The organism is Streptomyces sp. CAU 1734, assembly GCF_039888735.1.
Lineage (GTDB): Bacteria > Actinomycetota > Actinomycetes > Streptomycetales > Streptomycetaceae > Streptomyces.
This window is the reverse complement of sequence record NZ_JBDQQP010000001.1, coordinates 115,344-173,014: the sequence shown is the minus strand read 5'-3', so window position 1 is coordinate 173,014 and position 57,671 is coordinate 115,344. Positions and strand designations below refer to the sequence as shown.

Genomic DNA, 57,671 nt, shown 5'->3' with positions numbered 1-57,671 from the left:
TGCCGGTGCCACCCTTGCCGCTGACGACCTGGAGCCTGCTCACGCATTCGAGCCTAATTCCTTTCCCCTCACAACGGTGGCGCCGGGTGGGGTTGCCGGGGTGTTCGGGGAGTCGGGCCGGTCACACCCGGGCGGGCACGGGGGCCGCGGCCCGGATTCCGGCCGTCCGCTGTCGTGTTTGAGGCGGTATGGACGTCTGACTCGCCGTCGGCCCGCCGCTTCGGCTCCAGGGGTTCCGCCGCCCCGGGTCCAGTGGCCCTCGACCGCGGCGCTACGGCTACAGTCGGCCCATGACCAAGTGGGAATACGTCACCGTGCCCCTTCTCGTGCACGCGACCAAGCAGATTCTGGACACCTGGGGCGAGGACGGCTGGGAGCTCGTCCAGGTCGTTCCCGGGCCGAACAACCCCGAGCAGCTCGTGGCGTATCTGAAGCGGCAGAAGCCGTGAGCGGCGCCGTCGAGGCCAGGCTCGCCGAACTGGGCCTGACACTGCCCGCCGTCGTGCCGCCGCTGGCCTCGTACCAGCCGGCCGTGGTCTCGGGCTCGTATGTCTACACCGCGGGTCAGCTCCCGATGGTGGAGGGCAAGCTTCCGGTCACCGGCAAGGTGGGCGCCGAGGTCACCCCCGAGGAGGCGAAGGAGCTGGCCCGCGTCTGCGCGCTCAACGCCCTCGCCGCCGTGAAATCGGTCACCGGTGATCTGGACCGGGTCGCGCGGGTGGTGAAGGTGGTCGGCTTCGTGGCGTCCGCCTCGGACTTCACCGGCCAGCCCGCCGTCCTCAACGGCGCGAGCGAGCTGCTGGGCGAGGTGTTCGGCGACCGCGGGGTGCACGCCCGCAGCGCCGTGGGTGTCGCGGTGCTCCCGCTGGACGCCCCGGTCGAGGTCGAACTCCAGGTGGAGCTGGTCCAGGGCTGATCCCCCCTTTCCACAGGTGTACGGCCCCGGGCCCGCCGGTTCTCCCGGCCGGGCCCGGGGCCGTCCGCTGTCCGTCCGCCGTCCGCCCGCGCGGCGCCCGGGCCGGGTGTGCCGCACCTGCCGGGCGTGCCGTACGGAGCCGTTCCCTCTCGAACATTCGGGCGCCGGCGCATAGCATCCGGCCATGTCCCAAGGTCAGTGGTACCCACCGGAATGGCCGGAGCGGATCCGCGCCCTCGCGAGCGGTGCGCTCACCCCCGTGCCGCCCAGACGGGCCGCCACCGTGATGCTGCTGCGCGACACCCCCGACGGCCCCTCGGTCCACATGCTGCGGCGGCGTGCCTCCATGGCCTTCGCCGGCGGGGCGTACGCCTATCCGGGCGGCGGGGTCGACGAGCGGGACGCGCGCCCGGTCCGCTGGGCCGGCCCCTCCCGGGCGGAGTGGGCGGCGCGGCTCGGGGTGGACGAGGCGGGGGCGCAGGCGGTGGTCTGCGCGGCGGTCAGGGAGACCTTCGAGGAGGCGGGCGTACTCCTCGCGGGGCTGACCGGCGACACCGTGATCGGGGCCACCGCCGGCGAGGAGTGGGAGAGCGACCGCCGGGCGCTGGTCGGCCGCGAGCTCTCCTTCGCGGAGTTCCTGGACCGGCGCGGGCTGGTGCTGCGCTCCGATCTGCTGGGTGCCTGGGCACGCTGGATCACCCCCGAGTTCGAGCCGCGCCGCTATGACACCTGGTTCTTCGTCGCCGCGCTCCCTCAGGGGCAGCGCGCCCGCAATGCCTCCACCGAGGCGGACCGCACCGTGTGGATCCGGCCCGCCGAGGCCGCCGCGGGCTATGACGGGGGCGATCTGCTGATGATGCCGCCGACCATCTCGACCCTGCGGTCCCTGCTGCCGTACGCCACCGCCGCCGAGGCGCTGGGCGCGGCGGACGGGCGGGATCTGGCCCCCGTACTGGCCGAGGCCCGGCTGGAGGGCGGTGAGCTGGTCCTCAGCTGGCCGGGTCACGAGGAGTTCACCAAGCACATTCCGACAACCGGGGGAGCCCGGTGAGCGGCGTGGGGACTGCGGCGGGAAGGAGCCCGATGAGCACCGGGACAGTGGCGGGAGGAGCCCGATGAACGGCACCGGGAGCGCGGCGGGGGTACCGCGGTGAGCGGCGCGGAGCAGCTTCCCGGGCGGCCCCGCGACGGCGGGCTCGACGGCCCCGCGACGGCCCGCGCCGTCCGTGTGCGGGCACCCAATCCGTCCGCGATGACGCTCGACGGCACCAACACCTGGATCGTCTCCGAACCGGACTCCGACACGGCGGTGGTGATCGACCCCGGACCGCTGGACGAGACACATCTGCGCCGGGTGATCGACACCGCGGAGCGGGCGGGCAAGCGGATCGCCCTGACCCTGCTCACCCACCGCCACCCCGACCACTCCGACGGAGCGGTCCGGTTCGCCGAGCTCACGCGTACGGCCGTCCGCGCGCTGGACCCGGCGCACCGGCTGGGCGGCGAAGGGCTCACGGAGGGTGAGGTGATCGACACCGGGGGGCTGGAGCTGAGGGTGCTGCTCACCCCCGGGCACACCTCGGACTCGCTCTGCCTCCATCTCCCCGCCGACCGGGCCGTGCTCACCGGGGACACGGTTCTCGGCCGGGGAACGACGGTGGTCGCGCACCCCGACGGGCGGCTCGGCGACTATCTCGACTCCCTCCGCAGGCTCCGCGCGCTGGCCGTCGACGAAGGGGTGCGCACGGTGCTGCCGGGCCACGGGCCGGTTCTGGACGACGCGCTGGGCGTGATCGAGTTCTATCTCGCCCACCGGGCGAGCCGGCTCGCACAGGTGGAGACGGCGGTCGAGAACGGCCGGCGGACGGCCGCCGAGGTGGTGGCCCAGGTGTACGCAGGGGTCGACCCGTCGCTCCTGCCCGCCGCGGAGCTCTCGGTGGAAGCGCAACTGGAGTATCTGCGGGAGCGCGGACTGATCTGACCATCCCATCGGCGAACCGCTCCGGCCCCCCGGGCGTCAGAAGTGCTGAGCGGTGATTTACGCTCCGTTTACTTCTGACATTTCTCTGGGGGGCTTCCGTGTTCGTCCTTTTCGTCCTGCTGCTGATCGCGGCGGCGGTCCTGTACTTCGTGGGCCGGGCCAATGAGAGCCGCGGTTTCAAGCTCGGCTCCCTGGGTGCCCTGATAGCCGGGGTGTTCGCGGGCATCGCCAGCTGTGTGCATGTGATCAGCGCGTACGAGGTCGGGGTGCCGGTCACCTTCGGCAAGGTCGGCAAGCCCATGACCTCGGGGATGAACCTCACCTCGCCCTTCACCAGCGTCACGACCTTCTCCACCCGGCCGGTCGACCTCAATCTCTCCGGCAAGGACGTGATCGAGGTCCGTTCCCGGCAGGGCGGTGTGATGTTCGTCGAGGTGACGGTGAAGTGGGCGGTGACGCCCGCCAAGTCGGTCGAGCTCTACAAGCTCGCGGGCAGCGAGGACGCGATCCAGCAGCGGCTGGTCTTCCCGGACAGCCGGGAGATCGTCCGCAATGTCTTCGCCCGGCACACGAGCGAGGAGGGCTACTCCTCGGCACGCGAGAAGATCAACACGGAGATCGGCGATCTGATCCAGGAGCGGCTGGCGCCGCGCGGGATCGATGTCACCACCGTCAATCTGCGCAATGTGAAGCCGTCCGACCAGCTTCAGGAGCAGATCGACCGGAAGATCCAGCAGGAACAGGCCACCGAGCGGGCGGCCGAGTCGGCCCGCACGGCGAAGGCGGAGGCGGAGAAGACCCGGATCGAGGCGCAGTCGAACGCCGAGCGCCGCAAGATCGAGGCCGAGGGTCACGCCAAGGCGAACAAGATCGTCAATGACTCGCTCACCGAGAAGGTCCTGCTCAACCGCTGCATAGACGCCTTCAAGGAGGCGGCGGCGGAGAATCCGGTGTACGCCGTGCCGTGCGGCGGCGGCAGCGGCAACGCGCTGATCGTGGACGGCACCGGCAAGAAGAAGTGACCGGCGCTCGAAGCGTGGAAGCGGCCGGCATGCGCGAGGCCGAAGCGGCCGGCAGCCGGGAGACGGAAGCGGCCGGCATGCGCGAGGCGGAAGCGCCCCGCAGCCGGAGAGCGGAAGCACCCGGCGCCCGCCGGGACGAAGCGGCGGCCGGCTGACCCGGGCCGCCCGGCCGCGGCGGCCGTACACCCCATGGATACGGGTGAGGGCCCGTCCGGAAAGATCCGGACGGGCCCTCACCCGTACTCCCGGCCGCGTGCGCGCGGCGCGGCGTCAGCGGGAGCGCTTGGCCAGCCGCTCCACGTCGAGCAGGATCACGGCCCGGGCCTCCAGCCGCAGCCAGCCGCGCTGGGCGAAGTCGGCCAGGGCCTTGTTCACCGTCTCGCGGGAGGCGCCGACGAGCTGGGCCAGCTCTTCCTGGGTCAGGTCGTGGACCACATGGATGCCTTCCTCCGACTGCACGCCGAAGCGGCGCGACAGATCGAGGAGGGCCCTGGCCACTCGTCCCGGCACATCGGAGAAGACCAGGTCGGACATCTGGTCATTGGTCTTGCGCAGCCGGCGGGCGACCGCGCGCAGCAGGGCGGTGGCGACCTCGGGGCGGGCGTTCAGCCAGGGCTGAAGGTCGCCGTGGCCCAGACCGAGGAGTTTGACCTCGGTCAGTGCGGTGGCGGTCGCCGTGCGCGGGCCGGGGTCGAAGAGCGAGAGCTCGCCGATCAGCTCTCCGGGGCCGAGGACGGCGAGCATGTTCTCGCGGCCGTCGGGGGAGGTGCGGTGCAGCTTGACCTTGCCCTCGGTGACCACATAGAGGCGGTCGCCCGGGTCGCCCTCGTGGAAGAGCGCGTCGCCGCGGGCGAGCGTCACCTCACTCATCGAGCCGCGGAGCTCCGCGGCCTGCTCGTCATCGAGCGCCGCGAAGAGCGGGGCGCGCCGCAGAACGTCGTCCACGAGTTCTCTCCTTGTCGACCTGCTCAGGGACCGTGGCCCCCATGATGCCGGACCGCAACTGTGGCGGTCCGGGGGACACTGCGTAGGACAGCCTGTCCACCGCAGACCCCTGGCAAGTAAATATTCATGCGATCAATCACAACAAGTCTGACGCACTGGAGCGTCTGTTCGTACGGCAGGGGGCCGATTGGGTCCGGATTACCGGTGACCGGGGCGGATGTCGGTGCCGGACCGTAGGCTGGCGTGGTGTCCAATTCGCCGGTGAGAGCGCAGGCCAAGGGGGCTGGAGGAGTGTCCGCCAAGGTGAATTCCGCTGTGGGCGAACAGCCGCCAATCGGTGCCCGAAAAGCCGCAAATCAGAATAAATCGGAATCCCGTCCGGTGCGTGGGAAGACTCCCGGGCCGCGTTCGAAGGAGCAGCCCGATTCGAACGCCGGCGGGGGCGCGCGAGCCGCCGCGGGGCCGGGAAGCCGGAGCGCGGGTGCGTCCGCCGGCCCCGGGGGCCGGAGCGCGGGTGCGTCCGGGGGGCGGGCCGCCGGCAAGCCCGAGTCGCGGCTGGCGATGGTCCGCCGGGCCCGCCGCATCAACCGGGAGCTCGCCGAGGTCTACCCCTGGGCCCACCCCGAGCTGGACTTCCGCAACCCCTTCGAGCTGCTGGTCGCCACCGTCCTCTCCGCCCAGACGACCGATCTGCGGGTCAATCAGACGACCCCGGCGCTCTTCGCGAAGTACCCGGCGCCCGAGGATCTGGCCGCCGCGTCCCCGGAGGAGGTGGAGGAGATCATCCGCCCCACCGGCTTCTTCCGGGCCAAGACGAAGTCCCTGCTCGGCCTCTCCGCCGCGCTCCGGGACAATTTCGGCGGCGAGGTGCCCGGCCGGCTGGAGGATCTGGTCACCCTGCCCGGAGTCGGCCGTAAAACGGCTTTTGTCGTACTCGGCAATGCCTTCGGCGTCCCCGGTATCACCGTCGACACCCACTTCGGCCGGCTGGTGCGCCGCTGGAAGTGGACCGAGCAGGAGGACCCGGTGAAGGTCGAGGCCGAGATCGCCGAGATCTTCCCGAAGTCCGAGTGGACGATGCTCTCGCACCGGGTGATCTTCCACGGCCGCCGTATCTGCCACTCCCGCAAGCCCGCCTGCGGGGCCTGCCCGATCGCCCATCTCTGCCCCTCGTACGGCGAGGGCGAGACGGATCCGGAGAAGGCGCGGAAGCTCCTCAAGTACGAGATGGGCGGTCGGCCCGGCCAGCGGCTCAGCCCGCCGCCCGGCTACCCGGGCAGCCCCGCCCCGCCGGCGGGCGCCCCGGACCCGGACGAAACGGCCCCGGGTGAGGCCGGATGACGGAACGATCCGCGCGCCCCGGCGCGTTGTGAACAAGGGGGTGCCCATGCGTACGGATGAAGAGACCCATGGCGGGAACGGGCCGGTGAGCGGCCCGGTGCGCGGCGGCGCGACGGCCGTCACGACCGAGGGGCTGCCCGGCTGGCTCCACCCCGTGGTGTCGGCCATGGGCACCGTCCGGGCCCGCCAGCTCAGCCGGTTCCTCCCGCCCGAGGGCGGCGGAGGGCGGCAGTCCGCGGTCCTGGTGCTCTTCGGCGAGGGGCCGAGCGGGCCTGAGCTGCTGCTGATGGAGAGATCGGGCACCCTGCGCGCCCATGCGGGGCAGCCGTCCTTCCCCGGCGGCGCGCTCGATCCGCAGGACGGCGACCCGGCCGGCGCCGGCCCGCTGTGCGCGGCACTGCGCGAGGCCGAGGAGGAGACCGGGCTCGATCCGTCCGGGGTCCAGCTCTTCGGCGTCCTGCCCAAGCTCTACATTCCGGTGAGCGGCTTCGTGGTCACCCCCGTCCTGGGCTGGTGGCACACCCCCAGCCCCATCGGAGCGGTCGACCCCGCCGAGACCGCGCGGGTCTTCACCGTTCCCGTGGCGGATCTCACCAATCCGGCGAATCGCGCCATGGCGGTGCACCCCAGCGGCTATCTCGGCCCGGCGTTCACCGTTCAGTCCGCGCTCGTCTGGGGGTTCACCGCCGGTGTGATCGACCGGATTCTGCACTTCGCGGGCTGGGAGCGTCCCTGGGACCGGGAGAGACAGGTCCCGCTGGAGTGGCACGCATGACAGGCTGATCTCCGACCTTCCCGATCCACCCATCCACGGCCACGGTGACCGACCGGATCCCTTCCGGTGCCGCAGACGGCATCCCGGTGCCGCGGGCGACGAAATAGCGAGGCAATCGACGGTGAACGTGCTGGACATCCTGTTGCTGGTCGCCGCCGTCTGGTTCGCGATCGTCGGCTATCGACAGGGCTTCGTCGTCGGCATTCTGTCCGTGATCGGGTTCCTCGGCGGCGGACTGATCGCCGTCTATCTCCTGCCGCTGATCTGGGACAGAGTCACGGACGAGTCCGACGGCTCCCAGGTGTCCACCACCGTCGCGGTGGTCGCGGTGGTCATCGTGATCGTCTGTGCCTCGGTGGGCCAGGCGTTCACCACCCATCTCGGCAACAAACTCCGCCTCCACATCACCTGGACGCCGGCCCGCGCGCTGGACGCCACCGGCGGCGCGCTGGTCAATGTGGTCGCGATGCTGCTGGTGGCCTGGCTGATCGGCTCGGCGCTGGCCGGCACCTCACTGCCCACCCTGGGCAAGGAGGTCCGCGGCTCCAAGGTGCTCCTCGGCGTCTCCCGGGTGATGCCGTCTCAGGCGGCGGGCTGGTTCAGCGACTTCTCCTCCGTACTCGCCCAGAACGGCCTGCCGCAGGTCTTCAGCCCGTTCTCCAATGAGCCCATCACCGAGGTCAGGGCCCCCGACCCGGCGCTGGTGGGCAGCCCGGTCGCCGCCCGCGCCAAGAAGTCCATCGTCAAGGTCGTCGGCACCGCGCAGAGCTGCAACAAGGTGCTGGAGGGCACCGGGTTCGTCTTCGGCGAGCGCCGGGTCATGACCAACGCGCATGTCGTCGGAGGCGTGGACGAGCCCACCGTGCAGATAGGCGGTGAGGGCCGGCGGTACGACGCCACGGTCGTGCTCTACGACTGGCAGCGCGACATCGCCGTACTCGACGTGCCGGATCTCGACGCCACACCGCTGCGGTTCGCGGAGCCCGACGCGCGCAGCGGGGACAGTGCGATCGTGGCCGGCTTCCCGGAGAACGGCGCGTACGACGTCCGCTCGGCCCGGGTGCGCGGCCGGATCAACGCCGACGGCCCCGACATCTACCACCGCGGCACCGTGCGCCGCGATGTCTACTCCCTCTTCACCACGGTCCGTCAGGGCAATTCCGGAGGCCCGCTGCTCACCCCCGAGGGCAAGGTCTACGGAGTGATTTTCGCCAGGTCGCTGGACGACCCGGAGACCGGATACGCCCTGACCGTTGACGAGATCGCCGGAGACATCTCGGCCGGCCTCTCCGCGAATCAGGAAGTGGACAGCCAGGGGTGCGCGCTGTAAAGGCCCCGCCCGGGGCTCCCCCCGAAGATCGTCCGGGAGCCGTTGCCCCGAGTCAGGGCCTGGCGGTGGTCACTGACGGGTATGCCGCAGCCTGGCGGAAACCCAACGTGCCCGACGCCTCAGAATGCGGGGAATTCCCACCCCCTGCGCTGAATGGTCATGGCCCTGGCCCTGCGGGCCATCATTGTTGTAGGTGCTCGGCCCATTGGCAGAGCGACGGTTGCGTGCCGCGTCACCGTAGTCGTACGTCCAGCCCATACCGGGACGTGTGCCCGTGGCCCAAGGTCGGTAACCGTGTCCGGGACGCTCAATTGGCCTATGCGCCGGGCATTTGGCTGTTCGTAGGACAAGCGTTCCCCGATGTCGCCGAACGGCCGCCGGCGACGGGCTCGCTGCTCGTACTACCGTACGAATCAAGCCAAGAGCGCCGGGGCCGCGCGGGGGCGGTTCCGGGGCGTACGAAGGGTCAGCGGCGGTCGGGCTCGGGGTCCTTGAGCCAGTTGATCAGCTCGGCGGAGAAGGCGACCGGATCCTCCTCGTGCGGAAAGTGCCCGAGCCCCTCGAACAGCCGCCAGCGATAGGGCGCTTCCACGTACTCGCCCGATCCCGCGGCGCTGCGGGTCCGCATCGCCGAGTCCTCCGAGCCGTGCAGATGAAGCGTCGGCACCCGCACCGGGCGCTTCATCCGGCGGTTGAACTGGATGCCGTCCGGCCGGGCCATCGACCGCACCATCCAGCGGTAGGGCTCGATCGAGCAGTGCGCCGTCGACGGGATCGACATCGCCCTGCGGTAGGTCTCCAGCGCGAGCTCGTCCGGCGGCTTCGGACCCGACCAGTTCCGGATCAGTTCTCCCACCAGCTCCGCGTCATCCGCCACCAGCCGGCGCTCGGGGATCCAGGGCCGCTGGAAGCCCCAGATGTAGGAGCCCGCCCGGCTCTGCGAGAAGTCGGAGAGCATCGCCGAACGCCAGCGGCGCGGATGCGGCATCGAGGAGACCGCCAGCCGGCGGACCAGCTTCGGCCGCATCACCGCGGCCGTCCAGGCCAGATATCCGCCCAGGTCGTGGCCTACCAGGGCGGCGTCCGGCTCGCCGAGCGAGCGGATCACGCCCGTGATGTCGAGGGCGAGATTGGCGGGGTCGTAACCCCGCGGAGTGCGGTCGCTGCCGCCGACACCCCGCAGGTCCATGGCGACGGCCCGGTACCCCGCGCCGGCGAGTGCCGGGAGCTGATGCCGCCAGGTCCACCAGAACTGCGGGAAACCGTGCAGCAGCAGCACCAGCGGCCCGTCACCCATCTCGGCGATGTGGAAGCGCGCGCCATTGGCGGCCACGTCGCGGTGGGTCCAGGGACCATCGATGCGTACGGGGCTTCCATTACCGGTGTCAGGGGCGGTCATGCTGATGAGCGTGCCACACCCGGGCCGTTCCCGTTCGTACCGGCCGCCCGGTCGGACGCGGCGGACGGAGCGGGGGCGGCGGACGGAGCGCTCAGGCGGAGATCTTCGCCCGCGGCTCGCGGGACTCCCGGGGGTGCGGCTTGACGGTCTGGAGGACCGCCGCCGTCTGCTTCGCCGATGCGATGGACTTCTCCGGCGGCTTGACCTTCTTGAACTTGGAGATGGCCAGCAGTGCCAGCACCACCGCCAGCAGAACGAACGCACCGCCGACGATCAGGAAGGACCATGCCAGGCCGAGCCCGAGATTGTGGATCCCGTACGCCGCCGCGAAGCTGAAGACCGGCAGCGAGAACAGCGCCAGCACACCCGCCACGATGATGGCCACCGAGCCGATCGCGCCGCGCTTCACGTCCTGCCGGAGCTCCGCCTTGGCCAGCGCGATCTCATCGTGTACGAGTGCGGACATCTCGGCGGTCGCCGAGGCGACCAGCTGGCCGAGACTGCGCTCGGCACTGGTGCCGGGGTCGCTCATCGCTGCTCCCTCTCTCCTTCGTCTCTCCGGAACGTCGTCTCTCCGGAGCGGGCGTCGCCTCTCCGGAGCGCGGCCGGTCCGGTCGGCCGGTCGGCGGCCGGTCCGGAATCCGCAGGACTCCGCCATCAGATCATGCCGGACGGTCGCCGCCGCCGCTCGACGCCCCCGTCACTTCGGCCATGCGGCGGTGTTCGGCGGCCTTCTTCTCATAGATCTCCGCCATCCGCAGGTGGTACTCCGGGTTGTCCTGCTCGTACACGTCGGGGATGCCGTCCTGGTCCTCGTCGCGCTCCTCCTCCTCGAAGAGGGCACGGTACTTGCGCACCCGCATCTTGAGCAGGACCGCGGCGAGTACGGCGGCGATCAGCGATCCCGTCAGGACGGCGGCCTTCACCTGGTCGGTGAGGACCGGGTCGCCGGAGAAGGCGAGTTCGCCGATGAGGAGCGAGACGGTGAAGCCGATGCCCGCGAGGGTGGCCACGGCGAAGACGTCCGGCCAGGCCAGATCCTCGTTGAGCTCCGCCCGGGTGAAGCGGGCGGCCAGCCAGGTGCCGCCGAAGATGCCGAGGGCCTTGCCGACCACCAGGCCCAGGACGACCCCGAGGGTCTCGGGCTGGGTGAAGACATCGCCCAGCGCGCCCCCGGAGACCGCGACCCCGGCCGAGAAGAGCGCGAAGAGCGGCACCGCCAGCCCGGCCGAGAGCGGGCGCACCAGGTGCTCGATGTGCTCACCGGGGGAGTGGTCCTCGCCCTCGCGCCGGCTGCACCGGAGCATCAGGCCCATCGCGACACCGGCGATCGTGGCGTGCACCCCGCTGTTGTACATCAGCCCCCAGACGACCAGGGCGAGCGGGACATAGACGTACCAGCCGCGGATGTCCTTGCGGAGCAGGAACCAGAAGAGCACCAGACCGGCCACCGCGCCGCCGAGCGCGGCGAAGTTCAGATCGCTGGTGAAGAAGACCGCGATGATCAGGATCGCGAAGAGGTCGTCGACGACGGCGAGGGTGAGCAGAAACGCCCGGAGCGCGGAGGGCAGGGAGGTGCCGATCACCGCCAGCACCGCGAGGGCGAAGGCGATGTCGGTGGCGGTGGGGACCGCCCAGCCGTCGGTGGAGCCGCCGCCCGCGATGTTCACGACCAGATAGACCAGCGCGGGGGCGGCCATTCCGCAGATGGCGGCGATGACGGGGAGGGCCGCCGCCTTGGGGTCGCGCAGTTCGCCGGCGACCAGTTCCCGCTTGAGCTCGATTCCGGCGACGAAGAAGAAGACCGCGAGAAGGCCGTCGGCGGCCCAGTGCTGGAGCGAGAGGTCCAGACCGAGGGAGGCGGGGCCTATGTGGAAGTCGCGCAGTGCGTCGTAGCTCTCGCTGATGGGGGTGTTGGCCCAGATCAGCGCGGCGATGGCGGCCAGCAGCAGCAGTACGCCGCCGACCGTCTCCGTGCGCAGCGCGTCCGCCACGAAGGTGCGCTCGGGGAGAGGGAGTCGGCCGAGGAATTTACGGCGGCTGGGCGCGGCCATGTCAGGGAACCTCCGGGTCGGTCGGGCAGGGCGAAGCACTCGCCGACCAGACTTCCCGGCACACCTGAGTTCTCTTGTCGCGTTCTTGACGCGGGGCCTACCTTACCCAAGGTGCGCAAGGGCTTATCCGGCAATTTTCACTTGTGCTTACTTTAAGGGCATAACGCCCTGTCGGCCGGATGGCGGGGGGCGGGGGCGCTGGGGGCGCGGGCCCGGGGGTTTCGGGTGCGGCCGGCCGGGGTGGCCGGGGTGGCCGGGCCGGCCGGGCCGGCGGGTGCGGCCGGTGGCGTACGGGGCTCTCCGCGCGGGTCCCGGCCGGGCGGCCCGTACGCCTGCCGGGAACGCGGACGGCCGGGGTACCCCCCATGTCGCTGAGGGGTACCCCGGCCGTCCGTCCCCGCCGATGCGCGGGCCGCCCGGCGCCCACCGGCGTCGCCGGGCTCTGTCCGGGTCAGTCCTCCGAGGAGGCGCTCGGGAGCTTGGTCTGGATCAGATCCATGACCGAGGAGTCGGTGAGCGTGGTGACATCGCCCAGCTGCCGGTTCTCCGCGACATCGCGCAGCAGCCGGCGCATGATCTTGCCCGAGCGGGTCTTCGGCAGCTCCGCGACCGGCAGAACCCGCTTGGGCTTGGCGATCGGGCCGAGCGTCGCGCCCACGTGGTTGCGCAGCTCCGCGACCAGGTTCTCGTCCTCGGAGGCCGTGCCCCGCAGGATGACGAAGGCGACGATCGCCTGCCCGGTGGTCTCGTCGGCCGCGCCCACGACCGCCGCCTCGGCGACCTTGGGGTGCGAGACCAGCGCGGACTCCACCTCGGTCGTCGAGATGTTGTGCCCGGAGACGAGCATCACGTCATCGACCCGGCCCAGCAGCCAGATGTCGCCGTCGTCGTCCTTCTTGGCACCGTCGCCCGCGAAGTACTTGCCCTCGAAACGCGACCAGTACGTGTCGATGAACCGCTGGTCGTCGCCCCAGATGGTGCGGAGCATGGACGGCCACGGCTCGGTGAGGACGAGATAGCCGCCACCGCCGTCGGGGACCTCATTGGCCTCGTCGTCCACGACCGTCGCGGCGATGCCCGGCAGGGCGCGCTGCGCGGAGCCGGGCTTGGTGTCGGTGACGCCCGGCAGCGGCGAGATCATCATCGCGCCGGTCTCCGTCTGCCACCAGGTGTCCACGATCGGCGTCTTGCCCGCGCCGATGTGCTCGCGGTACCAGATCCACGCCTCCGGGTTGATCGGCTCACCGACCGATCCGAGCACGCGCAGGCTGGACAGGTCGAACTTGGCGGGGATGTCGTCGCCCCACTTCATGAACGTCCGGATCGCCGTCGGCGCGGTGTAGAGGATGGTGACGCCGTACTTCTGGACGATCTCCCAGAAGCGCCCCTGGTGCGGGGTGTCCGGGGTGCCCTCGTACATGACCTGCGTCGCGCCGTTGGCCAGCGGTCCGTAGACGATGTAGGAGTGGCCGGTCACCCAGCCGATGTCCGCGGTACACCAGTAGACGTCCGACTCGGGCTTCAGGTCGAAGACGGCGTGGTGGGTGTAGGACGTCTGGGTGAGGTAGCCGCCGGAGGTGTGCAGGATGCCCTTGGGCTTACCGGTGGTGCCCGAGGTGTAGAGGATGAAGAGCGGGTGCTCCGCGTCGAACGCCTCGGGGGTGTGCTCGGCGGACTGGCGGTCGACGATGTCGTGCCACCACACATCGCGGCCCTCGGTGACCTCGGTGTCCTGGCCGGTACGGCGGACCACCAGCACATTCTCGACCTGCGGGCACTTGGCGACGGCCGCGTCGATGGCGGGCTTGAGCGCGGTCGGCTTGCCCCGGCGGTAGCCGCCGTCGGCGGTGATCACCAGCTTGGCGTCGGCGTCCTGGATGCGGGAGGCCACGGCGTCGGCGGAGAATCCGCCGAAGACCACCGAGTGCGCGGCGCCGATGCGGGCGCAGGCCAGCATCGCCACGGCGGCCTCGGGGATCATCGGGAGATAGACCGCGACCCGGTCGCCCTTCCGGACGCCCAGCTCGGTCAGCGCGTTCGCGGCCCGCGACACCTCGTCCTTGAGCTGGGCGTAGGTGACGGTGCGGCTGTCGCCGGGCTCCCCCTCGAAGTGGATGGCCACCCGGTCGCCGTTCCCGGCCTCGACATGGCGGTCCACGCAGTTGTAGGCGACGTTGAGCTTTCCGTCCGCGAACCACTTCGCGAAGGGCGGGTTGCTCCAGTCGAGGGTCTCGGTCGGCTCGGTGGCCCACGTGAGCCTCCGTGCCTGCTCGGCCCAGAAGCCAAGCCTGTCAGCCTCGGCCTGCTCGTACACCTCCGCTGTCACATTGGCGTTCGCGGCCAGCTCGGCCGGCGGCGTGAACCGCCGCTCTTCTTTCAGAAGATTTGCCAGGCTCTCGTTGCTCACGACATCTCCCTTTCCCAGGGCGTCCTCTGTGCGTATGTGTCCGAGGCCATAGCTCACCAGCCAGAGCGCCGGGTGACAAGAGCCTTCCGATAATTGGTTTAGACCTATTGAGGCCGGGGGGCCGGACGGGGTGGTGGTTCCGGATGGTGACGCGGCCGGTCTCCCGGGCGGTGACAAGGGCGGCCCCTCCCTCCCGGGCGGCGGGAAGGAGGAGCCATCCCTACCCACGTACCGGGGCGGGAATTGGTTCAGGACCACTGCTCCGGATGGCTGACCTGCCGGAACCTCCCGGGAGGGGACGGGCCCGCGCCCTGGTGGGCGCGGCCCGCCGGGCCGGGTCCCGGCCGGTCCGGAAGCCGTCCTGAAGCTGTCCGGATACGGGCGGTCAGCTCCGGGCCTTCACCAGTGAGGGGGACGCGGGGGCGACCCGGTCGAACACCGCGTCGTAGGAGTGCTCGTCGCCGTTGGCGAGCAGATACGCCTGGGCCTCGCCGACATGGAAGTACATCCCGTGCAGTTTCAGGGTGCCCTCGGCCAGCCGTCTGGCCACCGCCTCATGGGCGCGCAGATGCTCCAGCTGCTGCACCACATTGGTCAGGCAGAGCTGTTCCACCGCGTCGATGGGGAGCCGCCCGGAGATGCGCACCCAGGAACGGTGCCTGCTCTTCATCCGCTCCAGGCTGGGCCGGCCGTGCCGCAGCCACCGGCTCAGCGGGGTGGCGGGGGCGCTCGACGGGGCGCGCAGCAGGACCTGCATCCCGCCGCATCCGGAGTGCCCGCAGACGGTGATGGTGTCCACCTGGAGCACCTCCACGGCGTACTCGATCGCGGCCGCAACCGAATCATCGCCGCTCTCGGTGCCGGGCAGCGGCACCAGATTGCCGACATTGCGGACGGTGAAGAGATCACCGGGCCCGCTCGCGGTGATCATGCTGGTGACCACCCGGGAGTCGGCGCAGGTGAGGAAGAGCTGCGAGGGGCGCTGGCCCTCGCGCTCCAGCTGGGCGAGCACATCGCGCACCAGCGGGGCCGTGTCGCGCTGGAAGGAACTCACCCCGTCCACCAGGGGATGGGCGGTGTCCCGGTCGGGGCGGTTGTCGCAGTGGTGGTTGCGCCAGGGTGTCCAGGGGCGGCAGCAGCCGTGGGTCTCCGACGCGGGTTCACTGATCCGGCCCCCGGACCGGCCGGTGAATTCCACGCTCCCGCCCTGAGCCACATGCGAGGACTGCCAGTCGTGGAGTGCCTCGTACGCGGCGTGGTCCATGAAGGAGCCGTCCAGCTCGACCACGCACTCCGTGCCGGGCGGCACCTGGCCGAGCGCTCTGCTGAGCCGGGGGACGGCGAGGAAGGTGAGCTGGCCGCGCACCCGCACCCGGTGGATTCCGTCCTGCTCCTCCTCGGTGATCCTGGTCCGGGTCAGCCGGTGCAGGGCGACGGCGACCGACACCGCGATCCCGATCGCCACCCCTTCCAGTACGCCGGCGACGACCACGGAGGCCGAGGTCACCGCGTACACCAGCATCTCCCGGTTCCGCTTGACGCTGCGGAGGTGGGTGATGTTGACCATCTGCACGCCCACCACCATCACCAGGGCGGCGAGTGCCGCCAGCGGGATCAGATCGAGGACGGGCACGAGGAGCAGGGCGGCGAGAACGATCCACAGCCCGTGGAGCATGGTGGAGTGCCGGCTGACCGCCCCGGCGGAGACATTGGCCGAACTGCGGACGGCCACACCGGTGATGGGCAGGCCGCCCAGGGCGCCCGAGACCACATTGGCGGCGCCCTGACCGGCGAGCTCGCGGTCGAGATCGGCGCGTGGAATGCGTACGTCCGGTGTCTTGCGGGCGGAGGCGAGCTTGTCCACGGCGACCGCCGACAGCAGGGACTCCACGCTGGCGACGAGGGTGATGGTCAGCACCGCGGCGATGAGACCGAGCTCCGGGCCGTCGGGGAGTCCGGGCAGGGCATGGCTCCGCCAGGAGGGGAGGTCGACCCGGGGCAGATGGAGCGCGGCCATGGCCGCGAGGGTGGTGGCCGCCGCGACGGAGGCGAGGGCGGCCGGGATCTTGCGCAGCCCGCGGCCCACCCGGCCGGGGAGGCGCGGCCACAGCAGCAGGACGGCGACGGTCAGGGCGCTGACCGAGATGGCGGCCGGGTGCAGATCGGCCAATTGCGCCGGGAGGGCCCGGACATTGGCCACGGCCGAGCTCTGCGGGGTGCCGCCGAGCACGATGTGGAGCTGTGCGAGGGCGATGGTGGCACCGATGCCCGCGAGCATTCCGTGCACGATGGCGGGGCTGACGGCGAGGGCCGACCGGGCCACACGCAGTGCGGCGAGGCCGAGCTGGGCGAAGCCGGCGAGAACGGTGATGGCGCAGGTGACGCGCCAGCCGTACTGCTGGATCAGATCGGCGGTGACGACCGTCAGCCCGGCGGCGGGTCCGCTGACCTGGAGCGGCGCCCCGCCGAACCGGCCGGCGACCAGGCCGCCGACGGCCGCCGCCACCAGACCGGCCTGGAGCGGTGCCCCGGTGGCGAGGGCGATGCCGAGGGAGAGCGGCAGCGCGATCAGGAACACGGAGATCGACGCGGACAGATCCGTCGCGGCGATACGGAAGCGGCGCGGGCCGCCCGGGCTGCGGGGGGTGTTCTCCCCCGCCTTCTTCGTCTTCTTCCCGGATTTCTTGCCCGTCTTCTTCCGGGGGTTCTCGGATGGGGGGTCGGTGCGGGTGGGGACGCAGGCGGACATGATTCCCGTCTCCTCCGGGGCAGCGCGGTCGCGGAATGTGGGGGACGCGGCCGTGGGTCACGGCGTGCAGCGGCGGGATACTCAACTCTCAGTAAATTGATCGTAATGCAGAGTAAAGACTGTGGCTGGTTATTCCGGGCAAATGGGTCACCGTTTCATTCGTTCCGGTGATTAATCCGGTTAATGCGGCTCGTCGCACCATCCCTTTTGACACCCCGATGCGACTTTGTCGGCGCCATCGACGCCGGTCGGTAAATCACAAAGTCATATGAAAGTGGGTGTGCGGATGAAGGCCGCCACACAGAGGATCGCCGCGGGCGCGGTAGCCGCGGCGCTGATCACGGGACTCGCCGGCTGCACGGGAGCCGGAGGGGAGGCCGAGAAGGAGGGCGCGCCGGGAGCCAAGAAGGCCGCCGCCGCCCCCAAGCCGGCACCGCGCCTGATCGGGGACGGCTCCACCGCCTTCACCGGCGCCCAGCCCCGCCAGCTCCTGCCCGAACGCTTGAAGCCCGGTCAGCGGCCACCGCAGTTCGTCGTCTATTCCTGGGACGGCGCGGGGGAGGACAGCCAGAAGCTCTTCTCACACTTCCGGTCGGTCGGCAGGAAGTACGGCGCGACGATGACGTACTTCCTCAGCGGCGTCTATCTCCTTCCCGAGAAGAAGGCCGACCTCTATCTGCCGCCGCAGCACTCCGCGGGCCGCTCCGACATCGGTTTCAACGACACCGAGGGGATCCGGGCCACCGTCCGCGAACTCCGTGCCGCGTGGCAGGAGGGCAATGAGGTGGGCACCCACTTCAACGGCCACTTCTGCGGCGCGGACGGCGGTGTGGGCACCTGGTCGGTCGACGAGTGGAAGAGCGAGATCAGCCAGGCCAAGTCCTTTGTGAAGAACTGGAAGACGAATTCCGGACTGACGGACGAACAGCCGCTGCCGTTCGACTACGACAAGGAACTCGTGGGCGCCCGCACCCCGTGTCTGGAGGGCCGGAAGAACTTTGTGCGGGCCGCGGCGGATCTGGGTTTCCGCTATGACACCAGCGGGGTCAACGACCAGATCTGGCCCGAGAGGGACAACGGCCTCTGGGACCTCTCGCTCCAGCTGGTCCCCTTCCCGGGGCGGGCCTTCGAGACCCTCTCCATGGACTACAACTTCATGATCAACCAGTCCGGGACGGTCAAGGGCGACCCCGCGTCCCACGAGTACTGGGGCGACCAGATGCGGGACGGCCTTGTGCAGGCGTTCGACCGCTCGTACCAGGGCAACCGCGCACCGCTGATCATCGGCAACCACTTCGAGTCCTGGAACGGCGGCACCTATATGCGCGCCATCGAGGAGTCGATCGCCACCGTCTGCGTCAAGAAGGACGTGCGGTGTGTGTCCTTCAAGCAGCTCGCCGACTGGCTCGACGCCCAGGATCCGGAGGTACTGGCGAAACTGCGCACGCTGGAGGTCGGCGAGGCGCCGAGGGGCGGCTGGACCTCCTTCCTCGCCGCTCCGGCCGTGGCTCCGGCGGGACAGCCGGCGAAGCCCGCGGGCTCGGGGAAGAAGGCTGCGGATCCGGGGAGGAAGGCCGCCGGGGCGGACGGAAAGCCCGGCGGGGAAAACGGTGAGGAGCCCGGCGGGGAGAGCGGCGGGGAGAGCGGCCGGGAGCCGGGCGCGGAGTCCGGGTCGGGAGAAGAGGCCGGCGGGGATTCCGGGGGCGGGTCCTCCTAGCGGTCCGGCCGCGGATCAGGACGCGGCCGGCGCGAGAACGTCCGCGGCCGTCGGCCGGTCGTCGTGAGCCGGATGGGCCGGCGAGGACCGGCGGGCGGCCGCGGACGGATGATCACTTCCCGCGCGGCTGGCTGAAGCGCAGCATGTTCCCGGAGGGGTCCCGGAAGGCGCAGTCACGGACTCCGTAGGGCTGGTCGACCGGCTCCTGAAGCACCTCGCCGCCCGCGGCCTGGATGCGCTCGAAGGTGGCGTCGCAGTCGTCGGTTCCGAAGATGACACCTCGCAGAAGGCCCTTCGCCAGCAGTTCCGCCATGGCCTGCCGGTCGGCGGGCGAGGCGTTCGGATCGGCGAGCGGCGGTTCGAGCACGATGTCCACATCGGGCTGCGACGGCGCGCCGACGGTGACCCAGCGCATCCCCTCGAACCCGACGTCATTGCGCACCTCCAGGCCCAGAACATCCCGGTAGAAGGCGAGCGCCTTGTCGTGGTCGTCGACGGCGATGAAGCACTGTGAAAGCTTGATTCCCATGCGTTTCACGCTACGCGCGGGGGCCGGAACCTGCTTCTCCATTCCTGATCGGTCGTGTGTGGATCTTGGCGATGCAGGCCGGGATGGCGGCGCCGTCGTCATGGCGGCGGGACCGGTAGGAGCTCGGGCTCTCGCCCACCAGCTCGCTGAACCGCGAGCTGAACGACCCGAGCGAGGTGCAGCCGACGGAGAAGCAGACCTCCGTCACCGTGAGGTCGCCCCGGCGCAGCAGTGCCTTGGCCCGCTCGATCCGGCGTGTCATCAGATAGCTGTGGGGCGTCTCCCCGAAGGCGTCGCGGAAGCTGCGGGAGAAGTGGCCGGGTGACATGAGGGCGAAGCGCGCCAGCGCCGGTACGTCGAGCGGTTTCGCGTACTCGCGGTCCATCAGGTCACGGGCCCGGCGCAGCCGGACGAGGTCCTCCAGATTCACCTGTTCACCATCCCACAGGGGTCCCGCAGAGCCGTCCTCCAGCCCCGCGCCCCTCCCGCTGCCTCGTCCCCTGCCTCGCCGCCTGCCCCGGTCCGTGCCCGTGCCCGTGCCCGTCCCCTGCCCCGGTCCGGCGCGCGGCCGGACCGGGGCGGCCGGGGTCAGGCGGGCAGCGGTGCGCTGACGTCGGCCGCCCACTCCCCGAGGACGAAGTCGGGGTCGATCTGCGCGGCCAGGTCGACCCCGGTCTTCGCGTTCCCCCAGGTCTCCGCGTTCTTCAGATGGAAGTGGACCATCTGGCGGGTGTACCGCTCCCAGTCGCGGTCCTCGTACGAGTCCTCCGCGGCGTTCTGAAGGGCCTGGAGCGCCATCCGGTTCTCCGCCTCCAGCAGTTCGAACCGCCGCGGCCTGCCCTTCTCCATCGCCCGCACCCACTCGGAGTGCCCGATGGTGACCAGCAGATCGTCACCCACCTCCTGCCGGAGGAAGTCCACGTCGTCCCGGCCGTGCACCTTGTTGCCGACGACCCGGAGCGCGACGCCGAAGTCGCGGGCGTACTCCTTGTACTGGCGGTATACGGAGACGCCCTTGCGGGTCGGCTCGGCGACCAGGAAGGTCATGTCGAAGCGGGTGAACATGCCCGAGGCGAAGGAGTCCGAACCGGCGGTCATGTCCACAACGACGTACTCGTCGGCCCCGTCGATCAGGTGGTTCAGGCAGAGCTCCACCGCGCCGACCTTGGAGTGGTAGCAGGCCACCCCGAGATCGGATTCGGTGAAGGGGCCGGTCGCCATCAGCCGGATGTCCCCGTCGTCGAGTTCGACCGTACGGGCGCAGGCGTCATAGACCGGGTTGCTCTCGCTGACCCGCAGCAGCCGCGAGCCGGTCCCCGGGGGTGTTGTCTTGATCATGGTGTCGGCCGACGCGATCCGGGGGTTGGAGCCCCGCAGATACTCCTTGATCAGCGGCAGTTGCGCACCCATCGCGGGGAGCGCTCCGGCCTGCTCCTCGTCGAGGCCGAGCGCGGCACCCAAATGCTGGTTGATATCGGCGTCCACCGCGACGACGGGTGCTTCATTGGCGGCCAGATGGCGGATGAAGAGCGATGACAGCGTGGTCTTGCCGCTGCCGCCCTTCCCTACGAAAGCGATCTTCATGTTCACCTAGGGTAGTGGTCAGGTTGCCCGTTGTTGTCAAGGTCGGTGAGGAAGACCACTCCAAGGTGGGGCGTGCGCCCGCGGCGCGTAGCCTCGCTGCCTATGAGTACGCATGCCTCGTCCGCCGCTCCGGCCGACCCTCTCGCCGCTCTCGGATCGCTGCCGGGAGTCCCCGATTCCGTGGATTCCGTGCGCAGAGCGGTCGACCGGGTCTACGGGCACCGGGTGATGCGTCGGCGCGGGGGTGAGGTGACCTCGGAGGCGGCCCTGCGCGGCGCGCGCGGGTCGGCGGCGCTCTCGGGCGCGGACTGGGCGCTGGAGGAGGTCCGCAGGCGCACCGACTTCCGGGGCGGGGCCGAGGCCCGCACCGTCGGGGCGGCGCTGCGACTGACGGCCGAGGCCGGCCAGCTCCTCTCCATCTGGCGGCAGTCACCGCTGCGGGTGCTGGCCCGGCTGCATCTGGTGGCCGCGGGCGGTACGGGTGACGACGGCGCCGTGGGACGCCCCCGGCTGGCCGGGGAACCGGTCGACGAGCCGCTGATCGAGGCCCGGCTGCCCGGCGCCGATGAGGTGGCGGGTCGGCTGGAGGGCCTGGCCGGGCTCATCACCGCCGGAAGCTCCGCCCCGGCCCTGGTCTCCGCCGCCGTGGTGCACGGGGAGCTCCTGGCGCTCCGTCCCTTCGTTTCCCACAACGGCCTGGTCGCGCGGGCGGCCGAGCGGATTGTGCTGATCGGCAGCGGCCTCGACCCCAAATCGATCTGCCCCGCGGAAGTCGGCCACGCCGAACAGGGGCGGGCCGCTTACGCCGCCGCTTTCGATCGCTATCTCTCCGGTGCGCCGGAGGGCATGGCCGCCTGGATCGCGCACTGCGGGCGGGCGGTGGAACTGGGCGTCAGGGAGTCGACGGCGGTCTGTGAGGCGCTTCAGCGCGGCGCGGCCTGACGCCCGGACAGGGTTGCGGCGGTACCGGAATTGGTACCGCCGCCTGCATGTCCGCCGAGGTACCAAGCGTCCTCGATGATGCGCCCATCAGGCCGGGAACTCTGCCCGTCACCTGGTGCGGCTGGCCCGTATTCGACGGGTCGACGTCGCGTGGGTGCTCAGCTTCCATGCTTCGGTCCGTGGGCCTTCATGCGTGTCACAGGTGATCCTCTCGGATGTCCTTGGTCTCGCGGGCCGTTGACTCCTTTGTACTCCAGTGGAGGGGGAAGTGGAACCTTTTGTCCTAGTTCTTTACTTTTAGGTTCACATAAAGGGCTCTGCGCTTCACCTGCGGGCGAGTCGGCCCGTCAGGCCGTTCAGGGTTTCCGCAGCGGCCCGGGCGGCCGCGGAGCGCCGGCGGCCGGCGTACCAGACCAGGCCCGCTGTCGCCGCTGCCGCCCCCACGGCCGCCGCTGCCACCAGGGCGGGGCGGGGCGGCATGGAGAAGCCGGGGAGCCGCTGCTTCAGCCGCACCGGCCGGTTGAAGACGAGAATCGGCCAGTCGCGGGCGATTGCCTCACGGCGCAGCGCACGGTCCGGATTCACCGCGTACGGATGGCCGACGGATTCCAGCATCGGGACATCGGTGGCGGAGTCGCTGTACGCGTAGCAGCGGGACAGGTCGTACCCCTCGGACTCCGCCAGCTCTCTGATCGCCTCGGCCTTCGTGGGGCCGTAGGCGTAGTACTCCACCTCACCCGTGAAGCAGCCGTCCTCGCCCACGACCATCCTGGTGGCCACCACCCGGTCCGCCCCCAGCAACTCCCCAATGGGTTCGACCACCTCTGCGCCGGAGGTCGAGACGATGACGACGTCGCGGCCCGCCGTGTGGTGCTCCTCGATGAGGGAGGCGGCTTCGTCGTAAATGATCGGGTCGATCAGATCGTGCAGGGTTTCGGCGACGATCTCCTTCACCTGCTGGACGTTCCAGCCCTTGCAGAGTGCCGAGAGATACTCCCGCATCCCCTCCATCTGGTCATGGTCGGCGCCGCCCGAGAGAAAGACGAACTGGGCATAGGCGGTGCGCAGTACGGCCCGTCGGTTGATCAGGCCGCCTTGGTAGAAGGACTTGCTGAAGGTCAGCGTCGAAGACTTCGCAATGACCGTCTTGTCCAGGTCAAAGAACGCGGCTGCACGAGGCAAGGAGTGGTTTTCCACGAGCTGAGCATAGGTGCCCGCCATTCGGCGTACGCTCACGCGTGTGGGTTTGCCTGAGAAGGCTCTCGGGTACACCATGGAAGTCACGGATCGTTCGCGACCGTGCTAACCCGGTCCGGCTCCTCCCCCCCCGAGTCGGCCGGAGAGACGACCCCCGCTCTCCCCCCCGGCGGGGGTCGTCGCATGTCCGGACGGGTTTTCGTCCGCTGTCGCCGGCTCACTTGATCGCTCCCCTCTCTTTCCCGCTCGATCGCGGCGGCCTTTTTCTCATGTTGCCTCGTCACTGTGTGTAGCGGAAGAGGTGCGTCGGGGAGTCACCGGTATGGGCTACGGGGTTATTCACAACCGGTCGGTTATCCACAGTTTTTCAGCAAGATCCACACGATTTCCGAGTGCGCTGCACCGTGATTCCTGCCGCCGAGATAGCGGACGCAGGGATTCACCGATCTCGCGACGAAGCGGGATCGCGGTAAGCAGGGGGTGGAGATCGTGGCTGGATCCAACACATCGAAGGGGACGGCGGCTGCCGGAGTACGGCGGCCCGGACCTCTGATCGTCACCGAGGACATGGAACTCCTCGACGATCTGCTGCGGCTGTGCGCCGCCGCGGGAGCCGAACCGGAAGTTCATCATTCGGTTCCCGAGCGCCGGGGTGTCTGGGAGGCCGCCTCGCTGATCCTGGTCGGCGACGACGCCGTCGGGCGGTGTGCCGGGGCCGCCCGGCGGCGGGGCGTTCTGCTCATCGGCCGCGGACAGGACGACCCGGATCTCTGGCGGCGGGCGGTGGAGATCGGGGCCGATTCGGTGCTGCGGCTGCCCCAGGGCGAGCGCTGGATCGTGGACCGCGTCGCCGATGTGGTCGAGGGCGTGGGCGAGCAGGCGCTGACGGTCGGGGTGATCGGCGGGCGCGGCGGGGCCGGGGCGTCCACTCTGGCCTGTGCGCTCGCGGTGACCGCCGCCCGCACCGGCCGGCGCACCATGCTCATCGACGGGGATCCGCTCGGCGGAGGACTCGATGTGCTCCTCGGGGGCGAGCGGACGGCGGGCAGACGATGGCCGGATTTCGTCTCTTCCAAGGGGCGGGTCGCCGGTGGGGCGCTGGAGGAGTCGCTGCCGCTGCTGCACCGGCTGAGGGTGTTGAGCTGGGACCGCGGCGACACCGTGAGTGTTCCGCCGGAGGCGATGCGCTCGGTGCTGGCGGCCGCCCGCCGCCGCGGCGGGGTGGTCGTCGTCGATCTGCCCCGCCGGGTGGACGAGGCCGTGACGGAGGCACTGGTCCAGCTCGATCTCGCGCTGCTGGTGGTGCCGGGCGAACTGCGCGCGATCGCCGCGGCGGCCCGGGTGGCGTCGGCGGTGGGTACCGTCCTCCCCGATGTGCGGGTGGTGGCGCGCGGGCCCTACACGGCGGGGCTGGACGACGGATGGGTCGCCGCCTCACTGGGACTTCCGCTCGCCGGTGAGCTTCCGCTGGAGGCCCGGCTGCCGCAGGCACAGGACGAGGGCGTGGCGCCGGGGAGCTCGGCCGGCCCGCTGGCGAGGTTCTGTACGGCCTTCTGGGAGCGGGCGCTGGCCAAGGCGGTGCCGGCATGAGCGTCACCCTGCTGGAAGCCGTGCGCCGGCGTCTCGCCGAGAGCGGTGCCGAACCCACCCCCGCCAGGGTCGCCGCCGCCCTGCGGGCCCAGGGACGGCTGCTGGGCGACACCGAGATTCTCGGCGGTACCGAGGAACTCAGATGTGAGCTGGTGGGCACCGGCCCGCTGGAGCCGCTGCTGGCCGACCCTCTCGTCACGGATGTACTGGTCTCCGCGCCCGACCGTGTCTGGGTGGACCGGGGGAGCGGTCTGGAGCCCGCCGGGGTGACCTTCGCGGACGCCGCGTCGGTGCGCAGACTCGCCCAGCGGCTCGCCGCGGTGGCGGGGCGGCGGCTGGACGACGCCCGTCCGTGGGTGGACGCCCGGCTCCCGGACGGCACCCGGATGCATGCCGTGATTCCCCCGGTGGCCGTCGGATCCACCTGTCTCTCGCTGCGGGTGACGCGCCCCCGGGCCTTCTCGCTCGATGAGCTGATCGCGGCCGGCACGGTGCCGCCGGGCGGGGACCGGGTGCTGCGCGCGATGGTCGGAGCCCGGCTGTCGTACCTGGTCAGTGGTGGCACCGGCACCGGCAAGACCACCCTCCTGGCCGCTCTGCTCGGGCTGGTGGGGGAGCGGGAGCGGATCGTCGTCGCCGAGGACTCCTCGGAGCTGAGGCCCTGCCACCCCCATGTGGTCTGTCTGGAGTCCCGCACGCCGAATCAGGAGGGCGCCGGCCGGGTCACCCTGCGCGATCTGGTGCGGCAGGCGCTGCGGATGCGTCCGGACCGGCTGGTCGTCGGCGAGGTGCGCGGCGCCGAGGTATCCGACCTGCTCAGCGCGTTGAACACGGGCCACGACGGATGCGGCACGGTGCACGCCAACGCCGCCGCGGATGTCCCGGCCCGGCTGGAGGCGCTCGGCACCGCCGCCGGTCTCGACCGTGCCGCGCTCCACAGCCAGCTGGCCGCGGCCCTGTCGGTCGTGATCCATCTGGTGCGGGACCAGGGCGGCCGGCGGCGGATCTCCGAGGTGCATGTGCTGGAGCGGGACACGGCCGGGCTGGTGCGGACGGCTCCCGCGCTGCGGTGGGGGCCGGACGCCTTCGTGCGGGACCGGGGCTGGGAGCGGCTGCGCCTGCTGATCGGAGATGCGCTGTGATCATGACGCAACCGGGATACGCGGCCGCCCTGTGCGTGGTGGCGGCGGCCTGTCTGACGGTGGGCCGGGAGCGGGGCCCGGCGCGGGCCCGGCTGCTGCTCGCAGGCGGCGGCGTGGTCCGGGTGCCGCCGAGATGGTCTCCCGAGCGGGTGCTTCCCATGGTGCGGGCCCGGCCGGAGTGGCTCTGTCCGCCGCTGGGGCTGCTTCTGGGGGCGCTGGGCGAGTCGGTGGTGCCGGTGATCGGGGGTGTGCTGGCGGTGCCGCTGGTGCGCCGCCGGCTGCGCGCCCGTGAGCTGGCTCGCGAGCGGGTGCGGCGCGCCGAGGGGGTGATCGCCCTGTGCGGCGCGGTAGCCGGTGAGCTGCGGGCGGGGGCGCAGCCGGGGCCGGCGCTGGTGTTCGCCGCGGCCTCCACCGGCGCCCTCGGGCCCGGGGAGGCGGCGGTGGTCGCGGCGGCCCGGTTCGGGGGCGATGTGCCACAGGCGCTTCGGGAGGCCGCCCGGGCACCCGGAGCGGGCGGGCTGGCCGGTGTCGGCGCCTGCTGGCGGGTCGCGGTGGACAGCGGGGCCGGTCTCGCCGCCGGGCTGGACCGGCTGGAGGCGGCCCTGCGGGCGGAGCGGGACCAGCGGGAGGACACCAGGGCCCAGCTGGCGGGCGCGTGGTCCACGATCGTTCTGCTGGCGGTGCTGCCCGTGGTGGGCCTGGCGATGGGCTGGGCTCTGGGCGCGGATCCGCTGCGGGTGCTGCTGCACACCCCCGGGGGCCTGCTCTGTCTGCTGGCCGGAGGGGTGCTGGAGGCTGCGGGGCTCTGGTGGGCCGCGCGGATCGTGCGGGCGGGTGAGGAGCCGTGAGCGTACCCGCCGGCCAGGCGCCGGCCATCGCGGTGTTCCTCCTGGTCGCGGTCGCCGCTCTGGTGGGATCGGCCGGGGCGGGGATACGGGCGCGCCGAGTCCGCGGACGGGGTGAACGGCTGCTCGCGGTGGAGCGGGAGCCCCGCCGCCGGTGGGCGCCGCTCGCGGCACGGGCCGGGGTGTGGGCCGCCCCGGCGGGTGCGGTGATCACCTGCTGGGTGCTGGTCGAGGGGATCCCCGGCCTCGCGCTGGGTCTCGCCGCTGCCTTCGGCGTACGGAGATGGCGGCGCACCCGGCCGGGCGGGGCCGCCGCCGACCCCGCTGTTGAGCGGGAGCTGCCTCTCGCGGCCGATCTGCTGGCGGCCTGTCTCACGGCCGGTGCGGGGCCGCGAGAGGCGGCGGAGGCGGTCGGCGACTCCCTGGGCGGCCGGGTGGGCGCGGGGCTGACACAGGCGGCGGCGGAGCTGCGGCTGGGCGGCGAACCGGCACGGGCCTGGGATTCCTTCGCCCGGCTGCCGGGAGCGGCGGAGCTCGCCCGCTGTCTGGAGCGCGCCGACTGCGCGGGTGCTCCGGCCGCCGAACCGGTGTCCCGGCTGGCCCGGCGTCTGCGCGACACCCGCGCCCGTGCGTCGGCGGCCCGCGGCCGCCGGGCCCAGGTACTGGTCACGGCCCCGGTGGGGCTGTGTTTTCTGCCCGCGTTTCTGTCGGTCGGGGTGGCTCCGGTGGTCATCGGGCTGGCGGGCGGACTGCTGCACGGCAACTGAGAGAGATCGGTGGGGGTCGGCATGACGGATCGAACACGGAATCGGACATGGAAAGGGCGGCGGCCGCCGGGATTCGGCCGGCTCCGCGAACGCGTGGACCTCAGGGGAGGCGAGGGCGGCGGGGCCGATGCGGGAATGGCCACCTCCGAGTACGCGATGGGGACGATCGCCGCATGTGCCTTCGCGGCGGTGCTCTACAAGGTCATCACCGGTTCGGCGGTCGCCGGGGCGCTGGAGTCGCTGATCGGGAAGGCGCTCGATGCGCAGTTCTGAGAGTGCCGTGCACCGGAGGGCGGGGGAGCTCCGTTCGGCGGACCGGGGGTCGGTGACGGCCGAGGCGGCCGTCACCGTACCGGCGATGGTGGTCTTCACCATGACGCTGGTGTGGGCGCTGGTGGCGGCCTCGGCGCAGATCAGGTGTGTGGACGCGGCCCGGGCGGGAGCCAGGGCGGCGGCGCGTTCCGAGACACCGGCGGAGGTGGTGGCCGCGGCCCGCTCGGCGGCTCCGGCCGGTGCGCGGGTCACCGTGCGGCGCGTCGGCGACCTGTGGCGGGTCCGGGTGGGTGCGCCCGCTCCCGGCCCGGGCGGTCTGGGGTTGACGCTCAGCGCCGAAGCGGTGGCCCTGGCCGAGGACACGGTGGGCGACCAGCCCGCCGGAGGGCCGGGCGGCCTCGGTGCTCCCGACGGCCCGGGCGGTCTCGGCAGCGCGGGCGATTTCGGGAACCCGGCCGGCTCCGGTGGATTCGGCGGCCCCGGGGGCTCTCGTGGAATCGGCGGTTCCGAGGGCTCCGGCAGCTTCGTCGGCCCGGGTGCCCTGGGTCGCCCGGGCGTCCCGGGTGATTCCGGCGCTCCCCGGCCTGAGGCGGTGTCGTCGTGAGGGCGGGCCGCGGCGGGGGTCCGGGACGGGGCCGGTTCCGCGCGCCGGGCCCTGGCCGCGCGGGGGACCGGGGGTCCGCGACGGTGTGGGCGGCCATGGCCGCGACCGTGCTCAGCGCTGTGTTCGGGGTGGTCCTGGCCATGGGGCAGGCGGTGGTGGCCCGTCACCGGGCCGGCTCGGCGGCGGACCTGGGTGCCCTGGCTGCCGCCGACCATGCCCTGTGGGGGCCGGTCGCCGCCTGTGCGAAGGCGGCCGAGGTGGTGCGGGCCCAGGGGGCGGAGCCGGTCCGCTGCGAGGTCCGGGGCGAGGTGGCGGAGATGACCGCCCGGACTCGCTTCGGCCCGTATGCCCCGGCCGTCAGATCCCGGGCGGGCCCGGCGGACCTCCCGGGGCTTCCGGGGCTTCCGGATCCGGCGCCTTCGCCCTCTCCGCCTCGGCCGCCTCCGCCGCCTTCGCCGGCTCCCCCGGACCTGCCGTCCGCTCCGGATCCCCGGACTCACCCGACCCCGCAGCCTGATGGAAACCCGCCTGCTCCGGATCCGCCATCGCCTCCGGGCCCGGAGTATCCGCAGCCTCCCTGAGCAGTTCGGTCAGCAGCCTCACCGCTCCCCGCTTGTGCAGTGGCTCATTGCCGTTTCCGCACTTCGGCGACTGGATGCAGGACGGGCAGCCGGCGTCGCACTCGCAGACCGCGATGGCCTCGCGGGTCGCGGTGAGCCAGGCCCGGGCGGTGTGGAAGGCCCGTTCGGCGAAGCCCGCGCCGCCCGGGTGGCCGTCGTAGACGAAGACCGTCGGGAGCAGGGTGTCCGGGTGCAGCGGGACCGAGACGCCGCCGATGTCCCAGCGGTCGCAGGTGGCGAAGAGCGGGAGCATGCCGATGGAGGCGTGTTCGGCGGCGTGCAGGGCCCCGCCCAGCTGCTCCGGGTTGATCCGCGCGGCGTCCAGCTGGCCCTCGGTGACCGTCCACCACACGGCCCGGGTGCGCAGGGTGCGCGCCGGCAGGTCCAGTTTGGTCTCACCGAGCACCTCACCGGTGATGAGCTTGCGGCGCAGAAAGGAGACGACCTGGTTGGTCACCTCGACCGAGCCGAAGCAGAGCCGCCCCTCACCCCAGGGGACCTCGCGGTCGGTCTCGAGCACGGCGATGGAGGTGGTGTCCCGGGCTGTGGTCGAGTACGGCGGCACGGCAGCCTCCACCAGCGCCACCGGGCCGTGCGGGTCGTCCAGCTCCAGCCGCCGGACCAGATAGGTGCGGCCCTGGTGGAGATGGACGGCGCCCTCGTGGACCGAGGTGTGGGCGGCCGACTCCTCGACCGTCCCCAGCAGGCGGCCGGTGGCCTCCTCCACGATCTGGACCGGACGGCCGCCCTCGCCCCGGATGTCGGTCATGTCGACGGCGCGTTCCCGCCGGGTCCAGTGCCAGCCCGAGCTCCGGCGGCGCAGCAGCCCGGCGGACTCCAGCTGGGGCATCAGACCGCGCGCCGCCGGGCCGAACAGAGCCAGATCGGAGTCGGTCAGCGGCAGCTCGGAGGCCGCCGCGCACAGATGGGGGGCGAGAACATACGGATTGTCGGGATCCAGCACCGTGGACTCCACCGGCTGCCGGAACAGCGCCTCGGGATGGTGGACGAGAAAGGTGTCCAGCGGGTCGTCACGGGCGATCAGCACGGCCAGCGCACCCCGGCCGGAGCGCCCGGCCCGGCCCGCCTGCTGCCAGAGCGAGGCCCGGGTCCCCGGGTATCCGGCGATCAGGACCGCGTCGAGCCCGGCGACGTCGACGCCCAGCTCCAGCGCGGTCGTGGCGGCGAGACCGAGCAGCTCGCCGGAGTGCAGCGCCCGCTCCAGGGCGCGGCGCTCCTCGGGGAGATAGCCGCCCCGGTAGGCGGCGACCCGCCCGGGCAGCGCGGAGTCCACCTCGGCGAGCCGCTCCTTGGCGATCACCGAGATCAGCTCGGCACTCCTGCGGGAGCGCACGAACGCCACCGTGCGGACCCCCTGCACGGTCAGATCGGTGAGCAGATCGGCCGTCTCGGCGGTGGCGGTGCGGCGCACGGGCGCGCCCTTCTCGCCGTGGAGCTCCGTCAGCGGGGGCTCCCAGAGCGCGAAGACCAGCTCACCGCGGGGCGAGGCGTCGTCGGAGACCTCCGCCACGGGCAGTCCGGTGAGCCGCCGGGCGGCCACGGAGGGCTCCGCCGCGGTCGCCGAGGCCAGCAGGAAGACGGGGTTCGCGCCGTACCGGGCGCATATCCGGCGCAGCCGGCGCAGCACCTGGGCGACATGCGAGCCGAAGACACCCCGGTAGGTGTGGCACTCGTCGACGACGACATAGCGCAGCGCGCGCAGAAAGGAGGACCAGCGGGGATGCGAGGGAAGAATGCCCCGGTGGAGCATGTCCGGGTTGGTCAGGACGTACGAGGCGTACTGGCGGACCCACTCCCGCTCCTCGAACGGAGTGTCGCCGTCGTAGACCGCTGGGCGCACCCGGTTGCCCAGCGGAGCGGCCAGTTCCTTCACCGCTCGGCACTGGTCGGCGGCGAGCGCCTTCGTCGGGGCGAGGTAGAGCGCGGTGGCGCCGCGCCCGTTCGGGGCCTCGGAGCCGTCGAGGAGGGCGGTGAGCACCGGGGCGAGATAGGCCAGGGACTTGCCGGAGGCGGTCCCGGTCGCGATGACCACCGATTCTCCGTCCAGGGCGTGCTCCGCGGCGGCCGCCTGGTGCGCCCAGGGGTGCTCGGCACCGGCCGATTGAATGGCGTTGATCACTTCCGGGCGGATGCGGTCGGGCCAGACGGCATGGCGCCCCGGTCGCGGGGGCAAGTGCTCCGTATGAGTGATGCGCGCGGCCCGGCCCGCCCCTGCGGCGAGCCGGTCGAGGACCGTACCGGGGGAGGGGCGGGTTTCCCCGCTCTCGGGTGGTCGTCTGGGACGGAAATTCTTGGCCATCGGCACCGAGTGTGTCACTGGCGTGACGGACAATGGTCCCAAGGCGTCGTGCATGGCTGCTGGTAAGTGATTGAATGCCATCGCGGCTGGCGACCGTCGCCCGGCTCCGCCGGGGAGACCCCAGGGGGCGGCCGCTCGATAGCAAGGTGCTGGAGGATCAGTGGACCTGTCCCTGTCGACTCGCAATGTGTCCGGGCCTGCAGGCGACCGTACGGTCGTCGAGGTCGGTGGCGAGATTGATGTGTATACCGCGCCCAAGCTGCGCGAGCAGTTGGTCGAGTTGGTGAACGACGGCAGCTACCACCTGGTTGTCGACATGGAGGGCGTGGACTTCCTCGACTCCACCGGGCTCGGAGTGCTGGTGGGCGGCCTCAAGCGTGTGCGTGCACACGAGGGGTCGCTGCGCCTGGTCTGCAACCAGGAGCGCATTCTCAAAATCTTCCGGATCACCGGTCTGACCAAGGTGTTCCCCATCCACAACACGGTGGACGAGGCCGTCGCGGCAACCGACTGAGGAAGCACGGCTCCGGTCAGTGACCGGGGCCCGGACCGGCTGTGGCCGGATGTAACCGGGCCCGGTCGTCGGCCGTGTCCGGAGGCGGGCGCGTTCCGCAGCCGGGCCGGCCGAGCACGTACCCGTGGCCGGTCGATATCCGCTCGAACCCGGCGGAAACCCTCCCGTACCCGACGAGAAGTCGCCGGTGCCGGGGGGCGGACCGTCCGGGGTCCGGGTGGTGGTGTGCGGCTCCGAGCTGTTCCGGTTCTTCCGGCACCGCTCGGCTGTGAGTCGTGCCCGGATATCGCCGGCGGCGCCGTGCGGCCGGCCATACGGAGTCCCGCGCCGCCTCCGGGCGGCTTCCGCGCGCGGCCGGACACCAAGGGCCGCCTGTGGGCGCCCGGCCCCTCGGGGCCGGAGCCGCAGCGAGCTCCGCCGCGCGCCGGAGAGGCGCGGGAGACAAGCCGGAGAGCTCGTGAAGAGAGAGCCGGAAGAAGGGAGGGGCACCGGGCAGCCGGCCCGGGTCCCTGAGATGCACACCCGTACGTCCGAGGGGGATCGCATGGCCACCGTCGAACTTCGCTTCAGTGCCCAGCCCGAACACGTCAGGACGGCGCGCCTGGTGGCCGCCGCCGTGGCGCGCCGGGCCGGTGTCGACGAGGCCGTACTGGACGAGCTGCGGCTCGCGGTCGGCGAGGCATGCAGCCGCGCCGTCGGTCTGCACCACAGTCATGGGATCACCTCGCCCGTACGCGTGGTGCTGACCGAGGACGACAAGGCGTTCTCCATCGAGGTCGGCGACGAGGTGCCCGCCCCGGGCGCGGACGGCTCCCGTTCGCCCGCCGGGGCCCGCGGTGCCGCCGCCGGCGAGGCCGATGAGGAGGACGAAATGGGCCTCGCTGTCATCAGGGGTCTCGTGGACGACATGGAAGTCGGCCACAGCGAGCAGGGCGGGGTGATCCGCATGAGCTGGCCCACCGCGCTGTCCGACGACCTCCCCTGACCCCTCGCGTTTTCCCCGAAGAGGCCCTGCTCAGCAGGGCCTTTTTCATTTATGCGCCTTGCAGATCAAGAAATACACAGATCATTGATCAAGCGTCAATGCCCTGGCCCCATTAGCTCTTTGGGGTCTGTTTTCGGAACTCGATCATTTGCGGCGCGGCGAATGCCGGTCAATTCCATTTGCTGCGCCCTGTTTTGATCGGGTCGAGCTCCCTACAATCCGTCCACATCTTGAGCTCTGAACTACGTCAAGGAGGACGAATGGCGGGGCTCGTCACCTCAGAACAAGCCGATCATTCCACTGCGCTCGCGGCTGCTGTACTCACGGATGACAATAGGTTGATCGTTGTTGTCATCGCGGCCGTGGCACTGGCAGCCCTTGTCGTGGCCCAGATCCTGGTTCGCCAGGTACTGGCCGCGGGCGAGGGCACCGATTCCATGAAGAAGATCGCGGCGGCGGTACAGGAAGGCGCGAACGCATATCTCGCGCGGCAGTTGCGCACCCTCGGCGTCTTTGCAGTCGTGGTGTTCTTCCTGCTGTTGCTTCTCCCGGCCGACGACTGGACACAGCGTGCCGGGCGTTCCGTGTTCTTCCTGGTGGGTGCGCTTTTCTCGGCGGCCACCGGATACATCGGGATGCGACTTGCCGTACGGGCGAATGTGCGCGTGGCCGCCGCCGCGCGAGAGGCGACACCGGCGGAGGGCGAGCCGCAGAAAGACCTGACGGCCGTCTCCCACAAAGCGATGAAGATCGCTTTCCGCACGGGCGGCGTGGTCGGCATGTTCACCGTGGGCCTCGGCCTGCTCGGTGCCTCGTGTGTCGTCCTCGTCTACGCGGCCGACGCCCCCAAGGTTCTGGAGGGCTTCGGCCTCGGAGCCGCACTCATCGCCATGTTCATGCGTGTCGGCGGCGGCATCTTCACCAAGGCCGCCGATGTCGGCGCCGACCTCGTCGGCAAGGTCGAACAGGGCATCCCCGAGGACGACCCGCGCAACGCCGCCACCATCGCCGACAATGTGGGCGACAACGTCGGCGACTGCGCGGGAATGGCCGCGGACCTCTTCGAGTCCTACGCCGTGACACTCGTCGCGGCGCTCATCCTCGGCAAGGCGGCCTTCGGCGACGCCGGACTCGCCTTCCCGCTGATCGTTCCGGCGATCGGCGTGGTCACCGCGATGATCGGCATCTTCGCGGTCGCCCCGCGGCGCGCCGACCGCAGCGGAATGACCGCCATCAACCGCGGATTCTTCATCTCCGCGGCGATCTCGCTCGTCCTGGTCGCCCTGGCCGTCTACCTCTATCTGCCGTCCTCGTACGCGGCCCTGGAGGGTGTCACCGAGGCGGCCATCCGCGACCACGCGGGTGACCCGCGGGTCCTCGCGGTCGTCGCCGTCGCCATCGGCATCGTGCTGGCGGCCCTGATCCAGCAGCTGACCGGGTACTTCACCGAGACCACCCGGCGTCCCGTCCAGGACATCGGCAAGTCCTCGCTGACCGGTCCCGCCACCGTCGTACTCGCCGGCATCTCCATCGGCCTGGAGTCCGCGGTCTACACCGCGCTGCTGATCGGCCTCGGCGTGTACGGGGCGTTCCTGCTCGGCGGTACGTCGATCATGCTCGCCCTCTTCGCGGTCGCGCTGGCCGGCACCGGGCTGCTCACCACCGTCGGTGTCATCGTCGCCATGGACACCTTCGGACCCGTCTCCGACAACGCGCAGGGCATCGCCGAGATGTCCGGCGATGTGACGGGCGCGGGCGCGCAGGTCCTCACCGACCTGGACGCCGTCGGCAACACCACCAAGGCGATCACGAAGGGAATCGCCATCGCCACCGCCGTACTGGCGGCGGCGGCCCTCTTCGGCTCCTATCGCGACGCCATCTCTACAGCGGCCAGGGAGGTCGGCGAGAAGGTCGGCGACGGCGCGCCGATGAATCTCGTCATGGACATCTCCCAGCCCAACAACCTGGTGGGGCTGATCCTCGGGGCGGCGGTCGTCTTCCTCTTCTCGGGGCTGGCCATCAACGCCGTGTCCCGGTCGGCCGGGGCGGTGGTCTACGAGGTGCGGCGGCAGTTCCGCGAGCACCCCGGGATCATGGACTACACCGAGAAGCCGGAGTACGGACGGGTGGTCGACATCTGTACGAAGGACGCTCTGCGGGAGCTCGCCACGCCCGGACTGCTCGCGGTGCTCACCCCGATCGCGGTCGGATTCTCCCTCGGGGTCGGAGCCCTCGGCGCCTTCCTGGCGGGTGCGATCGGCACCGGCACCCTGATGGCGGTCTTCCTCGCCAACTCCGGCGGCGCCTGGGACAACGCCAAGAAACTCGTCGAGGACGGCCATTACGGCGGCAAGGGCAGCGAGGCCCATGCCGCGACCGTCATCGGCGACACGGTCGGCGACCCGTTCAAGGACACGGCGGGCCCGGCGATCAACCCCCTGCTGAAGGTGATGAACCTGGTGGCGCTGCTCATCGCGCCCGCGGTGATTCAGTTCAGCTACGGGGACGACGCCAGCGCCGGGGTCAGGGCGGTGGTGGCGGTACTCGCCATTCTGATCATCGTCGGATCGGTGTACGTGTCCAAGCGGCGCGGCATCACGGTCGGGGACGACGAGCCCAACTCGGCCGGGCGCGGTGCGAAGTCACCGGATCCCGCGGTGGTCTCGTAGCAGCCGGCAACCCGTATTGACGCTCAAAAGGCGGGCGGATGGCACATATTGACGTGCTGTCCGCCCGTTTCCGTGCCGCCGTGAGCCTTCTCTCCCCGCTCTCGCTTGGTGCAAATGGCTTCAATAGGTGATGAACCGGGTACATGACACGCGACCGCCGTCCGCTCGACGTGTATGTTCCGGGGCCGAGGAGCCTTGGAAGGGACCCATTCGGTGAACAAGAAGCTTGCGGTCGCACTGTCCGGTGGTGCGGTACTGGTACTGGCACTGTCGGGATGCAGCGGTGACAAGGACGAGTTCACCGTCGACGACTGGGCCAAGAAGTACTGCGACCTGGCGAAGCCGCAGATCAAGAAGCAGGCCGACGCGGAACAGCTGATCCGCTCGACCGCCTCGGACGGCAAGCCCGCCGACATCCGGACCGCCGACTCCAAGGCGTTCCAGGACCTCTCCGACATGAACAACGATCTCGCCGCCGCCCTGAAATCGGCCGGCGCGCCGCCCGTGGACGGCGGGGAGAAGCTGGCCGGGGACGCGGAGGCCGAGCGCAAGGCCAACGCCAAGTCCTATCTCGGCCTCAAGACCCAGATCGACGCCCTCGACGTGGCTGACCAGCAGAAGTTCGCCGACGGGCTCCAGGAAGTCGCCGACGGACTGAAGAAGATCGAGCAGAACCAGGCCGCGGTCAACAAGCTGCGGGCCGGGCAGACCGGTGCGGCCATGGCGAAGCAGCCGGGCTGCAAGCCGGCGAGCGCGACCACCTGATTCCCGGGCGCTCGACCACTTGACCCCGGCGGGCGGCCACCCGGCCCGCCGGGCGGGACCACCCAGCCCGGCACCCGGCACCCGGCGCCCCACCGGACGCCCCGCCCGGCGCGCCGCGTCCGGCGGGCCCGCGGTCGGCGGTTGTCGGTGGCGGCGGCCACAATGGGCGATGTGAGTACCACCAGCACTGTTCCAGGACTTCCCTCGCCCGCACCGGCCGCCCGGCTCCGCGAGGCGCTGCTCGCGGGTGACTTCACCGCGGACGGACTGCTCGATCTGCTCGGCCCGTCGGCCTATGCGGCCCTCGCCCGCAGCGAGACCGTCCCCGCCCTCCGCGCCACCCGCGGCGACACCGTTCTGTCCACCCTCATCAGGCTCTTTCTGCTCCAGCGCCCCGTGACCCGGGAGCGGGCCGCCGAGGCTCTGCCGCTGGCGGAGTGTCTCGCGGAGGGCTGGCTGGCCGAGGACGGCGAGGAGATCCGCGCCACCGCGGACATCCGGCCCTTCGGCGGGCCGGACGAGCAGGACTGGTTCATCGTCTCCGACCTCGGCTGCGCGGTCGGCGGCGCCGGCGGCGCGGACGGCCAGACCGAGCAGGTCGTCCTCGGGGTCGGCGGCGCCTCCACCACCCTCGCCGGAATCACCGTCCGTACGCCGGTGTCCGCCGCGCTCGACCTCGGCACGGGCTCCGGCATCCAGGCCCTGCACGCCGCCCAGCACGCCACCCGGGTCACCGCCACCGACCTCAATCCGCGCGCCCTGGCCTTCACCCGCCTCACTCTCGCGCTCTCCGCGGCCCCGGAGGCCGAGCTCCGCGAGGGCTCCCTCTTCGAACCGGTCGGTGAGGAGCGCTACGACCTGATCGTGTCGAACCCGCCCTTCGTGATCTCCCCCGGAGCCCGGCTGACCTACCGGGACGGCGGGATGGGCGGGGACGATCTCTGCCGGACGCTCGTTCAGCAGGCGGGAGCCCGGCTGAAGGACGGGGGATACGCACAGTTTCTCGCCAATTGGCAGCATGTGGACGGTGAGGAGTGGCAGGAGCGTCTGCGCTCCTGGGTCCCGCGCGGCTGTGACGCCTGGATCGTGCAGCGCGAGGTCCAGGATGTGACGCAGTACGCCGAGCTGTGGCTGCGCGACAGCGGTGACCACCGCGGGGACCCCGAGCGGTATGCCCGGCGGTACGAGGAGTGGCTCGACGAATTCGAGGCGCGCGGGACCAGGGCCGTCGGCTTCGGCTGGATCACCCTGCGCAAGTCCGGGTCCGACCGCCCCTCCGTCGTCATCGAGGAGTGGCCCCACCCCGTCGAGCAGCCGCTCGGCCCCGCCGTCGCGGCCCATTTCGCCCGGCAGGACTACCTCCGCACCCACGACGACGCGGCCCTGCTCGCCGAGCATTTCGTCCTCGCCGCCGAAGTCACCCAGGAGCAGGTGGGGACACCGGGCGAGGAGCACCCCGAGCATGTGGTGCTCCGGCAGAACCGCGGAATGCGGCGGGCGACGAAGGTCGACACGGTGGGCGCCGGATTCGCCGGGGCGTGCGACGGGACGCTGAGCGCCGGCCGGATCCTGGACGCCATCGCCCAGCTGGTGGAGGAGGATCCGGTGCTGCTGCGGGACCGGACCCCGCAGGCCATCCGGCTGCTGGTGGAGGAGGGCTTCCTGGAGCCGGTGCGGGCGGGGGCCGGTCCTGTGTGATGAGGTGAAATCGGCCAATGTTCGGTTTGCGATCGGCCGCGCCGCCGCCGGGCCGCACCGGACGGCGCGGCGGAACCGCCCCGTCCCCGCCGCGTGCCGCCCCGTCCGCGGCTCCCGCCCCGCCCCCGCCGCGTACCGCCGCCCCGTCCGCGGCTCCCGGCTCCCGCCCCGGACCGGGCGGCGTCCCCTCTTCACCGCCGCCCCGCCGGACGCGCCGCCCGGGAGCGGCGGCGCCCCCGCCCGGGTGAACCGGTGCGCCGTTCACCCCGAATTCGCGCCCGGGACGTCCGGAAGTGCCAGCCTCGGCCGGGACGCCCCGGACCTCATCCGGGGAGGAACGGCATGCGGGAAGGACGGGTATCGGGCATGGAGAGCGGGCCTGCGATCTTCGCCGGGACGGCGTTCGCGCTGTTCGGGGCCGGGCTGCTGGTGTGGACAGGAGTACGGACACTGCACCGCGCGCCGGTCGCGCTCGGGGTGGGCCCCGCCGCCGCGGCGGTGATGGCCACCGGCTTCGGTGTGGTCTCCCTGGCCCTCGGGGTGTGGTGCTTCGGCCGCCTCTGAGCCGGGTTCCGGCCGGTGCGGGGGCGGTGTCCGAGGGGCGATCCGGCGGTGTCGGGACACCGGCGTGCCGGTCCGGGCGGCAGGAACGGCCGGACTCGGGTTACCGTTCGAGTGGCCGTTGCGGGCTTTTGCCGTTTGACACGGGGGCGGGTTGTACCGTCACACTCCGCAGCGGCAGCAGCAGAACACGCAGCCCGACCCACGCAGCAGCACCGCGGCGCATCGGCAGTGCGCGACAGTGCCGCACTGCTGTGCACGCCACCGAGTGCCGACCGGAGAGAAGAGCGAAGTTGTCCCCGACCAGCGAGACCGCACAGGGCGGCCGACGCCTCGTGATCGTCGAGTCGCCAGCCAAGGCGAAGACGATCAAGGGCTACCTCGGCCCCGGCTATGTCGTCGAGGCGAGCGTCGGGCACATCCGCGACCTCCCGAACGGCGCGGCCGAGGTGCCCGAGAAGTACACCGGTGAGGTCCGCCGCCTCGGTGTCGACGTCGAGCATGACTTCCAGCCCGTCTATGTCGTCAATGCCGACAAGAAGGCCCAGGTCAAGAAGCTCAAGGAACAGCTCGCCGCCTCCGACGAGCTCTATCTCGCCACCGATGAGGACCGCGAGGGCGAGGCCATCGCCTGGCATCTGCTGGAAGTCCTCAAGCCCAAGGTCCCGGTCCACCGGATGGTCTTCCACGAGATCACCAAGGACGCGATCCGGGACGCCGTCGCCAATCCGCGCGAGCTGAACCAGCGCATGGTCGACGCCCAGGAGACCCGCCGCATCCTCGACCGTCTCTACGGCTACGAGGTCTCGCCGGTCCTGTGGAAGAAGGTCATGCCCCGGCTCTCCGCCGGACGGGTCCAGTCCGTCGCGACCCGGCTGGTCGTGGAGCGGGAGCGCGAGCGCCGGGCCTTCACCTCCGCCGAGTACTGGGATCTGACCGGCACCTTCGCCACCGGACGCCCCGGTGACGCCTCCGACCCCTCCGCCTTCACCGCCCGCCTCAACACGGTCGACGGGCAGCGGGTCGCCCAGGGCCGAGACTTCGGCGCCGACGGCGCCCTCAAGGCGGGCCAGACCCGGGTGCTCCACCTCGACGAGGCGAACGCCCGCGCCCTGGCCGCCGCGCTGGAGAACACCGCCTTCGCGGTCCGCTCCGTCGAGTCCAAGCCGTACCGCCGGTCCCCGTACGCCCCTTTCCGTACGACCACCCTCCAGCAGGAGGCGTCCCGGAAGCTCGGCTTCGGCGCGAAGGCCACCATGCAGGTGGCGCAGAAGCTGTACGAGAACGGCTTCATCACCTATATGCGTACGGACTCCACCACGCTCTCCGAGACCGCCGTCTCGGCGGCCAGGGCGCAGGTGACGCAGTTGTACGGGGCGAATTACCTGCCCGAGAAGCCCCGGGTGTACGCGGGCAAGGTCAAGAACGCCCAGGAGGCGCACGAGGCGATCCGCCCCTCCGGCGACCGCTTCCGCACCCCCGCGGAGACCGGCCTCAGCGGCGACCAGTTCCGGCTGTACGAGCTCATCTGGAAGCGGACCGTCGCCTCCCAGATGAAGGACGCCACCGGCAACTCCATCACCGTCAGGATCGGCGGCGCGGCCGGCGACGGCCGCGATGTGGAATTCACCGCGTCCGGCAAGACGATCACCTTCCACGGCTTCATGAAGGCGTACGTCGAGGGCGCCGACGACCCCAACGCCGAGCTGGACGACCGCGAGCGCAGGCTCCCGCAGGTCACCGAGGGCGACGCGCTGACCGCCGAGGAGCTCTCGGTGGACGGCCACGCCACCAAGCCGCCCGCCCGCTACACCGAGGCGTCGCTGGTCAAGGAGCTGGAAGAGCGCGAGATCGGCCGGCCGTCCACCTACGCGTCGATCATCGGCACCATTCTCGACCGCGGCTATGTGTTCAAGAAGGGGACGGCCCTGGTGCCGTCGTTCCTGAGCTTCGCCGTGGTCAATCTGCTGGAGAAGCACTTCGGCCGGCTGGTCGACTACGACTTCACCGCCAAGATGGAGGACGACCTCGACTGCATCGCGCGGGGCGAGGCCCAGGCGGTGCCGTGGCTGAAGCGCTTCTACTTCGGCGCCGGCCCCGCCACCGACGCCACCGCCGCCGCCTCCGCGGGCAATGGCGACGGCGACCACCTCGGCGGGCTGAAGGCGCTGGTCACCGACCTCGGCGCGATCGACGCCCGGGAGATCTCCAGCTTCCCCGTCGGCGACGGCATCATGCTCCGGGTCGGCCGGTACGGCCCGTACATCGAGCGCGGCGAGAAGGACACCGAGGGCCACCAGCGCGCCGATGTGCCCGAGGACCTCGCGCCCGACGAGCTGACCGTGGCGTACGCGGAGGAGCTGCTCGCCAAGCCGAGCGGGGACTTCGAGCTCGGCACCGACCCGGCCTCCGGCCACGAGATCGTGGCGAAGGACGGCCGTTACGGCCCCTATGTCACGGAAATTCTCCCCGAGGGCACCCCGAAGACCGGCAAGAACGCGGTCAAGCCGCGTACCGCCTCCCTCTTCAAGTCGATGTCGCTGGAGACCGTCACCCTTGAGGACGCGCTCAGGCTGATGTCCCTGCCCCGGGTCGTCGGCACCGATGCCGACGGCGTGGAGATCACCGCGCAGAACGGCCGCTACGGCCCGTATCTGAAGAAGGGCACGGACTCGCGCTCGCTGGAGACCGAGGACCAGCTCTTCTCCATCACCCTGGAGCAGGCGCTCGCGATCTACGCCCAGCCCAAGCAGCGCGGGCGGGCCGCGGCCAAGCCGCCGCTGAAGGAGCTGGGCACCGACCCGGTGAGCGAGCGCCCGGTGGTCGTCAAGGACGGCCGCTTCGGCCCGTATGTCACGGATGGCGAGACCAACGCCACCCTGCGCACCGGCGACAGCGTGGAGGAGATCACTCCGGAGCGCGGCTATGAGCTGCTCGCGGAGAAGCGCGCCAAGGCTCCGGCGAAGAAGACCGCCAAGAAGGCCCCGGCGAAGAAGGCCCCCGCCAAGAAGACGGCGACGAAGACGGCGGCCAAGAAGACCGCGGCGAAGAAGACCACCGCGGCCAAGACCACGGCCGCCAAGAAGGCCCCGGCGAAGAAGACCGCGGCGAAGAAGACGGCCGCCGCGGAGTAGCCCTCCGGCGGATCGGGTGCCGCTCTCGCGCACAGCGGAGCGGCGGCCGGGCATGAGTGTGTGACACGGGACAGCCCCGGACGGATCATCCGCCCGGGGCTGTGCCGCATCCGCGCGGGGTACGCGTCCGCCGGCTGCCCGGCGGACCGCCCCCTACCCGAATCCGAATCCGAACACGTCCCGCTCCGGCAGCCCGCCCCTCGTGACCGCCCCGGCCGCGTCCGTCCTGCCGGGAACGTCCGTATGTTCGGGCGGTGACTCCGGTGGGCAGTCCGCTCCGGATAGGCTGGGCGGATGACGCGATCCGAGCAGCCAGCAGACCGGCGGGCGGCCGTGAGCACCGTCTCGGAGGCCGCCCCGGGCCCCGGCGACGACGCCCCCGACGCCCTCGCCGCTGACTCCCGCGAGCGCGCGGTGCGCTCCCTGCTGCGCATCCCCTCGCTCAGAAAGCTCTGGAGCGCGCAGGCGGCCGGAGGCGTCGCGGACGCCGTCGGCGTCTTCGTGCTGCTGCTGCTCACTCTTCAGGTGGCCCTCTCGGAGGGCACCTTCGGCGACGGCTACCGGGGCGCCGCGCTCTCCGTCGCCGCCGTGCTCGGCACCAGGATCCTGGCGACCGTGCTCTTCGGCGCGGTACTCCTCGGCCCGCTGACCACCCTGACCTCGGCCAAGGGCCCGCTCGACCGGCGCTGGACCATGATCGGGGCGGACGGGACACGGCTCGCCCTGCTGATCGTGGCACCGCTGTGGATCGACTGGACCCCCGGCAACGCCGCCCTTCTGCTGCTCGTCACCGTCTTCGTACTCGGGGCCGCCGAGCGCTTCTGGACGGTCGCCCGCGACGGCGCCGCCCCCGCGCTGCTGCCCGGCCCGCCCCCGGAGGGCGCGGCGGTGCGCCCGCTGCCCGATCATCTCGACGCCCTGCGCACGCTCTGGCTCCGCACCGGGTACGCGGCCATCCCGGCCGGCGCCGCCGTGCTGCTGGCCGCCGGTCTGATCAGCCGCGCGCTCTCCACCGGCATCGACTGGTTCTCGCTGCACCAGGCCGCCCTCGGCTCCTATGTCGCCGCCGGCCTCTTCGCCGCGTCGCTGTCGGTGCTGGCACTGGTCACCCTGCCCGGCTCGGCGACCCCCCGTCCGCGTTCCCCGCTCGAAGGGCTGCGCCGGCCGGCCGGCCCCGGCGGCGAGGCCGACAGGGGCCGCACCGGAGCCATACCGCTCTTCGTCCTCGGCTGCGCGGCCGTGGCGGGCGCCGTCTCGGCCGCCGTCGCCGTCTCCGTGCTCCACGCCGTCGACCTCGGCGGCGGGCTCGCCGCCTTCGCCCTGCTGGTCCTCGCCCTGACCGGCGGTACCGCCCTTGGCATCCGCCGGGCGGAATCGGTCCTTCCGTCGCTGTCGCGCAGGCGGCTGCTCGCTCTCGCGCTGGCGGTCACCGGCATCGCCCTGCTGGCGATGGGACTCGTGCCGGACACCGCCACCGTGCTCTTCATCGCGCTGCTCGCCGGCTTCTCCGCCGGAACCGCCGCGCACACCGGACACGCCCTGATCGACCAGGAGGCGCAGGACACCCGGCGGGCCCGGATGACCGAGCACCTCCAGGCCGTCGTCCGGGTCACCATCGGCCTCGGCGCGATTGCCGCGCCCCTGCTGGCCGCCCTCATCGGACCGCACCGGCTCGCGGGCGGCGATCTCGTCCTCGCCCACGGCGGCGCGGCCTTCGCCCTGATGCTGGCCGGCGCGCTGCTGCTGCCCGTGGCCGCGGTCGTCCTCGCCAAGACCGACGACCGGTCGGGCGTTCCCTTCCGCCGCGATCTCGGCGAGGCGCTGCGCCGCGGCTCCGACCCGGCGCAGGCACCGGCCGCGACCGGATTCTTCATCGCCCTGGAGGGCGGCGACGGGGCCGGCAAGTCGACCCAGGCCAAGGCGCTCGCCGAGTGGATCCGGGCCAAGGGCCATGAGGTCGTCGTCACGCGCGAACCCGGCGCCACCCCGGTCGGGAAGCGGCTGCGCTCGATCCTGCTGGACGTGGCGTCCGCCGGACTGACCAACCGGGCCGAGGCCCTGCTGTACGCGGCCGACCGCGCCGAACACGTCGGCTCCGTGGTCCGGCCCGCGCTGGAGCGCGGGGCGATCGTGATCTCCGACCGGTACATCGACTCCTCGGTCGCCTACCAGGGCGCCGGGCGCGATCTCTCCCCGACGGAGATCGCCCGGATCTCGCGCTGGGCGACGGACGGTCTCGTACCGCATCTGACCGTACTGCTCGATGTCTCGCCCGAGACGGCGCGCGAGCGCTTCACGGAAGCCCCCGACCGGCTGGAATCGGAACCGTTGGAGTTCCATCAGCGGGTCCGCTCGGGCTTTCTGACGCTGGCGGCGGCCGACCCCGCCCGCTATCTGGTGGTCGACGCCGGACAGGAACCGGAGGCGATCACCACGGTGGTGCGCCATCGGCTGGACCGGATGCTTCCGCTCTCCGATGCCGAGGTGGCGGCCCGTGAGGAGGCGCGCCGCAAGGCCGAGGAGGAAGCCCGCCGCAAGGCGGAGGAGGAGGCGGCGCGCAAGGCCGAGGAGGAGCGCCTGGAGCGGGAGCGCCGGGAACAGCTCGCCAAACTCCGCGCCGAGGAGGAGGCCCGCCGCAAGGCGGAGGAGGAGGCCGTGCGGCAGCGCGAGGCCGAACGCCTCGCCGAGGAGGCCCGCCGGCGGGCGGAGGAGGCCCGGCGGCTCGCCGAGGAGGAGCGGCGCAAGCGCGAGGCCGAGGAGAAGGCGCGCCGGGACGAACAGGAACGGCTCCGCAAGCTGGCGGAGGAACAGGCCAGGCTCCGCGCGGAGGCCGAGGAGCGCCGGCTGGAGAAGCAGCGCAAGGCGGAAGAGGCGCTGCTGCGGGCCGAGGAGGCCCGGCAGGCCGCCGCGGCGGTCGCGGCGGCAAAAGCGGCGAAGGCGGCTGAGGCCGCCGAAGCCGCTGAGGCGGCGAGGGCCGCGAGGGCCGCCGAGGCCGAGGCCGCCGCACGGCTCTCGGCCGACGAGGTGACCGTGGCGACACCGGTGGTGCGCCCCGAGGACGCCCCCGCCCGCTCCGGCGGCCCGGACAGCGAGGTGACGGTCCAGACGCCCGTCACCGCGCCGGATGACGAACCGCGCGACCGGAAGGCGCGCCCGGCCGGGTCCGCGGTCCGTCCCGACGACGAGACACAGCAGGTCCCGAGGGTGGTGGCGGGCTCCCCGCCCGCGTCCGGGTCCTCCCCGGCGGACGAGACGGCCGTACTGCCCGCGGTGCGCGACGACCGTGCCGCCGACGACACGGCCGTACTCCCCGCGGTGCGCGACGACCGTGCCGCCGACGACACGGCCGTACTCCCCGCGGTGCGCGACGACCGTGCCGCCGACGAGACGGCGGTGCTGCCGCCGGTGCGCGACGACCGTCCGGACGACCGGGTTCCGCCGGGCTTCTTCCGCGATGAGCGCGGCGGCTCGGCCTCTTCCGGCACCTCCGGTCCGTCCTCTGGCGGGAACGACCGTACGCGTGAGCTCCCCAGGATCGACCCGGAGGCCGACCGGCCCGAATCGGACCGTCCACGCCGCCGCTCGGACTGGGCGGAGCAGACCCCGCTGGACGATCTGCCGACACTGGCGGACGAACTCCTCGGCCCGCGCGACGACGATCGCGGCGGCCGGGGCGGCCGGGGACGCGGGCGCTGATCCCGGCGATTCCGGCGATCCCGGCGGCGGCGCGGCACCGTGCCGCGCCGCCGCCCGGACCGTGTTGTCAGACCCCTGCCCCACAATGGGAGACGCAGGGAACAGTCGGCGGGAGAATCCCGGCACAGACGGCAGGTGGGTGACGGCGCATGGCCGTATGGGACGACCTCGTGGGCCAGGAGCGGGTACAGGCGCAGCTGAGCGCCGCCGCCCGGGACGCCGATGCCCTCGTCACCGCGCAGGCCGCCGGTGAGGAGGGTGACGACACCTCCAAGATGACCCATGCCTGGCTCTTCACCGGCCCGCCCGGTTCGGGCCGGGGCACGGCCGCGCGGGCGTTCGCCGCCGCCCTCCAGTGCGTCAGCCCCGACCGCGCGCTCGGCGGGGTGCCCGGCTGCGGCTTCTGCGACGGCTGCCACACCGCGCTCATCGGCACCCATGCCGATGTCCAGGTCATCCGTACGGACCTGCTCTCCATCGGCGTCAAGGAGACCCGCGACCTGGTCCGCCGCGCCCAGCTCTCCCCGGCGGTCGGCCGCTGGCAGGTCATCATCATGGAGGACGCCGACCGGCTGACCGAGGGCGCCGGCAATGTCCTGCTGAAGGCGGTGGAGGAGCCGGCACCCCGGACGGTCTGGATGCTCTGCGCGCCCTCGCTGGAGGATGTGCTGCCCACGATCCGCTCCCGCTGCCGTCATCTGACCCTGCGCACACCCCCCGTCGCCGCCGTCGCCGATGTGCTGATCCGCCGGGACGGCATCGAGCCGGAGGCGGCCCATGCCGCCGCCGTGGCCACCCAGGGCCATATCGACCGGGCCCGCCGCCTCGCCACCGACCCGCGCGCCCGCGCCCGCCGGGCCACCGTGCTGAAGCTGCCGCTGCGGATCGACGACGTCGGCGGCTGTCTCAAGGCGGCCCAGGAGCTGATCGACGCCGCGGCGGAGGACGCCAAGCAGGCCGCGGAGGAGACCGACGCCAAGGAGACCGAGGAGCTGAAGACGGCGCTCGGCGCGGCCCAGGGCGGCCGGATGCCGCGCGGGACCGCCGGTGCGATGAAGGAGCTGGAGGACCGGCAGAAGCGGCGCAAGACCCGTACCCAGCGCGACAGCCTGGATCTCGCGCTCAGCGATCTGACCGGCTTCTACCGCGATGTGCTCGCCCTCCAGCTCGGCACCGGCATCGCCATCGCCCATGACGACATACGCGATGCGCTCGACCGCATCGCCCGCTCCTCGACCCCCGAGCGCACTCTGCGCCGGATGGAGGCGGTGATCGCCTGCCGGGAGGCGCTGGAGGCGAATGTCGCCCCGCTGCTGGCGGTCGAGGCGATGACGATGGCCCTGCGCGCGGGCTGACGGCGGCACGGGCGGTCACCGAGGGTGGACCCGTCAGCCGTCACCCGTACGAGTACGGACGGGCATCCGGGCGGAATCGTCCCCTACGCTCCGGGAATGGACTCACGGCACATGTTCCGCAATTCCGTCCTCGCGGTGGCCGCGGCCGGCCTGCTGGCATCCGGCTGCACCGGCGGAGGGTCGCCGTCCGGTGCCTCGGCGGCCTCCCCGGGCGGATCGGGCCCGGGGGCGGGCTCCGCGCCCGCCGCGGAACTGCGTCCCTACTACGCGCAGAAGCTCGCCTGGCGGAAGTGCGGAGTCCCCGATTTCCAGTGCGCCACCCTGAAGGCCCCGCTCGACTACGACGATCCCGGCGGCGAGACCGCCGAACTCGCCGTCGCCCGCAAGAAGGCGACCGGCCCGGGCAGGCGCCTCGGCTCACTGCTGGTCAACCCGGGCGGGCCCGGCGGCTCGGCGGTCGGCTATCTCCAGGCGTACGCGGGCATCGGCTACCCCGCCCCGGTCCGCGCCCGGTACGACATGGTCGCCGTCGACCCGCGCGGAGTGGCCCGGAGCGAGCCCGTCGAGTGTCTGACCGGCAAGGAGATGGACGCCTTCACGGAGGCCGACCAGACCCCGGACAGCGCCGCCGAGTCCGCCCGCCTGGCCGCGTCGTTCAAGGGATTCGCGGCCGGCTGCGAGAAGCGCTCGGGCATGGTGCTGCCGCATGTCTCCACGGTGGACGCGGCCCGTGACATGGATGTGCTGCGGGCGGTGCTCGGTGACGAGAAGCTGACCTATGTCGGTGCCTCGTACGGCACCTTCCTGGGCGCCACCTACGCCGAGCTCTTCCCCCGGCGCACCGGCCGGCTCGTGCTCGACGGAGCGCTCGACCCCTCCCTTCCCGCGCGCGAGGTCAACCGCGACCAGACCGAGGGCTTCGAGACCGCCTTCCGGTCCTTCGCGGCGGACTGCGTCGGACAGCCGGACTGCCCGCTCGGCACCACCTCCCCCGCGGATGCCTCCGCCCGCCTCAAGAGCCTCTTCGCCGGCCTCGACGCCCGGCCGCTGCCGACCGGCGAGAGCCGGGAGCTGGGCGAGGCGCTGGCGACCACCGGGGTCCTCACGGCGATGTACGACGAGGGCGCCTGGCCCCAGCTGCGCGAGGCCCTGACCGCGGCAATGGAGGGGGACGGGGCCCCGCTGCTCACCCTCGCCGACACCTATTACGAGCGCGGCGCGGACGGCAAGTACTCCAATCTGATGTACGCGAACGCCGCGGTGAACTGTCTCGACCTGCCCGCCGCCTTCGCCGGGCCGCGCGAGGTCGAGGCGGCGGTCCCGGAGTTCGAGAAGGCGTCGCCGGTCTTCGGCCGGGGCTTCGCCTGGGCCGCGCTGAACTGCGCGTACTGGCCGGCCGAGGCCACCGGCGAACCGCACCGCATCAAGGCGCCGGGCGCCGCCCCGATCCTGGTGGTGGGCACCACCCGCGACCCGGCGACCCCGTACAAATGGGCGCGGGCCCTGGCCGGCCAGCTCGAATCGGGCACCCTGCTGACCTACGACGGCGACGGGCACACGGCGTACGGCCGGGGCAGCGACTGCGTCGACACCGCGATCAACACCTATCTGCTGGACGGCGAGCTCCCGCCGGAGGGCAAGCGCTGCCGCTGAGACCGCGCGGCCCCGCCCGCGCGTCTCAGTGGGAGGCCGTGATGGTGAATTCGCGGGGCATCAGCCAGAGCACCAGCACGGTCACCGTGGCGACGATCCCGACCGAGACGAACGCCGTCGTCGTCAGCGCGCTGTCGAAGGCGGCCCGCGCGGCGTCGAGCACCGCGCTGTCGCCCTCCTTCTGCGCCATGTCGAAGGCCCCGCCGATGGACTCCCGGGCCTGCTGCGGCTGCCCGGCCATATGGCTCGCGTACACCGCGCCGTGCACCGAGCCCAGCAGGGCGACCCCGAGCCCGACCCCCAGCTCGTAATTGGTCTCGGAGACGGCACCCGCCTGCCCGGCCCGCTCGGCGGGTACCGCCGAGACCAGCACGGACGAGGCGGTGGTGATGGCCAGCCCGTCGCCGAAGCCGAGCAGGACCAGGACGGCGGCGACATAGCCGTACGCGGTCGGCTCGGGCGACAGCGCCAGCACCAGGAACCCGGCGACCAGCCCGCCGAGCCCCAGCCCCATCACATTCCGCACCCCGATCCGCTCCATGGCCCACGGCGCCAGCAGCGCGCCGGCGAGCGCCGCGAGGGCGGCCGGCAGGGTGCGCAGCCCCGCCTGGGAGGGGGTGTAGCCGTGTACGTACTGGAGCCAGAGCGACAGCAGGAAGAGCGCCGCGCCGATCGCCAGCATCGCCATGAGGATGGCGAGCGCGGCGGCGGTGAACGCCCGGTTCCTGAAGAGCCGTACATCGAGCAGCGGATCCGGCAGCCGGAGCTGGCGCCGGGCGAACAGGGCGAGTACCAGGACGCCGCCGGCCAGCGCCGCGATGTCCACGGCCCCCGGGCTGCCCTTGGCGACATGTTTGATCCCCCACGCCAGGGCGACGATCCCGACGACCGAGAGCACGGCCCCGAACACATCGAGCGGCCCGTGCCCGGCGTCCTTGACCTCCGGCAGCAGCAGCACCCCGGCGGCCAGGGTCACCAGCACGACGGGCACATTGACCCAGAAGGCCGCGGCCCAGCCGTACTGCTCCACCAGCACCCCGCCGACCAGCGGCCCGATGGCGGCCCCCGCCCCGGCGACGGCGGCCCAGATCCCGATGGCGAGGGACCGCTCGCGGGGGTCGGCGAAGATGTTCCGGATCAGCGAGAGCGTGGACGGCATGATCATGGCCCCGCCGATCCCGAGCAGCACCCGCCCGCCGATCAGCTGCCAGGTGCTCCCCGAGGTCGCGGCGATCACGGAGGCGATCCCGAAGATCACGATCCCGGAGAGAAAGAGCAGCTTGCGCCCGTACCGGTCGCCGATGGCCCCGGTGGTGACGAGCAGCCCGCCGAGGACGAGACCGTAGATGTCGATGATCCAGAGCTGTTCGAGCGCGCTCGGCTGGAGATCGTCGATGAGCGAGGGAAGCGCGACATTGAGAATGGTGGCGTCGAGGGCCACCAGCAGCAGGCTGGCGCAGAGCACCGCGAGCATGGCCCAGCGCTCGGCCCCGTAATCCTCCTGTGCCCCGGCCCCTCCGGGCTTCACGGCTCGGGCCACGGTGCCGTCCCTTCGATGGCGCGATGACGCCATGCCTGGCTGTGCCGACTGTCTATCTCTGGGTAAGTATCTGCTGGTATGCCGCTTTGTGCGCAAGTCGGAAACCCCGTGATGGGAGCCATGGCGGTGGTTCGGGGCACTCTCCGGAAGCCTGTAGACTTGGCGCCGCTGCTGACGCAAATCCCTCTGCTTGAGGGCTGCTGTATCCGCAGCTTGCCGCCTTAGCTCAGTTGGCCAGAGCAACGCACTCGTAATGCGTAGGTCTCGGGTTCGAATCCCGAAGGCGGCTCTGAAGAACCTCAGGACTCACTCGCCGTGACCTGGGGTTTTTCGTTGTTTGGGGCATGACGCGTCACACGTCTGGGGTGCCGCGAGATGGCTTGCGTGAGCGATGCGTGAGCGGAGCGGTCCGTGCCTACTTCTTGGCCTTCTTCCGCTTGCCCTTCTTCTTGGCCCTGGCCTCGGCTTTCGCCTTGGACGCCGCCCTCTTGGCAGCCTTGCGGGCCTCTGCTGCCTCGGCCTTCCGCTGAAGCGGGACCAGCTTGGCGGTGGCCTCGGCTGCGTTCTTGCCGACATGGGGAAGGACGCTCTGGTAGATGTCGCGCGTGATCCGGGTGTCGCTGTGGCCGAGGGTGTCGGAGACGATCTTGACGTCGATTCCGGCGGCGAGCATGAGGGTGGCCGCGCCGTGGCGGAGGTCGTGGAGCCGGATCGGCGGGAGCCCGGAGGCGGAGACGAGGCGTTCGAAGAGGTCGGTGACCTTGCCGGGGTGAAGCCAGGTGCCGTCTTCCTGGGTGAAGACCATGCCGGTCTCGACCCAGGCCGTTCCCCACTCCTCGCGGTCCGCGTCTTGGCGCTCGCGATGTTCCTTGAGCACGTTGACCGTGTCGTCGTCGAGCGCGATGACACGGAAGCCGCTGTCCGTTTTGGGTTCGGAGGTCTCGACAGCCCAGCCGTCCTGGACGAGCTGCGAAGACACGGTGAGGGAGTGGGTGTCGAGGTTGGTTTCCGACCAGGGCTGGCCGCATGCCTCGCCCCGTCGCAGGCCACGGAAGGCGATCAGGTGCCACATGGCGTACAGCCGGTCCTCAGCGACGGAGTCGAGGAACGCGCCGGTCTGCGCCGGTGTCCAGACCATGACGGGCGAGGGCTTCTCGCCCGTCTGCTCCCAGACAGCGACGCGCTCGTCCGTCCAGACGAGGGCCTTGGGCTTGCGTGCTGGGTCGATCTCGACGTGGGCGGCGGGGTTGAAGGTGATGATCTGCTGGCCGATGGCGTCGTTGAGGGCGGCGCGAAGGGTGGCTTTGACGTGCTGGCGGGTGGCGGGGCCGGTGACGCGGCGGAACGGCGGCATCGTGTCGATCGCGGCCTTCAGTGTCTTGCGGTGGGCCCGGTGCTCCGCACCCTTCCACGGGATGGTCGCGAGTTCGTCGATCGCGGCGCGTCGTTGGGCGTTCTGTTCGAGGAGCTCGGTATTGGTGTCGGTGATGGTGGTGAACATGTCGCTGAGGTGGCTTACGCGCAGCCGGTCGAGGCGGCGGTGGCCGATGTGTGGTTTGAGGTGGATGCGGATGTCGGTCTCGTACCGGCTGATGCCGGACTTCCGTATGCGTTTGCCCGCGAGCCACCGGTCCAGCCATTCTGCGACGGTGAGGCTACCGACGAGGTCCTGGCCCGCGTTGAGTCGCCGACGCGTCTCCTCCACGTCGGGGAGGGGTGCCTTCTCGTCGCCGATCTCCTCCAGCATGGCCGCGATCAGCGTCATGCCCTCCGGGTCGTCTGTGTCGGTGAGGCTGAGGAGGGCGCGGACGTGGTCGAGGTCGGCTTGGGCCTTCTTGAGGGTGTCGTAGCCGGCGCGGCTGAAGGAGCGGCGGGTGCCGTCTTCGCGGGGCGGTAGTTCCTGGCGGATGGAGTAGGAGCCGTGCTTGCGGCTGGACAGTTTGGGGCACTGTTTGCCGAGCGGTTTGCCGGTGTGGGGGTCGCGGCAGTAGCAGCGGCGGTGCGTGGAGCCCTTCAAGCGGTTTCCTCCGTGGGGTCGGTGTCGGTTTCGGGTGGGTCGACGTCGTGGAGTGCGGGTGGGAGGTCAGGCGGGGTGGCGCCGTCCTCGCGGATCTCGCGGCGGAGTTTGCGGAGCTCGCTCTTGGCCGCGATGGCGCGGTCGGCGTACTCGGCCCGCTGGCGTTCGGCGTTCTCCCGCTGGGCGCGGGAGGCGGCGGTTCTGGTGTCGAAGCGGGCCTGCTTCTCCTCGTCGAGTGCGGCGAGTGCGGTGCGGATGAGGAGGGTGTGGTGCTCGAACTCGGGCACCATTCCGGGGTCGTTCTCGAAGACGTCTTCCTCGCCGGTGAAGCGGCGCAGGGCGTCCCAGGTGGGGACGAGTTCCTGGAAGGGGAGTTCCTGGGTCTCCTCGACATAGCCGACGGGGAAGATCAGGTGGACCGGGTAGGTCTCCAGGGCGGCGGCCAGGACCATGACGTCCACCAGGGGCAGGCTGGCTCGGCGGCCGGATTCCATGTTGGCGATCACGTTGCGCGGGATCGGGTGCCCCAGCTCCTCGCAGCGGTCGGCCAGGTCCTGTGCGCTCCATCCTCTCCTCCTCCTTCTGCGCCGGACCTCGCCGGCCACGGTGGCCTTGATCCGGTCCACCCACTCCGGAAAGTCGTCTTCTTCATCATCGAAATCGCGTTGTGTCATGCAGACACATTAGCTTGAGGATCATCGATGGAGTGGCCTGGAGCCGGACGTGATGGACGCGTTCGCCGACGGCTGCATCGAAGAGGGGGTGCCGCATGCGCGGAGACGTCACGAGCGGGCAGTCGAAGGGGATGAGTCGGGAGGAGTTGCTGGCCCTACCGGTTGCTGTTGACCTGGACACCAGCAACCGTGCGCTCGGGTTGGGGCGGAGCAAGGGGTACGAGCTGGCGAAGCGGGGCGCCTATCCGTGCAAGGTGCTGCGGCTCGGCAACGCCTACCGGGTTGTGACGGCGGACCTGTTGGACCTGCTCGGTCTGGCGGCGTGAGGGGCAGGGAGCGTAGCAGGCGGTTCTGCGCTGAGCTGACACAGAATCGCTGGACTGTGCAGGGGTGTGGACGTACTGTCCGTGTTCCCTCGGGGAACGCCCGGCCTGTTCCGTCTCGGAACACCGCCCGTGTTCCGTCTCGGAACGCCCGGTCCGCTCCGCTTCGGAACACGGCTTGCCGGCCCCGAAGGGACGGGGTGGGCCTCCGGCGGTGCAACGCCGAAGGCCCCGGCAACCCCTATCGGCCTGTCACGAACCAACCCGGCGCAAGGGCGTGCAAGCCCGCCACCGCCAGAAGAGGAGCCGCCCAGTGGAACACACCCCCACCGAGCCCTATTCCACCCCCGCCAAGCCGACCTGGCCCCCGATCGCGATCCCCGGCCACCCCGCCGCCCAAGCGTCCCTGCTGGTCAGCCCGGACGCGACGGAGGCCGCTCCAGCAGACGTACTGCCCCACGAGACGGCACCCGATCCGGGACCGGCCGCAGGGTCCGCCCTGCTGGACGAACTGCGTGCCCAGATAGCCAGGTTCGTGATCCTGCCCTCGTCCGAGGCCCTGGACGCGGTGACGCTCTGGGTGGCGGCGACGCACCTCCAGCCCGCATGGCAGCACGCGCCGCGCCTCGCGGTCGTCGGCCCGGCGAAACGGTGCGGCAAGTCCCGGCTCCTGGACGTGCTCACCGAGACGGTCCACGAGCCGATGCTCACCATCAACACCACCCCAGCAGCGGTCTTCCGCTCGATCACCGAGGAGCCGCCCACCCTCCTGGTCGACGAGGCGGACACCATCTTCGGCACGCCGAAGCAGGCCGAGAAGAACGAGGAGATGCGCGGCCTGCTGAACGCCGGGCACCAGCGGAACCGTTACGTCACCCGGGTCGTCGGCAACGACCACACCCCGCACAAGTTCGCCACCTTCGCCATGGCCGCCATCGCGGGCATCGGAGACCTCCCCGACACGATCATGGACCGCGCCGTGGTGATCCGCATGCGCCGCCGGGCCGAAGGCGAGGCGGTCAAGCCGTTCCGCTCCCGCCGCGACATCCCGGCCCTGCACGAACTGCGCGACCGGATCGCCGCCTGGGCCCGCCCGCTGCTGGACGAAGCAGCCGACCTGGAACCGGAACTCCCGGTCGAGGACCGCGCCGCCGACACCTGGGAACCCCTGGTGATCATCGCCGACCTCTCCGGCGGGCCCTGGCCCCGCCTGGCACGGGCAGCGTGTGCACGGATGGTCGCCGCCGAGGAGCGGGCGGAGGACGAGAACCCCAGCGGGGCCAAGATCCTCGCCGACATCCGCCGGATCTTCCACGCCAAGGGCGACCCGGAGAGCCTCAGCACCGACGACCTCCTGTTCACCCTCAACAGCGACACCGAAGCCCCCTGGGCCGAATGGGGCCGCAACGGGCTCACACCACGCGGACTCGGCGCGCTGCTCCGCGACTACACCATCGCCTCCGGCAACGTCCGCGTCGGCGAAATCCAGCGCAAGGGCTACACCCGCAACAAGTTCGCCGACGCCTGGCGCCGCTACTGCCCCACCGTCCACCCGCTCGACGCCGACCCCGCCACCGCCGAGGGCTGACCCAGCTTCGCCCCGGTTGCCGTCCGTGCCGTCCCTGCCGTGATCTCGCAGGTCAACAGGCATCCGAACGAGACGGCAACCGGGTCCAAGACGGAAACACGATCACCACCCACCTCGGGGCTGCCCAACCGCGTCCCGATCCGTCTCGTGCCGTCCCAGCCGTACCCGCCGTATTGCCGCAGGTCACAGTCCCGTGCTCTGGGACGGGAGGCAGACCGCACCCGTCCACGACCCGTCCCACAGGGCATGACACCACCGGGACTCTCACCGCCCGGCTGACGTACCGGCCCTGACCTGCGCCTGCAACGGCCAAGACGGCAAATACGGACCACGCCGACAGCCCCACGCACCACCCCAGGAGCACATACCCCCATGGCCCCATCCGCCATACCGCCCGCACACTCCGACACCGGTCACCGAGTGACCAGTTGGGACCGTGCCGCGATCCTCTCCCTCGGCGCCGCCGCCTGCGCCCTCTCGTACGACGCCCTCCAGCAGATGGCCGTCGCCATCCACGTCCGCGGACTCCTCACCTACCTGTTCCCACTCGTCATCGACGGATTCATCGCCTACGGCGTACGCGCCCTCCTCGTCCTGCGCACCGCCCCGTTCCGAGCCCGCCTCTACGTCTGGGCCCTCTTCGGCACCGCCACCTGCGCCAGCATCTGGGCCAACGCCCTCCACGCCGTACGCATCAACCAACAGAACCCGCCCGGCACGCTCCACCTGAGCGACCTCACCGTCGGCATCCTGTCCACCCTCGCCCCACTCGCCCTCGCCGGAGCCGTCCACCTCCACATCCTCATCACCCGCGAAACCACCACCGACACGACACCCCCGCCGGTATCCCTCCCCGCTCCGGAACAGCCCACCAGCGAACCAGCAGCCACCCGCCGGGGCGGCCGGCCGGCGGACGCAACCCTCGACGAACTCGTCGAGATCGGCCGAATCGCCGTCACCGAGCACGGCCGTATCTCCCGCTCCACCGTCCTCCAAGCGATCAGGGACAAGGGCCTCAAGGTCAGCGGAGAGCGGCTCACCGAGGTCATGAACACCCTCCGAGTCGAGAGCGAGACCACCTTCGCCAACGGCTGACCGCACCCCACCGGAACAAGCGCGGGGTGGTCGGAACCTTCCGACCACCCCGGTCACGGACCACCCGTCGCGGACGAAACCGAGACGCCTCTGAGCTGCGGTCCCAGATGACGACGAGAAGTTGGCCTGCCACCGAGCCCACGCCGCCTGATGCCTGTGGCCTCAGCACTCGTCGCCATGGCTTTCCCGGACCCATCCGACGACTCTGCACCCACTTCACGAGCACACCCCGAGGAGAACCGCCGTATGCCCCACCCGAACAGCCCTCAATCCCTCGACCCCAAGGAGACGACCACTGCGGTCACCAGCGCAGCAAGGTATGCCGCTGGACCGTCCAAGGGCCGGTCCCATGCGGATGCCTCCGCCCCAGGGGTGGCGGAGGAGTTCGGGCACCAGGGGGCGCCCGAGGGAGAACCGTCAGCGTTCCCGGCCGCCAGCCCGTTGCCGCGAGCAGCCGAAGCCGCCGCGTTGCATCGCGTCGCTCGTCGTCGCCAGCGTGATCCGAGCGGCCAGCGCAAGCAGCGTGTCGACGCCCGCTACAGCGTCGACGAGAAGACGGCGATCCTCGCCCGAGCCAGGTCACTGAACATCGCCGGAGCCCACTACGTCGGTGCGGTCGTCATGGCCCACATCCACGGAGATCTCGCCCTGCCAGGCCAGCGCACCCCGCTCGACGACTACATCGATGAGCTGACCGCCCTCCGCGGGGAGGTCGCCAGGATCGGCAACAACATCAACCAGATCGCCCGCAAGCTCAATGCCGGTGGCCATCCCCAGCCTGGGGACACCGAGCTCCTGGCCCAAGCCGAACGCACCCTGGCGGACACCGGAACCACCGTCCGCCGGATCGCAACAGCCGCGAACCAAGCCCTTACAAGGAAGGAGGGCTAGTGATCGCGAGCATCACCAGCGGCAAGAGCACCGCCGGCCTCATCTGGTACCTGTTCGACACGAAGAAGGCCAAGGACCACACCGACCCGCACCTGGTCGCATCCTGGGACGGCTTCGCCCCGGACCCCGGCCGGGCCGAGGACTTCGACGCCACCAAGAAGCTCCTCGTCGCCGACCTCGACCTGCGGGTCAAACAGGCCAGGCGGCTCGGCCGGGCACCCGAACAGCATGTGTGGCACTGCTCGGTCCGGGCCGCGCCCGAGGACCGAGAGCTCACGGACGACGAGTGGGCCGAGGTAGCCCGCCGTATCGTCCACGCCACCGGCATCGCCCCCGAAGGCGAACCGGACGGATGCCACTGGGTAGCCGTCCGCCACGCCCCGGACCACATCCACATCGCCGCCACCAAAGTTCGCGGTGACCTGAGCGGCGCCCGTAACTGGCACGACTACCGCAACGCCGACCGCGAGCTCGTCGCTGTGGAAAAGGAGTACGGCCTCCGCCAAGTCGCGCGTGGAGACCGCACCGCCGCCAAGCGCCCCACCCGCGCTGAACAGGAGAAAGCCGCCCGTCGCGGCCGGGGAACGACCGCGCGAGAGCAGTTGCGCACCACCGTCCGCGCCGCCGTTGCCGCCGCTTCCACCATCAAGGAATTCGCCCACCTGCTCAGCCAGATCGACGGTGTACTCACCCAGGTCGTCTACTTCCCATCCGGGGACGCACGTGGATACAAGATCGCGCTCAAAGGTGACACCAATGCCCAAGGCGATCCCATCTGGTTCTCCGGCTCCCAACTCGCCCCGGACCTGTCCTTCCCCAAGATCCGGGAACGTCTGGACACCATCGAGTCGGAGGCCGACCAGCAACCGAATCGGGACAGGCCCGACCCATGGCGCCAGACGATCACCATGATCGAACTCATTCCCCACCACCTGGACCAAGCCGACGACGAGGCCTCCCAGGCCCACCTCCACGCCTTCGGTGAAGTCCTCGACGCCCTTCCCCTCCTTGCGCCCTGGCAGCTTCGGACCCAGCTCCGAGAAGCGGCCACCACGTTCGAACGCGCCACCCGCTCCCGCATCCGGGCCGAGCAGAACCAGGCCCGTGCGCTGCGCAGCGCCGCACGAGCAATGCTCCGGCAGCCCCCGCGAAAGGATGGAGCCTTCCTGGCGATGCTTCTCGACGCCGCAGTCCTCGTCGTCATCGCCGCAGCTCGCTGGCATCAGCTCCGCCATCACGACCAACAGGTCGAAGCCGCTCACCAGGCTCTGCTGCATCTCCAGTTCGCCTACGACCAGGCCGCTGTCGCTCCATTGACCGCCCTCGCCCAGGGTCGGCCACCCCAACCGGTCGTGGAGCAGTACATCCACCGCGTACGTCGTGCTGTCCCCAGCCAGGCGCAGCGGGTCCTCGCAGACCCTGCCTTCGACGCCCTCGTCGCCGTTCTGTCCGAAGCCGAGGCCG

46 protein-coding genes, 1 tRNA gene and 2 pseudogenes (2 of these 49 cut by a window edge) are annotated in these 57,671 nt (G+C 71.4%); 33 read left to right on the top strand and 16 right to left on the bottom strand.

The features are described 5' to 3' along the window. Window positions 1-43, bottom strand: the 5' end (the start) of a protein-coding gene (locus tag AAFN69_RS00695) for an ArsA-related P-loop ATPase (RefSeq protein WP_347726224.1). 920 nt of this gene lie to the left of the window's left edge; the window shows 43 of its 963 coding nt (coding positions 1-43); it begins with the start codon at window positions 41-43; its stop codon lies off the left edge, out of view. Between the two features lie 247 nt (window positions 44-290). Here AAFN69_RS00695 and AAFN69_RS00690 point away from each other — a divergent pair, with 247 nt between their 5' ends. From AAFN69_RS00690 to AAFN69_RS00670, 5 genes are all read left to right on the top strand, one after another. Further along, entirely contained in the window at window positions 291-449 is a 159-nt protein-coding gene (locus tag AAFN69_RS00690; protein WP_347726223.1) for a DUF4177 domain-containing protein, read from the top strand. Continuing rightward, window positions 446-916, top strand: a complete 471-nt coding sequence (locus AAFN69_RS00685; protein WP_347726222.1) for a RidA family protein — start codon at window positions 446-448, stop codon at window positions 914-916. Before AAFN69_RS00690 ends, AAFN69_RS00685 begins: the two co-directional genes overlap by 4 nt. A 184-nt stretch (window positions 917-1,100) precedes the next feature. Continuing rightward, on the top strand, window positions 1,101-1,967 hold the full coding sequence (locus AAFN69_RS00680) for an NUDIX hydrolase (protein WP_347726221.1): 867 nt from the start codon (window positions 1,101-1,103) through the stop codon (window positions 1,965-1,967). A gap of 99 nt (window positions 1,968-2,066) precedes the next feature. Then, window positions 2,067-2,897: an MBL fold metallo-hydrolase gene (locus AAFN69_RS00675; RefSeq protein WP_347726220.1), complete on the top strand. Its 831-nt coding sequence runs from the start codon at window positions 2,067-2,069 to the stop codon at window positions 2,895-2,897. A gap of 98 nt (window positions 2,898-2,995) precedes the next feature. Next, window positions 2,996-3,919: a prohibitin family protein gene (locus tag AAFN69_RS00670; protein ID WP_347726219.1), complete on the top strand. Its 924-nt coding sequence runs from the start codon at window positions 2,996-2,998 to the stop codon at window positions 3,917-3,919. A 270-nt stretch (window positions 3,920-4,189) separates the two neighbouring features. Here AAFN69_RS00670 and AAFN69_RS00665 read toward each other — a convergent pair whose 3' ends face one another. Then, window positions 4,190-4,864 (bottom strand): Crp/Fnr family transcriptional regulator, encoded by a 675-nt coding sequence (locus AAFN69_RS00665; protein ID WP_003956804.1) that lies wholly within the window; start codon window positions 4,862-4,864, stop codon window positions 4,190-4,192. Between the two features lie 381 nt (window positions 4,865-5,245). Here AAFN69_RS00665 and nth point away from each other — a divergent pair, with 381 nt between their 5' ends. The 3 genes from nth to AAFN69_RS00650 all read left to right on the top strand — a co-directional run bounded on the left by nth (window position 5,246) and on the right by AAFN69_RS00650 (window position 8,310). Beyond that, window positions 5,246-6,205 (top strand): endonuclease III, encoded by a 960-nt coding sequence (nth, locus tag AAFN69_RS00660; RefSeq protein WP_347726218.1) that lies wholly within the window; start codon window positions 5,246-5,248, stop codon window positions 6,203-6,205. 166 nt (window positions 6,206-6,371) lie between these two features. Next, window positions 6,372-6,980, top strand: a complete 609-nt coding sequence (locus AAFN69_RS00655; protein WP_347726752.1) for a CoA pyrophosphatase — start codon at window positions 6,372-6,374, stop codon at window positions 6,978-6,980. Window positions 6,981-7,101: 121 nt separating this feature from the next. Then, on the top strand, window positions 7,102-8,310 hold the full coding sequence (locus AAFN69_RS00650; protein WP_347726217.1) for a MarP family serine protease: 1,209 nt from the start codon (window positions 7,102-7,104) through the stop codon (window positions 8,308-8,310). A 69-nt stretch (window positions 8,311-8,379) separates the two neighbouring features. Here AAFN69_RS00650 and AAFN69_RS00645 read toward each other — a convergent pair whose 3' ends face one another. From AAFN69_RS00645 to AAFN69_RS00620, 6 genes are all read right to left on the bottom strand, one after another. Continuing rightward, complete coding sequence (locus AAFN69_RS00645; protein ID WP_347726216.1) at window positions 8,380-8,568, bottom strand: hypothetical protein; 189 nt, start codon at window positions 8,566-8,568, stop codon at window positions 8,380-8,382. Between the two features lie 208 nt (window positions 8,569-8,776). After that, complete coding sequence (locus AAFN69_RS00640; protein WP_347726215.1) at window positions 8,777-9,709, bottom strand: alpha/beta hydrolase; 933 nt, start codon at window positions 9,707-9,709, stop codon at window positions 8,777-8,779. A 91-nt stretch (window positions 9,710-9,800) separates the two neighbouring features. Further along, the gene (locus AAFN69_RS00635) at window positions 9,801-10,241 is read right to left on the bottom strand and encodes a phage holin family protein (protein WP_347726214.1); all 441 of its coding nucleotides are present in this window, start codon (window positions 10,239-10,241) and stop codon (window positions 9,801-9,803) included. Window positions 10,242-10,371: 130 nt separating this feature from the next. Next, window positions 10,372-11,763, bottom strand: a complete 1,392-nt coding sequence (gene nhaA, locus AAFN69_RS00630) for a Na+/H+ antiporter NhaA (protein ID WP_347726213.1) — start codon at window positions 11,761-11,763, stop codon at window positions 10,372-10,374. A 451-nt stretch (window positions 11,764-12,214) separates the two neighbouring features. Continuing rightward, window positions 12,215-14,170 (bottom strand): acetate--CoA ligase, encoded by a 1,956-nt coding sequence (acs, locus tag AAFN69_RS00625; RefSeq protein WP_347726212.1) that lies wholly within the window; start codon window positions 14,168-14,170, stop codon window positions 12,215-12,217. 385 nt (window positions 14,171-14,555) lie between these two features. Next, window positions 14,556-16,919, bottom strand: a complete 2,364-nt coding sequence (locus tag AAFN69_RS00620) for a SulP family inorganic anion transporter (RefSeq protein ID WP_347726211.1) — start codon at window positions 16,917-16,919, stop codon at window positions 14,556-14,558. A gap of 286 nt (window positions 16,920-17,205) precedes the next feature. Here AAFN69_RS00620 and AAFN69_RS00615 point away from each other — a divergent pair, with 286 nt between their 5' ends. After that, window positions 17,206-18,636: a hypothetical protein gene (locus AAFN69_RS00615; RefSeq protein ID WP_347726210.1), complete on the top strand. Its 1,431-nt coding sequence runs from the start codon at window positions 17,206-17,208 to the stop codon at window positions 18,634-18,636. Window positions 18,637-18,748: 112 nt separating this feature from the next. Here AAFN69_RS00615 and AAFN69_RS00610 read toward each other — a convergent pair whose 3' ends face one another. The 3 genes from AAFN69_RS00610 to AAFN69_RS00600 form a co-directional block, all read right to left on the bottom strand. After that, window positions 18,749-19,165 (bottom strand): VOC family protein, encoded by a 417-nt coding sequence (locus tag AAFN69_RS00610; protein WP_347726209.1) that lies wholly within the window; start codon window positions 19,163-19,165, stop codon window positions 18,749-18,751. A 10-nt stretch (window positions 19,166-19,175) separates the two neighbouring features. Further along, window positions 19,176-19,595 carry a helix-turn-helix transcriptional regulator gene (locus AAFN69_RS00605; protein WP_347726208.1) on the bottom strand — a complete coding sequence of 140 codons (420 nt, stop codon included), beginning with the start codon at window positions 19,593-19,595 and terminating at the stop codon, window positions 19,176-19,178. Window positions 19,596-19,753: 158 nt separating this feature from the next. Next, window positions 19,754-20,749 carry an ATP-binding protein gene (locus AAFN69_RS00600; RefSeq protein WP_347726207.1) on the bottom strand — a complete coding sequence of 332 codons (996 nt, stop codon included), beginning with the start codon at window positions 20,747-20,749 and terminating at the stop codon, window positions 19,754-19,756. A 102-nt stretch (window positions 20,750-20,851) separates the two neighbouring features. On the opposite strand from AAFN69_RS00600, the gene AAFN69_RS00595 reads away from it, so the two are divergent. Next, window positions 20,852-21,691 (top strand): oxidoreductase, encoded by an 840-nt coding sequence (locus AAFN69_RS00595; protein ID WP_347726206.1) that lies wholly within the window; start codon window positions 20,852-20,854, stop codon window positions 21,689-21,691. 324 nt (window positions 21,692-22,015) lie between these two features. On the opposite strand, the gene AAFN69_RS00590 is transcribed toward AAFN69_RS00595, so the two are convergent. After that, a complete protein-coding gene (locus AAFN69_RS00590) occupies window positions 22,016-22,912 on the bottom strand; it encodes an HAD-IB family hydrolase (protein WP_347726751.1) in 897 nt (298 codons plus the stop codon). 465 nt (window positions 22,913-23,377) lie between these two features. On the opposite strand from AAFN69_RS00590, the gene ssd reads away from it, so the two are divergent. The 7 genes and pseudogenes from ssd to AAFN69_RS00555 all read left to right on the top strand — a co-directional run. Then, the gene (gene ssd / locus AAFN69_RS00585) at window positions 23,378-24,478 is read left to right on the top strand and encodes a septum site-determining protein Ssd (protein WP_347726205.1); all 1,101 of its coding nucleotides are present in this window, start codon (window positions 23,378-23,380) and stop codon (window positions 24,476-24,478) included. After that, window positions 24,475-25,620 (top strand): TadA family conjugal transfer-associated ATPase, encoded by a 1,146-nt coding sequence (locus AAFN69_RS00580; protein WP_347726204.1) that lies wholly within the window; start codon window positions 24,475-24,477, stop codon window positions 25,618-25,620. Before ssd ends, AAFN69_RS00580 begins: the two co-directional genes overlap by 4 nt. A gap of 2 nt (window positions 25,621-25,622) precedes the next feature. Then, window positions 25,623-26,468 (top strand): type II secretion system F family protein, encoded by an 846-nt coding sequence (locus tag AAFN69_RS00575; protein WP_347726203.1) that lies wholly within the window; start codon window positions 25,623-25,625, stop codon window positions 26,466-26,468. A 59-nt stretch (window positions 26,469-26,527) separates the two neighbouring features. Beyond that, window positions 26,528-27,232 carry a type II secretion system F family protein gene (locus tag AAFN69_RS00570; protein ID WP_347726750.1) on the top strand — a complete coding sequence of 235 codons (705 nt, stop codon included), beginning with the start codon at window positions 26,528-26,530 and terminating at the stop codon, window positions 27,230-27,232. Window positions 27,233-27,253: 21 nt separating this feature from the next. Beyond that, window positions 27,254-27,505 (top strand): DUF4244 domain-containing protein, encoded by a 252-nt coding sequence (locus AAFN69_RS00565; RefSeq protein ID WP_347726202.1) that lies wholly within the window; start codon window positions 27,254-27,256, stop codon window positions 27,503-27,505. After that, a pseudogene (locus AAFN69_RS00560) lies at window positions 27,492-27,875 on the top strand (TadE family type IV pilus minor pilin); the annotation flags it as partial. The gene AAFN69_RS00565 and the pseudogene AAFN69_RS00560, both read left to right, overlap by 14 nt. A 230-nt stretch (window positions 27,876-28,105) precedes the next feature. Then, window positions 28,106-28,426 (top strand): annotated as a pseudogene (locus AAFN69_RS00555) (Rv3654c family TadE-like protein); the annotation flags it as partial. 40 nt (window positions 28,427-28,466) lie between these two features. On the opposite strand, the gene AAFN69_RS00550 reads toward AAFN69_RS00555, so the two are convergent. Then, a complete protein-coding gene (locus AAFN69_RS00550; RefSeq protein WP_347726201.1) occupies window positions 28,467-31,130 on the bottom strand; it encodes a DEAD/DEAH box helicase in 2,664 nt (887 codons plus the stop codon). A gap of 79 nt (window positions 31,131-31,209) precedes the next feature. Here AAFN69_RS00550 and AAFN69_RS00545 point away from each other — a divergent pair, with 79 nt between their 5' ends. The 10 genes from AAFN69_RS00545 to AAFN69_RS00500 all read left to right on the top strand — a co-directional run bounded on the left by AAFN69_RS00545 (window position 31,210) and on the right by AAFN69_RS00500 (window position 48,079). Further along, window positions 31,210-31,563 carry an STAS domain-containing protein gene (locus AAFN69_RS00545; protein ID WP_347726200.1) on the top strand — a complete coding sequence of 118 codons (354 nt, stop codon included), beginning with the start codon at window positions 31,210-31,212 and terminating at the stop codon, window positions 31,561-31,563. Window positions 31,564-32,107: 544 nt separating this feature from the next. Next, on the top strand, window positions 32,108-32,548 hold the full coding sequence (locus AAFN69_RS00540; RefSeq protein ID WP_347726199.1) for an ATP-binding protein: 441 nt from the start codon (window positions 32,108-32,110) through the stop codon (window positions 32,546-32,548). Between the two features lie 260 nt (window positions 32,549-32,808). After that, complete coding sequence (locus tag AAFN69_RS00535; RefSeq protein ID WP_347726198.1) at window positions 32,809-35,217, top strand: sodium-translocating pyrophosphatase; 2,409 nt, start codon at window positions 32,809-32,811, stop codon at window positions 35,215-35,217. Between the two features lie 213 nt (window positions 35,218-35,430). Further along, window positions 35,431-35,982: a small secreted protein gene (locus tag AAFN69_RS00530; protein WP_347726197.1), complete on the top strand. Its 552-nt coding sequence runs from the start codon at window positions 35,431-35,433 to the stop codon at window positions 35,980-35,982. 171 nt (window positions 35,983-36,153) lie between these two features. After that, entirely contained in the window at window positions 36,154-37,680 is a 1,527-nt protein-coding gene (locus AAFN69_RS00525) for a methyltransferase (protein WP_347726196.1), read from the top strand. A 366-nt stretch (window positions 37,681-38,046) separates the two neighbouring features. Beyond that, window positions 38,047-38,244, top strand: coding sequence for a hypothetical protein (locus AAFN69_RS00520; RefSeq protein ID WP_347726195.1), 198 nt, complete (start codon window positions 38,047-38,049; stop codon window positions 38,242-38,244). 290 nt (window positions 38,245-38,534) lie between these two features. After that, the gene (gene topA / locus AAFN69_RS00515; protein ID WP_347726194.1) at window positions 38,535-41,375 is read left to right on the top strand and encodes a type I DNA topoisomerase; all 2,841 of its coding nucleotides are present in this window, start codon (window positions 38,535-38,537) and stop codon (window positions 41,373-41,375) included. A gap of 294 nt (window positions 41,376-41,669) precedes the next feature. Further along, the gene (gene tmk / locus AAFN69_RS00510; protein ID WP_347726193.1) at window positions 41,670-45,071 is read left to right on the top strand and encodes a dTMP kinase; all 3,402 of its coding nucleotides are present in this window, start codon (window positions 41,670-41,672) and stop codon (window positions 45,069-45,071) included. Between the two features lie 149 nt (window positions 45,072-45,220). After that, window positions 45,221-46,426 carry a DNA polymerase III subunit delta' gene (locus AAFN69_RS00505; protein WP_347726192.1) on the top strand — a complete coding sequence of 402 codons (1,206 nt, stop codon included), beginning with the start codon at window positions 45,221-45,223 and terminating at the stop codon, window positions 46,424-46,426. A 96-nt stretch (window positions 46,427-46,522) separates the two neighbouring features. After that, on the top strand, window positions 46,523-48,079 hold the full coding sequence (locus tag AAFN69_RS00500) for an alpha/beta hydrolase (RefSeq protein WP_347726191.1): 1,557 nt from the start codon (window positions 46,523-46,525) through the stop codon (window positions 48,077-48,079). A 25-nt stretch (window positions 48,080-48,104) separates the two neighbouring features. On the opposite strand, the gene AAFN69_RS00495 is transcribed toward AAFN69_RS00500, so the two are convergent. Next, on the bottom strand, window positions 48,105-49,619 hold the full coding sequence (locus AAFN69_RS00495; protein WP_347726190.1) for an MFS transporter: 1,515 nt from the start codon (window positions 49,617-49,619) through the stop codon (window positions 48,105-48,107). 215 nt (window positions 49,620-49,834) lie between these two features. Between AAFN69_RS00495 and AAFN69_RS00490 the strand changes: the two genes are divergently transcribed. After that, a tRNA-Thr gene (locus AAFN69_RS00490) sits at window positions 49,835-49,908 on the top strand. A gap of 126 nt (window positions 49,909-50,034) precedes the next feature. Here AAFN69_RS00490 and AAFN69_RS00485 read toward each other — a convergent pair. Next, window positions 50,035-51,636, bottom strand: a complete 1,602-nt coding sequence (locus tag AAFN69_RS00485) for a tyrosine-type recombinase/integrase (RefSeq protein ID WP_347726189.1) — start codon at window positions 51,634-51,636, stop codon at window positions 50,035-50,037. Next, the gene (locus AAFN69_RS00480) at window positions 51,633-52,310 is read right to left on the bottom strand and encodes a helix-turn-helix domain-containing protein (RefSeq protein ID WP_347726188.1); all 678 of its coding nucleotides are present in this window, start codon (window positions 52,308-52,310) and stop codon (window positions 51,633-51,635) included. The genes AAFN69_RS00485 and AAFN69_RS00480 overlap by 4 nt, the downstream gene beginning before the upstream one ends. Window positions 52,311-52,405: 95 nt before the next feature. Between AAFN69_RS00480 and AAFN69_RS00475 the strand changes: the two genes are divergently transcribed. The 5 genes from AAFN69_RS00475 to AAFN69_RS00455 form a co-directional block, all read left to right on the top strand. After that, window positions 52,406-52,636: a hypothetical protein gene (locus AAFN69_RS00475; protein WP_329560140.1), complete on the top strand. Its 231-nt coding sequence runs from the start codon at window positions 52,406-52,408 to the stop codon at window positions 52,634-52,636. A gap of 310 nt (window positions 52,637-52,946) precedes the next feature. Further along, the gene (locus tag AAFN69_RS00470; protein WP_347726187.1) at window positions 52,947-54,221 is read left to right on the top strand and encodes a DUF3631 domain-containing protein; all 1,275 of its coding nucleotides are present in this window, start codon (window positions 52,947-52,949) and stop codon (window positions 54,219-54,221) included. Window positions 54,222-54,593: 372 nt separating this feature from the next. After that, window positions 54,594-55,316, top strand: a complete 723-nt coding sequence (locus AAFN69_RS00465) for a DUF2637 domain-containing protein (RefSeq protein WP_347726186.1) — start codon at window positions 54,594-54,596, stop codon at window positions 55,314-55,316. 372 nt (window positions 55,317-55,688) lie between these two features. Continuing rightward, window positions 55,689-56,207 (top strand): MobC family plasmid mobilization relaxosome protein, encoded by a 519-nt coding sequence (locus tag AAFN69_RS00460; protein WP_347726749.1) that lies wholly within the window; start codon window positions 55,689-55,691, stop codon window positions 56,205-56,207. Then, window positions 56,207-57,671 carry the 5' portion of a mobilization protein gene (locus AAFN69_RS00455; protein ID WP_347726185.1) on the top strand. It continues 236 nt past the right edge of the window, so 1,465 of the gene's 1,701 nt are visible here — the first part of the coding sequence; the start codon lies at window positions 56,207-56,209; the stop codon falls past the right edge of the window. Before AAFN69_RS00460 ends, AAFN69_RS00455 begins: the two co-directional genes overlap by 1 nt.

Excerpts from the sequence above, each read along its gene's own strand:
- AAFN69_RS00465 (WP_347726186.1), top strand. The coding sequence starts at position 54,594 with ATGGCCCCATCCGCCATACCGCCCGCACACTCCGACACCGGTCACCGA.
- AAFN69_RS00505 (WP_347726192.1), top strand. The coding sequence starts at position 45,221 with ATGGCCGTATGGGACGACCTCGTGGGCCAGGAGCGGGTACAGGCGCAG.
- AAFN69_RS00535 (WP_347726198.1), top strand. The coding sequence starts at position 32,809 with ATGGCGGGGCTCGTCACCTCAGAACAAGCCGATCATTCCACTGCGCTC.
- AAFN69_RS00500 (WP_347726191.1), top strand. The coding sequence starts at position 46,523 with ATGGACTCACGGCACATGTTCCGCAATTCCGTCCTCGCGGTGGCCGCG.
- AAFN69_RS00575 (WP_347726203.1), top strand. The coding sequence starts at position 25,623 with ATGACGCAACCGGGATACGCGGCCGCCCTGTGCGTGGTGGCGGCGGCC.
- AAFN69_RS00595 (WP_347726206.1), top strand. The coding sequence starts at position 20,852 with ATGAGTACGCATGCCTCGTCCGCCGCTCCGGCCGACCCTCTCGCCGCT.
- AAFN69_RS00520 (WP_347726195.1), top strand. The coding sequence starts at position 38,047 with ATGGAGAGCGGGCCTGCGATCTTCGCCGGGACGGCGTTCGCGCTGTTC.
- nhaA (WP_347726213.1), bottom strand. The coding sequence starts at position 11,763 with ATGGCCGCGCCCAGCCGCCGTAAATTCCTCGGCCGACTCCCTCTCCCC.
- AAFN69_RS00655 (WP_347726752.1), top strand. The coding sequence starts at position 6,372 with ATGGGCACCGTCCGGGCCCGCCAGCTCAGCCGGTTCCTCCCGCCCGAG.
- AAFN69_RS00550 (WP_347726201.1), bottom strand. The coding sequence starts at position 31,130 with ATGGCATTCAATCACTTACCAGCAGCCATGCACGACGCCTTGGGACCA.
- AAFN69_RS00540 (WP_347726199.1), top strand. The coding sequence starts at position 32,108 with ATGGCCACCGTCGAACTTCGCTTCAGTGCCCAGCCCGAACACGTCAGG.
- AAFN69_RS00615 (WP_347726210.1), top strand. The coding sequence starts at position 17,206 with ATGAAGGCCGCCACACAGAGGATCGCCGCGGGCGCGGTAGCCGCGGCG.
- AAFN69_RS00610 (WP_347726209.1), bottom strand. The coding sequence starts at position 19,165 with ATGGGAATCAAGCTTTCACAGTGCTTCATCGCCGTCGACGACCACGAC.
- AAFN69_RS00600 (WP_347726207.1), bottom strand. The coding sequence starts at position 20,749 with ATGAAGATCGCTTTCGTAGGGAAGGGCGGCAGCGGCAAGACCACGCTG.
- AAFN69_RS00635 (WP_347726214.1), bottom strand. The coding sequence starts at position 10,241 with ATGAGCGACCCCGGCACCAGTGCCGAGCGCAGTCTCGGCCAGCTGGTC.
- AAFN69_RS00620 (WP_347726211.1), bottom strand. The coding sequence starts at position 16,919 with ATGTCCGCCTGCGTCCCCACCCGCACCGACCCCCCATCCGAGAACCCC.
- AAFN69_RS00645 (WP_347726216.1), bottom strand. The coding sequence starts at position 8,568 with ATGGGCTGGACGTACGACTACGGTGACGCGGCACGCAACCGTCGCTCT.
- tmk (WP_347726193.1), top strand. The coding sequence starts at position 41,670 with ATGACGCGATCCGAGCAGCCAGCAGACCGGCGGGCGGCCGTGAGCACC.
- AAFN69_RS00565 (WP_347726202.1), top strand. The coding sequence starts at position 27,254 with ATGACGGATCGAACACGGAATCGGACATGGAAAGGGCGGCGGCCGCCG.
- AAFN69_RS00590 (WP_347726751.1), bottom strand. The coding sequence starts at position 22,912 with ATGGCGGGCACCTATGCTCAGCTCGTGGAAAACCACTCCTTGCCTCGT.
- AAFN69_RS00480 (WP_347726188.1), bottom strand. The coding sequence starts at position 52,310 with ATGACACAACGCGATTTCGATGATGAAGAAGACGACTTTCCGGAGTGG.
- AAFN69_RS00690 (WP_347726223.1), top strand. The coding sequence starts at position 291 with ATGACCAAGTGGGAATACGTCACCGTGCCCCTTCTCGTGCACGCGACC.
- AAFN69_RS00680 (WP_347726221.1), top strand. The coding sequence starts at position 1,101 with ATGTCCCAAGGTCAGTGGTACCCACCGGAATGGCCGGAGCGGATCCGC.
- AAFN69_RS00640 (WP_347726215.1), bottom strand. The coding sequence starts at position 9,709 with ATGACCGCCCCTGACACCGGTAATGGAAGCCCCGTACGCATCGATGGT.
- AAFN69_RS00580 (WP_347726204.1), top strand. The coding sequence starts at position 24,475 with ATGAGCGTCACCCTGCTGGAAGCCGTGCGCCGGCGTCTCGCCGAGAGC.
- AAFN69_RS00475 (WP_329560140.1), top strand. The coding sequence starts at position 52,406 with ATGCGCGGAGACGTCACGAGCGGGCAGTCGAAGGGGATGAGTCGGGAG.